Origin of the sequence: Dyadobacter sp. CY323, assembly GCF_021390245.1 — a bacterium.
GTDB lineage: Bacteria > Bacteroidota > Bacteroidia > Cytophagales > Spirosomataceae > Dyadobacter.
In genome coordinates this window covers 57,672-115,342 of record NZ_JAJUXH010000015.1, presented here as the reverse complement: position 1 = coordinate 115,342, position 57,671 = coordinate 57,672, and the positions used below count along the sequence as shown (strand labels likewise).

Genomic DNA, 57,671 nt, shown 5'->3' with positions numbered 1-57,671 from the left:
ATGCCGGCAACTTTGCATTGACTGAGTGCAGCAGGGCAATTGATGCGGGAGGTACTCAATTTTTTCCGCCCTGGCATGCTGTTCCGGTGACAGATATAGTGAGTAACAGCAGGATTATTAATAGTCGGATAGATATAGGCGCGTTCGAATTCCAAAGCGTGCGATCACCGGAAGCGACGGCGCTGGCTGGAAATGCAAAAGCAAGTTCTTACACCTTTGAAGACAATGCTGCGCACACATTCACGGCGGAAGCTGATGTGTGTGACTCAGACCTACTGACGCTGGTACCGACCAATTTGAGCGGCATGGTTACTGCCAAAGTGTGGGTTGATGCGCAGGTGAATTCATATGCCGGCGCGGTATATCTGCAAAGGCATTATGACATTGCCCCGGACGAGAATGCTCCATCTGCGACTGGCCGTGTAGTGCTCTATTTTACCCAGGCAGAATTTGATGCACTGAATTCGAAACTACTGACTGACTCCGAATATTTACCAACTGGACAACCCGACGGGGAAAGCGGAAGGAAGGCCAATCTCAGGATTTATCAGTTTCACGGACCGAGTTCTGGTGGAACCGGAAGCCCTGCATCCTACGGAAGTTCGAGAACTGTCATTGACCCCGACGACCAGGATATTCAATGGAATGCAGCGCTAAGCCGGTGGGAAGTTTCATTTTCCGTCGAAGGTTTCAGCGGCTTTTTCGCAGGAACAGTTACTCAGAACCCATTACCCGTTCGCCTGGTTAGTTTCGAAGGAAAGCAGACGGATGATCAAAAAATAAAGCTCGACTGGAAAGTAGCGGAACAGGAAGGCATTGATGTGTACGAAGTGGAATACAGTGCGAATGGTAAAACGTTTACCAAAATCGGTCAGACATACGCTAACTCCCTTGCAAGCACGGACTACCATTTCACCGACACACTTACGCATAGCGGCGACCTGGCTTATTATCGCCTCAAAATCAATGAACTGGACGGAAAAACTGCGTATAGCAGAATCATCACAGTAAGGCTATCCGATATAAATCAAATGGTCGCTTACCCGGTTCCTGCCAAAAATGAACTTTGGGTCGATTGGAAAAAGAGCGATGCCGCATCTGCCGAGATTATTGATTCCAATGGCAGGATCTTGAAGACGGTCAGGAAATCGTCCGCGTCCCAAAAAGTAGATATATCAGCGTTACCAACAGGTATATTCTTCTTGAAAACAAGCGGAAATACGGTCTTGAAAGTATTAAAAGAATAAGGACAAATCGCGGACAATTCTGCATCCATATAAGTACAGTTAAGCTATAAATACGAACCCTTTACATTAAAATGAAAGCATTAAAAATTACCGGCAAAATACTCGCTGGCTTGTTGGTCCTGGTTGCCGCAGCTATAATTTATGTCAAAACCGCACTTCCTAATACCGGCCCTGCGCCAGATCTTAAAATAGAGAGAACTGCTGCCCGCATTGAGCGTGGGGAATATCTGGCGAATCATGTGACTGTATGTATGGACTGCCACAGCACGCGGGACTGGTCGCAATATGCAGGTCCACTTACCGGGGCACTGGGTGGCGGCGGCGAGGAGTTCACGAAGGAAATGGGCTTTCCCGGGAAATTTTATGCACCAAATATTACACCCTATGCGCTGGCCAGTTGGACGGACGGAGAAATTTTTCGCGCTGTCACAACTGGTGTCAATAAAAGCGGGAAAGCATTGTTTCCTGTGATGGGTTATCACCGTTTCGGCCAGCTCGACAAGGAGGACATTTATTCGGTGATCGCCTACATTCGCGGGTTGCCACCGATGAAAACCAGTATTCCGCAATCGGAACCCGATTTTCCGGTCAACATCCTTATTAACACAATGCCTCAGGAGGCGTCCTTTACGAGCAGGCCTTCCGAGACGGATCAGCTGGCTTATGGCAAATATCTGATCACGGCAACCGGTTGTGTAGATTGTCACAGCAAAACGGACAAAGGCGCCGTCATTCCCGGAACCGAGTTTGGAGGAGGAATGGAATTCAGCAGTCCGAACGGTGTTGTGCGCTCGGCTAATATCACCATGCACAAAGAAACGGGTATTGGTAACTGGACGAAAGAAGCGTTCGTGGCACATTTCAAAGCCTATACCGACAGCAGCTATGTTTCATCCAAAGTCGCACCCGGCGAGCTGAACACGCCTATGCCGTGGGTCATGTATTCAGGCATGAAAGAACAAGATCTCGCTGCGATCTTTGACTATTTGAGTACGATCAAACCGATTGAGAACAAGGTGGTAAGGTTTGATCATCTTCCAGCAGCATTTTGACAAATGCAGGTAAACAGGGGCACAGATAAAGTGCTCCAAAACCCCGCGAAGGCAGGAACTTCAAAATTGCCCGATTCCATGTTCAGTACTACATTTAGTCGCATATTTGTAGTATGAACACCATTCCAATTCATCAGCAAGAAGTTATCTGTGCGCTGGCGACTCCCTCGGGAGTAGGCGCGATCGCCATCATAAGAGTATCCGGACTAGGCAGCATTGCCATGGTCAATGCGATTTTTAAAGGTAAAAATCTTGAAACCGCGGAAAGCCACACCGTACATTTCGGTACGATATATGGTAAGGAAGAGATTATCGACGAAGTTTTGGTAACCGTTTTCAAAACCCCAAAATCTTTTACTAAAGAAGACTCGGTTGAAATTTCATGTCACGGCTCAGATTACATTATCCGGCAAATACTGAAACTTCTGATCACAAAAGGTGCAAGAATCGCCAAGCCGGGAGAATTCACGCAAAGAGCTTTTCTGAATGGGCAGTTCGACCTGGTACAGGCAGAGGCAGTAGCCGACCTGATCGCCGCAGATTCGCAAGCCAGTCATAAAACAGCATTGAACCAACTAAGAGGCGGTTTTTCAAAAAAACTGGCATCATTAAGAACGGAACTGATTCACTTTGCATCATTAATTGAGCTGGAATTGGATTTCGGCGAAGAAGATGTAGAATTCGCCGAACGCGAAGATTTGCGCCGGTTAATCAATGCATTACTGGAAACCATTGCACCGCTGATTGAATCATTCGATTTTGGAAATGCGATCAAAGAAGGAGTTCCGGTAGCGATTATTGGCTCGCCGAATGTTGGTAAATCGACACTTTTGAATGCATTATTAAATGAAGAAAAAGCTATTGTAACCAGCATTGCAGGTACTACTCGCGATGTGATTGAAGACACCATTGTGCTTAATGGTCTCAAATTCAGATTTATTGATACGGCTGGCATTCGCGAAACAGTTGATCTGGTCGAGTCCATTGGAATAGAGCGCTCCAAAGCTGCTATGGAAAAGGCAGATATTGTGATTTTTCTTTTTGACAGCGAAGAAACGTTATTGGAAAATAAAGCATTGGCGAAACTCCTTACTGGTGATAAGGAGGTTCTATTTGTTCTGAATAAAATAGATATCAATCAGATTGAAACTGAAAAGTTGCTGACGCTGGACCAAGACATTGTCCCAATTTCAGCCCAAACACAATCAGGCTTGCCTCATTTAACCGAAAAATTAGTCGCGCTTGTTCATGGCCAATCTGCGAGTGATACTGTTGTCACCAGTGCCCGGCATTATGAACATTTAGTAAAAACCCACGACGCTCTGACGGAAGTTATTAATGGATTATCCCTTGGAGTCACGGGGGATTTTTTGGCGCAGGATATCAGGTTATCGCTGCATCATTTGGGGGAGATAACTGGGACTATTGTGACGGATGATCTATTGGATAATATTTTTAGTAAGTTTTGTATCGGCAAGTAATAAGTAGTAAGTAACCATAAATATATATAAACAAACGTAATTAAAACCCCATCAGGATCATCCTGATGGGGTTTTTGCTTTATTGATATTTTTCGATAATATCTTGGTGGTTTATACCTTTTTGTACCTTTTATGGTATTGTTAAGCCGAGGTACAAACAGGTACAAAAATTAACGATTTAGGGGGGGAAATGATGAAACAAACTGAAACGTTGAGAAACATGCTGAAACACTTTAAAAAAATTTCAAAATGAGCTCAATAATCGAAACTGTACGGATCTGTCAGGAATGCAGTAAACGGTTCACCGCGAGGACTACGCAGACCAGATTTTGCTATTTCGGGCTTGATGCATCTCAACAGATAGTTGTGGTTGTGATAATGATTAATAAGAGTTAGCCTATCCTGAGGGTATTATCGACCCAATCACGGGTAAAACGAGTAGCGACAGCTGTATGCTGTTAGCTGAATTTGTGAAAATGTTATTACTTTGCCCCATTTGTAACAAAAAGTAGCGAGATGGTAATTGAGCAGGTCCTAATATCCGACATTAAGGCAATAATCCAAACATCTAAGGAGACTGCCATCCGCGCGGTGGATCATGAGCGGACCTTGATGTACTGGAAGGTGGGGCAGCGAATATTCGAAGAGGAGCAAGTGGGAAGGGACAGGGCCGAATATGGTCTTTACCTTACCCAACTTATCGCTGAACAACTAGAACCGGAATTTGGCAGTGGCTTTTCTAAACGACAAATTGAGCTTTTTAGACAGTTTTATCGTCAGTTCCCAATTGCGAATACACTGTATTCGCAATTGAGTTGGAGTCAATATAAGTTGCTGATAAGATTGGACTCACAGGATAAAAGAGATTTTTACATTGCGGAAACAGTCAAAAACAATTGGACGGTTCGTCAGCTTGAAAGGCAAATCAACAGTAGTTTATGGGAGCGCCTGCTATTAAGTAATGACCGCGAAAGTGTTCTGGCTGTTGCTCGCAGCGAACAAAACCCATCTGACGCGAAAGAGATTATCAAAGATCCAATGTACCTAGAGTTTTTGGGCCTGAAAAGGGAGTCGTCTTATTACGAGAAGGACTTAGAACAAGCCATCATCACTCATCTTCATGACTTTCTATTGGAATTGGGCAACGGTTTTGCTTTCGTCGCTAGGCAAAAAAGACTTCATATTGAAGGAGATGAGTTTTTCGTCGACCTGGTTTTCTATAACAGGCTTTTACAGTGTTTTGTGATCATCGAGATCAAAACGACAAAGCTTAGCCATCAGGACATAGGTCAGCTTCAAATGTATGTAAACTACTATGACCGTTATGAAAGGAGAGATTTTGAGAACCCAACTATCGGAATACTTCTCTGTGCAGACAAGAACAATGCAGTGGTTAAGATCTCACTACCTGAAAATAATAAAACAATCATTGCCAGTGAGTACAAACTGTATCTTCCGAGTGAGAAACAATTGATTGATGAGATGAACAAGGAGATTGAAAAATTACAGAAAGAAGAATAACGGCATAATAGACTCATTTTTCTTATTTCCGTTTCAAATTGTTCATAATCAGTTAATTATTTCAGCTATCAGCTTCTTGGTGCTGACTCCAAACCAAATAATATTTTGTTGTATAACAGGTGTTATGTCAACTTAAACACATTCGGCTCGGACATAACCATTGAACTAGATGGGAGAAACGTATCAGAGGGGTGAGTTCCCAACATTAGTTTAGCAGCATATTCGGATCTTTGATGTAGTATTTCCGACAACGTATTTTAGCAGCATGCGAGGGCATTTATGGCAAAAGGGTTAACTATTTCCAATTTTGCAACGGCCGTTGCAAAATTGGAAATAAACATAAGACAGTAAGCCAAATATTTACAGTTTAATATCATGCTGTGTCGAGTCGATGCCATCTGTTGTTCAACACGCATTATGATCTATAAAAGCAGACTCACGTCCAAGGTTCATACCAACCAGTTGTCTACTTCCTAAGCTTTTTTAAAACGAATATTGTTTATAGCCAAAACCAAAAAGTGAACTGATAAAAGCTCGCTGGACAGAAATCGACTTTGAAAACTCGATGTGGACAATTCCACCCGAGCTAATGAAAACGAAAACACCGTGCATATGACTGTGCAAAGTTTTTTACCTTAAGGTAAAGTCATGATGCAACATTATGCTGACTATTTAGATAGCCTGTCGTAGAGAATTGAAAAGGAATAGCATGGGCTTCTCAAACGTGAGTACATTAACAAAGGCATGAAATGGATACACCATCCTTTTCATGCCAGCCTTTTATTTATCAAATCTATATTTGCTTGACTAATACCGTATTCTTTTGCCAAGGTTTTCCACTGCTCCAAAGCAGCCTTTGTTTGTGCTATACTTTCATTTACAAGAGCTTTGGACAGACCCGCTTCAAGCCCAAGCTTTATAAGCTGCTTGTCGCTGGGATTTCTTCCCTCTCCCATTACCATTGTGCTTTGTTCTCCCCCAGGGCCATTAGAAAACGTCAGATCATAAGCTGGCGATAACTTCCATTCCCCTTTATTATCCATCAGAAAACTGAAGTTCTTGGCATGGTCATCACGGTTATGGGCCAGGACATTGAATACAGCGAGTCTATACATTTTCTCAACCTCACGGATGTCTTTCGTAAGCTGACCAGTAAGCGTCAGTAAATCTTCATAATCTAATGATGGTGTCCGAAAATCACTATGCAATAACCCGCTTACCGTATGCATGTGGTATCGTTTAGTACCATCCCGGTCAAAGCGTTTTGCTGCAAAATATCCGCATCCTTTGCTAGCAGCAAATAAATGAGCTTCTGACATTACAACTCCTGCCTCTTTTGCCATCAGGGCATAAACGTATTCAATAGCGCCGGAATCAAGTCCGTCTTGCGAATTCGGGAACTTGATCAGCCAGGGCTCAAATCCATCGGCGAGTTGCTTTGCACCATGGGTTATATTCTGACGGGTCTTATCAACCCCTATGAGTGCTTTGGGTCTTGCCCCGGCAGATGATCCATTTAAAGAAAGTAGCTCCTGAATGATCTCATCTAAACTTCCTCTAAGAACTTCACCGGCTTGCTGAGCAAGTTGATCCAGATCAATAAAGCTATCTTCTATATCAGACGGACTATAATCCGGTTCATAGACTAAGGCTCCCATGCCGTGAAATCCCACATGTGCCAAACGATCCAGTGAAGTAATATCTGACGGCAATATGTTTTGAGAACGCAAAAGGCGGTCAAATAGCAACCGCCCCCAACCATCGGGTAGGCTATCGCTAAAAACACCCGCCAATCCTTCGAAAGGTCTTGTTTCAAAAGTGGTAACGCCTGTTTTGAGAGGCAAGCGTAAAGGAGAAATCTCCAGTCCTCTTTGAATGAATGAGGCCTCATATTCAAAATAAATGGTGTGGTCGCGAATAGCCAAACGCCCAACCGGAAGAATTTCGCTGCCGCAATCCAATCTTACTTTGAGTTCTGTGATAAGTTGTTTCATTTGCGACGACCTCGTTTACGGATTGAAGTCTCTTCCTTCAACACTTCATCAATAGAAGAAAATGCTGGTTTTACAGGCTTGATAGCCTCAATCACTTCCTCGATGCCGCCTACAACCAAAAGGAGCCTAAGGAATGACTCTAAAGAGATGACGCCTTTCTGCTCAAATTTTCTTAGAGTTGGTAGTGCAACGCCTGAACGCTCTGCCAGACCTTCCTGAGTGAGGCCTTCACTCAGGCGCCTAGATCTCACATTTTCTGCAAGCTTACGAAGCGCCTTTGATGGCGATATAAGTGATATCATTGTAGTACCTATTGACCTTATAACCTTATAATTAATACTATTGTATCACAAATATAGTTAATTTTAAACGGAGAATGCCTGCTTATATGGTTTTAAAGTTGAAATCGACAAATCACCTGTGCGCACCATCTTTCACCCTACATTCCAACTTTAACTGCCGAGAATTCCTCGGTAGTTGCACCGCCAGATTTATGTAAAGTTGACCAATGAAGCATAACACACAAAATCGTTACTTTTGAAGGTGAGTACAGATGTTGTATGAAGGCATCATCCATATTCAAGAGTACTTGTTCAATATGTGCAAGTCCAAAATGACAGGCAACAATTTGGAAACTTTTTACTCTTAAAATGCCAGTTTGTACCCTTTTTGTACCTATATGTGTTTAAACCATTGATTATGAATGTATAATACATATTGTATTGGCAAGTAATTCTTTAAACAGCACTTCAAATTTGAAACTATGAACGAACAGGACATCCGTTGGGAGCAGCGCTTCAATAATTATCTTAAAGCATTGCACAAGTTGGATCAGGCGGTATCCAAAATTAAAAAGGATTACCCTTCGGACGAGGCAGGAAACATTGATGAAGATGACTTTCTGGATGATATCATTAAGGAAGGCTTGATTCAACGATTTGAATACACGCACGAATTGGCATGGAATGTGATGAAAGACTTTCTCCTTCACGAGGGTGATATAAAAGTATTAGGTTCCAAAGACGCAACAAGAGCGGCCTTTGCTGCGGATTTGATTGAAGACGGCGAACTGTGGATGGAAATGGTCAAAAGCCGAAACCAAACCTCGCACACATATAATGAAGGAACAGCTGATGCGATTTTCGAGAGAATTTTAGAGGAGTACCTACCTGCTTTTTTGGCTTTTAAAAGTACTATGGAAGAGAAACGTTATGGGGAGCATGGCAACATATTTGAGAAAGAATGAAGTACGGACTTAAAGAAAGCACCATTGCCGCCATTCAGGCGGTCTTTAAGAAATACCCGCAAGTGGAAAAGGCAATCCTTTACGGATCGCGTGCAAAAGGAAATTTCCGCAACGGCTCCGACATTGATTTGGTGCTTGTCGGCGAAAGCCTCAATTTGTCAGATCAATTTAAAATCGAAACTGAACTGGATGATTTAATGCTTCCCTACAAGATAGATCTGGCTATTTATCATCATATTGAAAATAAGGAGCTTATCGATCACATTGATCGGGTGGGAGTGTTTTTTTAAGTAACAAACCAACAGGATACTTATCACTCATTATCCAGTTCCAGCGCTAGAAGTTGGTGTGGTTTTCGCCTGCCACCAATGCAGATAGGCCGCGGTGAAAAAAGAGCAAGCAAAAATGTGCATCCATGTGATCGGCCCGAACGTTCTCCGGGTTGGAAGGGCTTTACTTGGTTCCAACAATTTCCAGGGCCTTCTCCAAAAGCTCATCACGTCCAGCTAATATACCTTGGATTGTGGGTTTAACCTCAATATCAGGAACGATCCCTACTTGCTGGGTTTCCCTTCCGTCGGGATAATAGACACCGATCCCGCTTATGCCTGTCCGGATATTACCTGGTAAGACGATAGGAGACACATTGCCGTCCGCGGCAGCCGTTGTGCTCCCGATGATGGTAATGTTTGGAGCCTGGGAAAATGCCATGGAGGTGTATTCTGCCTGGCTGAGCGTGCTTTCATTTACAATCAGCACTACTTTTCCCTTATAATAGTCTGCATTCGTTTTTCCGGTTTTAAGCTCGGGGGTGAATGTGAACGCTCCCGGGGTTTGTATGCTTCCCCTCGAAAATTTTACGAATGCGCGCGCTTCGGGTAATAAGTAGGGAGCGAATGTGAATACCATAAATTCAGAAGGATAGCATCTCATGTCTATGATCAGGCCTTTGGTTTTGGATATCTCCGGCGCAATAATCGGCAGGTAGTCATTTCTAAACTTACCCGGAAACAGATACGCAACATCTGGTTGGACCAATTTAAAGCAGGTATCCTTCTTGTTGTAGTTTGCATACAGATTGATTTGCTCTTTTTCATGCGCAGGAATTTTCAAGTCCAGGATTTTTGAATTGCGTTTAATGCGGACCGAGATCAGGGAATCGTTGCTGCGCAGCAGATTTGGAGCCATGTTCCTAAGCCTCGTTGGCATATTGGATGCAGCTGTGTAAGGAAGTTTTTCCTTGATCATGTCACTGACGCTTCTTCCATTGATCTTTTCAATTACGTCCCCGATTTTCAATCCGGATTGCTCTGCAAGTTTCCCATTATAAAAATCAGTGACCACTGGTTTGCCTTCCACAAAAGAAAGCTGCGCGGCAGCATACCGGTTGCCAAAATGGGCATCCAGGGAAGGACTTTGGTTGTACACATTAGCGTGCGTGTCCTTTACCCTTGTGATCAGTTCGAGTGCTGCCAGCTTATAGGCGGTTTCGTTAGCAGCATTTACAAATTTTGGAATAAATTCAAGAAGCACGGCGTGCCAATCTTCTTTGATTAAATGCTTATATGGAAAAAAGTATTCGATCATATTCCAGTACCGGAATAAGCTCACCAACCGGAACCCGGCATCGGGGTAGGGCATGTTTGCATAAGCATTCTCATTTCTGAAATCAGGATTTCCGACACCCGGCTGCAAGCCAATGTAGTAGCCGTCTTCGGTGCGGGAAGCGTTTTTGACCGTATCCAGTAATGCTTCCACGTCTTTACTAAAACCAGCATTTTTGATCCATCCGAGCTCCGGCTTCAAAACTGCGTCACTGGCGACAACATAGTTGCCGGCAGCTTTGATAGGCCCCAGTTTTGAGATCCACGAATGCAGTGCTTTTTGTTTGTCGGTTGGTGATACATGGGCGGCAACCTGCGGCAGAAGGCGGATTAATTCATAATCCCAATTGAGGTCTCCACTGGCAATTGCCGGATGATGGTATTTCAAAAATCCCCAAAGTTTTCCGACGTTGCCCAGTTCAGTAATCTGGGCAGGCGAAAGCTTACCAATTGTAAAGCCCGAGCCGTTATCAAATTCTTTATCAAGCAGCGCAGCGGCCGGCTTTCTTAGTAGGGCCTGTTCTATCGGCTTTCCGTCAACGAAAATCTCAAACTGATCTATCCATAAAGAACCTTTCCCGACGAGCAATGCCCCGACATGAATCTTTGCAGCATTGGAAGGGTAGGGTAGTTTGATGCTGTATTGTTTCCAATCCTGCGTTCCCCGGATGCCCTGGCTTTGCATATTGTCAAATTGCAGCATGCCGGAATTTCCGTCAATGCGCAACATTAATCCCGCTGACCCTTCCACATCCTGGAACTTCATATAACCTCTCAGCTCGATTTGCTTTCCTTCCCAAATGGCCGGCAGTGTATTTGCCACACTACCAAAAGTGCCATTTTTAATCTCCTGGGGCGATCGAAGAAGCACAGAACGATTACCCTGGTTTTTTTCAATTGTATCACCAGTAACCAAATATCCTACGCCCCACTGCATCCACTTATCAGGCAATTTCTGACCAGGTGTAACCTTTTCGAAACCCAGGTTGAAGTTTGCATTTTCCTGCGCTTCGAGGGCAGTACAGACAAGAAGAAGAATGAACAAATAAAGGTGCTTTTGCATTGTTACTGGTGTTTAATGCTTTTGTGGTCAATTGTTTTGACTTTTTCGTACTCAGCTTTAAGTACAAAGTTGCTACCAAGTGTAGCAATCAAGAATACAACTAATAGAGTGAGTAATAATTTATCACTGTTTTTCATCGGTTTTCTATTAAAGGCTGACTGTGTTGTTTTTAACCATAAATTCATTGTAGCGGGCTTTGATTTCTTCGATGCTGATTTCCAGCAGTACCAGGCTGGAAAAGAACACCGGCAGTTCCTTTTCCATAAAGCGTTGTTTACGATAAGCGAGGATCAAGGCTCGGGCTGAATTAGAGGCGGAGTACCCCAGTCCTCTTTTGTTGAAAATAATGTCTTTATTGAGAAGGAATTCATAGCTCCGTAAAATCGTATGAGGATTTACCTCCATTAAGACCGCAAGCTCACGCACGGATGGTATACGTTCTCCCTCTTGCCACTTGCCTTGCAGGATGCCTTCACAAATGTGATCGGCAATCTGCAGATAAATGGATTGTTTGTCTCTAAATTCCACGGTGATTTTGTTTAAAGCTGCTTTTCCTGCAAGCGCTTGTAAGCCACAAGCCACAAGCCGAGCACCATCAGCGCAGGTAATACATAAAGCCATGAATACGCCATGTCGGGAAAATGGACCCGATAAACTTTGAGGCTGCTATCGCGGACTACATTCCAGCCACCAAATGGAAAAGCGCCCAGCATCATGGGGTACGAGGCTAAGTATTTGGCAAAAGAGGTGTTAACCGAACTAAGCGCCAGCGCTCCCAGCAGGGCGGATGCCAGTGTTTTGACATAAGAGTTTTTGGTAAAATAGATTGATCCGGCATATATCACACTGTTGAATAAGAAGTAGCAGTAAGTGACATATATTGCCACTTCGCGTGTGACTGGGCTGTATTTCGTATGTGTTGCCGGAAACCTTGCATTTGCAAAGTGAATGGTACCGAAGTGCAGTAGCCAGAACAAGACCAGAAAAGGGATCAGGAACATCAGGTTGACTAGTAGCGCAGCAAGCATCTTTTCTGCCGTGGATGCAGGTGTCATCAGTGCAAATATCCCCTTGTTGCCTGCAGCATAGTCCGTTAATGCAGTGCTTGTATAAAAGCTGCTGCCAAAGATAAGTACCAGCGGAATTGCAGCATATTGGAGTAACTCACATGAATGGTTGTAGGTATCGAAATACAGCGTCGGTAATGTCATAACCAAAAGACCCACAGTCAATAAGCAACTGACCCACAGGTAATTTCTTCCTTTCTGGTCGAATTCAAGACGGATCAGTACGCTTATCCGGTAATGGCTCGATGACTTTCTCATAGTACAGTTGTTGATTCCTGGGAGGGGGGATTCTGATCGAAAATGTGCTGTATTTTTGTTGGACTCAGCACGACAGCATTGAAAAACTGTTCAAGATCTATTCTGGAGTCGGTGCCAAATATATTCCTGGTCACTACTTTGCACCCGCCAGGGCCAGGTTTGGCATACAGGATACTGTCACTTCCATCGCCGATGTCCGCGTATGTTTCGAAAGACAAATGCTGCGCTACCGTTTCCAGGTCAGTTTGTATGGCTATTTTATTTTCATTCAGGATGATTACGCTATCAATGAGATTGTCAAGGTCACGAACCTGGTGTGTGGCGATCACAATAATTTTTTCGTCGTCAATGGCAGATAGTACTGACTTTCTGAACTGGGTCTTAACTGGAATATCCAAGCCATTGGTGGGTTCATCCATCAGGATTACTTTGGTATTGCAGGCCAGGGCAAAAGCGATGAGCACCTTCTTTCGCTGTCCGTAGGACATTTTATCAAGCCTGTCGCTGACTGAAACATTGAAATGAGAAATGCCTTTATGAAATTCAGTGCGGTCATATTTTGGGTAGAGCAAACCAAACCGCTCTGAAAACTTCTCAACTGTAAATGAAGGCAAGTAGGGTTCTTCCGGTATAAAAAATACATCCTGCAAGAATTCGGCCTCTCTGCCCGACGGGTTGAAACCTGCTATGCTGATTTCTCCTTTATCCGGAAAAAGTAGCCCTGCCATGTTACGAAGCAGACTGGATTTCCCTTCTCCGTTTTTACCTAGCAGCCCGTAAATCCGTCCAGGAGATAAATGCAGATTCAAATTTTCAAAAAGTGCCTTCTGCTTTTCATAGCCAAAGCAAACTTGTTTAAAGGATATCATGCTTTGCGGTTTAGTGTTGTAGATATCTACAACACTATAAGTCGTATCCATTGAAAACTACTGCACTGAGAGAATTAATTTTTTACCGACTCGCCTTGGGACATGCCCCGGGTTCCAAGGTTCCAGTATCGGCATTGAAGGCTTAGTCGTCTCGGTCGTCCGTAAATTGTGCAATCCGCTCATTGCAAATGCGTTCTGTCAGATCTTTCAGCAGTTTTACGCGCTCGGATAAATACTCTAATTCTTCTTTTTCGATTCTGTAATTTATTTCATATCGCGCATCAATGTACGCTTTTTTGAGAAGTTTGAATAGTCCTGCTTCTTCGGCTGTTTTTTTGGGAAAAACAGTTGCAAAGTCGGAATGAAGTTTTTCGACTTGTTTTCCTAATTCCTCAATATCATGCGTTCTGGGTTTGTAATCAGTAAAAACGAGCAGAATGGCAGCATAATATCTTTCGGTGGCTTGATGAAGCTCGAATGCTGCATTACGGTAATATGCAATGTTGTTCTCTCCTTTTTTAAAGAGAAAATCAAAGGTTTCCAAAAAAAGATTAGCAGATTCAAACCAATGCGTAAATGCATTACTTGCTTTTTTCTGTCTTTCCTGCGGATTCAGTTCTTTCGGTTCCGATAAAGTGAAATTTCCGGAATCAAAAAGCATAATTCCCTCCTTGAAAATGTCCACAAAAAAGTAAAAGTTCCGCTCAATCTTGTCATTCACAAACCAAACACTATGTTGGATAATGTTCGTTTTTGTGATGTCTTCATTAGCCGCTAATTCCTTGTCTAAATCCTGCCACTTTTTTTGTCCTCTCGCCGCCTTTCGATCTTTGGTGATGACAAGAATATCATAGTCGCTCACATATTCGTAGGTTTCCTGAAAATCCTCCACCCAATCACCACGCGCATGGCTACCGAAAAGAATGACCATTTCGGCGGGGATTTTAGATAGGATGATTTCGGTGATGGTTTTTAGTTCTTCCTGTTTGTCTTCGGGGAGGTGAGTGAGGGTGGTTTTCATTTGTGTGTGGATGTTCGACATCATTCGGCCTCAATAATTATTTGTGTAATTTGTTTTTCTTTTTTTCGATCGGCTTTTCGTCTGTCCGACTTGTCCTTCGCAGCATATTGATTCTTGTCAGAATTGAACTGCATATGTCCGTCTGAAATTGCTGAGCCCTGTCTAATCATAAGTCCGTTTAAAGGACAGGTTTCATAGCCACAGTTATGTTTTGAGTACTCGCCGAAATTTCGATGTTTAATTTTTTTGTCAGTCAATATTTTCTGTTGACTCGAAATAATGTCCTCCCAAATTTGCTGTTCGTCGGCTTTCGTTAACTCTTGGCCAATTGTTGTTACATCGAAATAGGTTTTTGGGTCTTTTAATTGTAAAAAGTCAAATGTCTTTCTAAATGTTTGATGAGCATATTCTCTGACTTCAATTTTGCCTGGTATGTCTAATTATTAGTAGAAGTTGAGGTTTTGACCTGTACTCGTCTTAACGTTCCATTATCGTCCTGGACCACAAAAATGTCATCGCCGATATTAACTTCAGGAATTGCGACATTCCATCCGAGCATCAAGAACTCAGACATAATCGCCAGGTGCCCAGCCTTCCCGAGGTATTGATTAAACTTTTTCGTCACGCGGGGTTACTTTGTGTAGTACGTTTCCTGTCTGAGTGTCAACGAATTGATTGTTTGCGGGATGCGCATTAGGAAAGAGTTTCCGAATGAAGTCGCGAATGGATGGCGAGATACTGAATGAGTATCCGTCCATTTGCTTATTTACCCTTATTTTGATTGCGTCCATTGCCAGCAAGTTTTACATCCAAAGATAGAAAATTATGGCACGAATGAAATTCCCGATATCTTATGGGATCAAATGTTCCAACCGCAGCTTTTCAAACAAATCAAAGAATGAGTCGCGCGTGTCTTGGTACACTGTAAAACCAAGCTTGCGGCTTTTAGACATATCGGTCATTACTTCCATTGGGCGGCCCAGGTCGAGATCTGTGTGCCAGGCAGAAGCCACACGGTTGATATCCTGTTCTTTTAACTGGTACCTGGCAGCTATTTCTTTCCACAACGGAGCGTCAGCCGCCATTTCAGCTTCCAGTGGATGGATTTCACCATTAAAATCAGCGGACTCAACTTCAAACCATTGGGCTATTTGTTTCCATAGCCATTTCCAGCGGAACACATCACCATTTGCCACATTGAACGCCTCATTGTGCGCAGCATCAGTAGTAGCAGCCCATATCATATGTTCAGCTAGAATCCGGGCATCCGTCACGTCCGATAAGCCATTCCACTGCGCAGCTGATCCCGGGAAGTGAAACGGTCGTCCGGTTTCTTTGCAAATAGAGGCGTAAACGGCCAGCGTCGTACCCATGTTCATCATATTACCAACGGCTTTACCGATCACCGAATGTGGTCTGTGAATGCTCCATGTAAAACCATCATGGTCTGCAGCGGCGTAAACTTCGTCTTCCTGAGCATAATAAAAATTTTCCAGATCCAATCTCGGATGTTCTTCGCGGACGGGGGTCTCAGGCAAAGTCCCCGCCTTTGCATATGCTTCAAACGGTCCGAGATAGTGTTTCAGTCCGGTTACGAGGGCAACATGCTGAACCGATTTTTTGTCAGAAACGGCGTTCAGCAAGTTGCGAACCATAGCGCTGTTAACACGTATATTTTCTGCTTCCGTATCATTGCGCATCCAGGTTGTGAAGAAAACATGGGTAGGTGAAATATCCGCAAATTTTGCGGCCAGATCGTCTGAATTGAGCAAGTCGGCCGAAATAGGGATTAAACCTTCGATATCAGCATTCGGATTACGGGCAAGACCGTATGTGATCCATTCTTTTTCAATCAATTTTTCGGCCAGGTTACTTCCGGTTATACCGGTAGCTCCAACGACCAATGCTATATTTTTCATGATTATTTTTTTTTAAAACCTACCTGCCATTAACCCGGATAATGGATGATTGTTAAATGCTAACCTAATAATGTTTCCAGGCTGACATATAGCTGGTAATATCGTGAAGCTCCTGCCGCGTGATCTCTTCTTTTTTGAATGCCGGCATCACACCCAGACCGTGCCGTATCTGAAATCTTTTCAGGAATTTCGGTGCCGGTACCGGATTAAGCCCTATACCGAGTCCGGCCTCACCACCCGGGTGGCATTTCTGGCATTTAGCCATAAAAATCTTTTCGCCATTGGCGATCTGGCTGGTGGCGGGTTCAAACATTTTTTGCTTAGCCGGCTCTGAACGGCGCATGGCGCATGCGGTGAGAAAACCTGCAAGAACAAAGGTGATTAGCAATGTCTTTCTGTTCATGGCTGTGTTTTAGTTATTTTCCAGATGACCCCGGTTTTCTCTTGCGGATGCGGGCCCTTTTTACTCATTTGTACAATCCCGAAATCAACGACATACAGTTCATCACCTGCTTCATTGAATTTGACAGAAACCGGCCGCTCCAAACCGCCATTCCCCAACGCGCTGGCCGGCCCATTGCGTTTGCCTTTATTAATAGCAAAATCCCGGATCACCCCACTCGCAGGATCTACGCGCACGAGTTTGAAACCCACCGGCGCGAGTGTCTTGCCAACGTCAGGGGCCATATCGCCAAACTGCGCAATGAATGCTTCGCCTGCAAAACCAAATGCCGCATTGGCGAAATCAAAACCACTGGACGATGAATGCACTTCTAAAATGGCCGCAGGTTTCGGAGGTTTATTAGGATGTTCTTTTAACACTGATTGGACCATTGGAGAGCCCGGCGCTTTGAATTCAATGTCACCGGCCAGCAGCATATCACCCGAGAAATCGGGGAAACCATACCATGTACCCGGCTTTACCTGCCACAAAATGTCGCCCGCTCCCCATATGGGCCTGCTGCCGCGCTCGTCGTAGGCATTTTCGGTTACAAATAGATTACCATCCGGCGAAAAGCGCAGCCCGAATGGATTGCGATAACCCCAGGCCACTACCTCCGGCTTGGTACCGCCGACTGATATTCTCATAACGGCCCCCGTGCAGGGAATGCTGCCCGAAATGCGCTGATTTGGCGCCGAAGGTTTTCCGTAAGGTGAGTAGGCGCCGGTGGTGACGCTGCCGGCAGATTTGTCGAGCGCGTGTTCGGAATCAAAATTGACGCCGGCCAGGATGATGTCCTGGCAGGGAATATCGTGGAATGTAGGCTTGCGTTTCAGCCAGCCATAATGTGCGTTGTCCGGCCCGACCACCCCGGAATTGGTTGCAGCCCCCAGACTAAAATAAATGAAGCCATTCCGCACGACGGGCCCATTGGTATGGTGATCGCCCCCGCTGGGCAGGTTTGCAATCAATGTATCAATTTTTCCCGACGGAGCTATTTTGAGAATCTTCCCACCCGCTTTACTGCCGCCTTCCGCTATATAAAAATGGCCCTCATAGAAATCGACGCCAGTCCACGGGCCATTGTCCGAGCCGGAAGCGATGACTTTTTGATCACCGTTTTGGCTGATACGGATCAGTGCCGGACGGGTCCAGGACTCGCCATAACTATACCCGCCTTCGATCACATACAGCTCACCCTTGTCGTCGAACGTACAGGCAGTAGGGTAGGTCAGGCCTTTGGTAACCAGATCGATCTTGTAGCCTGGTGCAAGCAAAACGTCAGCTGCTTGCGGATTGCGGGTCATATGCCGCCCTAGTTGCCCACCGCCTTTCGAGCTTTTGATACCATAGCAGGAAATGAAGAAAGGTATGCTCGCAGCGATCAGCAGTTTAACGGCCAACCCTGGCCTCGGGCTTCGGAACGTAATTTTAAACATGCGCGGTAATGTTAGTGTGAATTGCGCACGCCACTTACAAAAACTGTTCCGCTTACCACATTCTACCGCCCAGTCCAGACAGGCGCCAGCCAGGCGACCGGCTTTGCATGATTCTCCGCAGAGCCCGGATCGCCGGCGGAAAAGACTCTGATAAAGAAATACTTGCTGGTGGAATCCTTAATTACCGGCTCCCATTTCACGCTGTGAGCAGAAGCTTCCAGACTCTCGACCACTACGCCATTATCTTTCAGAATTTCAATTTTCCTAATCTTGTTTGCAGGATTTGCCACATCAGGGTCGCTGATATTAATGTCAAATTTGAATTCGTCGGGTTTATTAAGTGTCGAGCCCATAATCTGCCCGTTCACCCAATATTGACATTGGATGTTTTGGTCAAGCGAGGCGTAAGTCCGGCGGTTTTTCATCGCATTCAGAATGTCGCGCTTCGATTTACTTTCTGCCAGTACGAAAGTCCGGGATTTTTGCTTGCTAATGGCTGCGGTGCCGTGGTTATCATTTCCTGCCACCGGAGAAACCTTCCAGCCTGCGTTCAATGCGGCCAAAAAGCCTTCATAATGGATATTTTTATTGGAATTGATCACTTCCAGTAAGGTAATCACGTCGGTCACTTTTTCATCCCGGTATTGGAAGCTGTCGTACGATTTGACATCAGGGTGATTAAAACTTGCGATCACGGGGCCGTCATTGTCGTACGATTTTGCATTCCCCAGCCATTTATAGGCCACCTTAATATCCACGTCCTTTTCAAGTGCATTCAGGTAAGCGGCCGAATTGATCACGTTGATATGGCCTCTGCCCCCCGGACCGTTATTTTCGGAATGCTCATAACCCGCCAGGGCTACAAAGTTTTTGTCGGTTGCCTTACTGGCCTGGTCGTGAAGTGAGATCCATTGCGCATTTTTGTCACTCGTCGGGTGGAATCCCGCTTCCTGAGAATGGTCAGTAGAGATATAGAAATCGTACCCATTGGCTTTTGCCAGCCCGAAATGCTCGGAAGGCGGACCCTGGTGTTTTTGCCAGTCGGGTTTTAAAGGTGAATTTACCGCGTGGCTTACGCCAATTGAGTCCACTTCCATGAATTTAGTCGCGCCTTTTGCTTTGTCAAGGTGAGACCCATGCGATTCGGTGTACGAAGTATGCGCGTGCGTGCTGCCAGCGTAAATGTGGTAAACCGGCTTTTCACTGGCATAATGCGAGCTTCTTTTGGTGAGCGGAAATTCCGGATTTTCAGTGCGGGTCGCAATGAGTGTTTCTTTCAATCTTTTTACTACTGCGGGATTTTGCCCGGCTACATTGGTCGTTTCGCCTGGGTCTGTCGCCAGATGATATAGTTCGAAAGCCTTGTTGTACTGAGCAAGACCTTTCCATTCCCCCGCCTGGATCGCCTGCGCCGGTCCCTGCGCCTCATTAATCTCCCAATACAGAAAATCGTGTTTAGGCTGTTGTGCATTACCAAGCAATGTCGGCAGATAGGAAACGCCGTCGATTTTAGCGGAAGGTTTAATGCCCGCTATTTCACAGGCAGTCGGCAGGAAATCCCAGAATGCCGACGGGTGTGAAGTTTTACTTCCTGCCTTAATCCGGGCAGGCCAGCGCGCGGCGAACGGTACGCGGATTCCTCCCTCATATAATGTAAACTTCTTGCCTTTAAATGGTCCGTTGCTGTCAAAAAAGCCATTATCAAAACCCGGCCCGTTGTCGCTGGTGAAAATCACAACTGTATTCTCATCGATTCCCTGATCTTTTAATGTTTGCAAAATCTGGCCGACGTACCCGTCGAGCCGGGATACCATGCCTGCATAGGTCGTATTGCCCTCGGCGTCGTGGTAATAATGCCCGGCAGTCATCGGGCGGGCGGTCCAGCCCTGGTTCAGGTAAGGCTTTTTGGAATCTTCCGGAACCGTAATTTCATTGTGAGGAACCGTGTAGGGCAGGTAAAGAAAAAACGGCCCTGATTTATTGTCTTTAATAAAACGAATGGCTTTCGAGGTAAAATCATCGTTCGAGTAATTCCCCTTTTTTTCAGCGGTTACATTGTTTTCCAGCGTGATCTTTTTACCATTTTCCCAAATGTATTCGGGATAGTAGTGATGCGCTTCCGTGTGGGTTTTGTAACCATAAAAATAATCGTAACCCTGCGCGTTCGGAGCGCCTGTGCCGGCACCTTCTTCAAGTCCCCATTTACCGATAATCGCCGTTTTGTACCCGGCCCGTTTCAGTTCTTCGGCAACGGTCACTTCCTCATCGAGCAGGTCCACCGGTTTGCCACTCACTGTCCAGGCCGAAAGTTCACGCACGTGCGCATGGGCCGTATTTACGCCCGTCAGCAAAGCCGCCCGGGAAGGTCCGCACACCGCAGTACCGGCATAATGCTGATTAAATATGATCCCTTCCCCGGCAAGCCTGTCTATGTTCGGCGTTTTGATTTTTTGCTGACCATTAAAACCTACGTCCCCATACCCAAGGTCGTCGGCCATGATGTAAATGATGTTAGGCTTTGCCGCAGTACTTTTTCCGGCAGATTTCTTTTGCGCCAGAGATGGATTTAAGCCAGAAATTAAAAGACTCAGACTTAAAATTTTACAGAAAAACATCGCTTCCGATCTCATAGTTGAATTTATTAAATGCATTGATCAGTCGTGTTTTTGGATCAATACCCGGGATTCTGTAAAATCTTCGGATTAAGTACCACGTCATCTTTTGGGATAGGGAAATAGTAGTAAATATCCTTGAAATAGCGTGTCCTCACGTCGCGGAGCCGGTAGGTGTATCCCTCGCCAACCTTGGTGATCTGCATGCCGTGAAGGAACTTTCCGTCCAGCGCGGGCCCGAGCTTCCATCTTCTCACATCCCAGATCCGGTGCTGCTCGAATGCAAGCTCGATGTCGCGCTCATTCTGGATCAATGCACGCGCCTGATCCTTGGTCGGGGCAGCTGGTAAGCCGTAAAGCTGATCGGTCCCCGGCGCAATGCCGGCCCTGATCCTGATTGTTTTCAGCGTATTGATCGCTTCTTTTGTGTCGCCCGTTTCATTGGCGGCCTCGGCGTAATTTAGTAAAATCTCGGCGTAACGGATCAATGGAATGCCTCTGTCTACATTATTTCCACCGGTGATCGCTCCGTTGTCGTCGGCCATTTTTCGCACGTAATAGCCGGTTATAGTTGCCGTATTGGAGGATATCGCCACAATCCCGTCATTGGGCGCGCCTACATAGGTATACACGGGCTGCAAATTCTTGGTCGTGTTGAGGAAGTACAATCCTCCATTATAAATCACAGTTGCCGAAAGTCTCGGGTCGCGATTGACATAGGGATTGGCGGCATCAAAACCGGTCGGGTTTGCGGCCGATTTTACATCCGCAGTGATGGGTTTGCCATTGATGGTAGGAAACTTGTCGACCAGCTCCTGGGTAGGGTAAGTATAAAAATTTGCCCCTCCGCGCGACCTTGGCAGTATCCCTCGCTCAATCTGCTTGCCCGGCGGCATGAGGTAGGTCAGGATGAATTCCGGGTTTTTGCGGGTCAGGAATACATTGTAAAAACCGTAACCCAATCCGGCCTCCGACCCACTCCATTTGGTGGTGTTATTAACAGGCAGCGAATATAAGGCAAGGTCCATCACCGCTTTTGCGGCAACTCTGGCCCGTTCCCAGCGGGCAGGGTCTGCGGTGGGGTAGGAGAGTACCGGCAGGAGCTCCGCATTGGTCGTAGTTCCGCCGCCATTGTAGAGCGGACTTGCCGCGTATAACAAGAGGCGTGACTTTAACCCCAATGCAGCGCCTCTGGTGATCCGGCCGAAATCCACACCATTGTAGCTGAGCGGCATATCGGCGGCGGCGGCATCCAGCTCGGCAGTCATGTAATTCACACATTCCTCAAACGTATTCCGCTGAAATGTGCCATCATCGCTCGCAGAAAATACATCGTCGCCCACAAGCGGGATACCGCCGAAGAATTTTAACAAATTGAAATAATGGAATGCCCTTACAAAACGGGCCTCCGCTTTCACCCGCTGTTTCTTGGCAGGTGATAATGGCGACTTGTCGACATTGGCCAGAAAAATATTAGATGAGCGGATGATCCTGTAAAACAGCACCCAGTTGTTCTGCATTTGATTGTAATAACCATTGGCAAAAGTGCCGCTGGTGAATATTTTATCAAAATTCCCCAATGCCGGATACCGCCCCTCGCCTTCATCCGATAACTCCGAAAAATCGGCGACGTTGTGCGCATTTTCGACCTGGAAATTATAGGCCAGATCAACATAGAGCCCTGCCAGAAAATCCATGGTGTTTGCACTGTCGGCGAACGTGGTTTCGGTGTTGAGGCTCGCCGTGGTTTTGGTATCGAGAAAATCCTTGTTTTCACAGGAAGCGGCCGCGATCAGCAATGCGGCCCAGACTGCCAGATATATCTTTTTCATGATGCTGCTAGTTGATTGAAACATTCAGTCCCAGTTTGATAATGGCCTGCGCAGGATAGGAGATCGACGAAGAAGCATCGCCCGATTGACGCAACACTTCCGGGTCCACGCCGTAGCGCTGGAATGATTTGGACCAGCTGAACAGGTTGTAGCCGCTCGCAAAAACCCGCACACCCTGCAATTTGACTACTCTCGTCCATTCATCCGGGAGCGCATACCCCAGCTCGATCGAGCGTACCCGGAGATAATTCCCGCTGATGGCCCAGAAGCTGGAATTGCTCGCGGTAGTCATATAAGTACCGTGAAAGTTGCTAACTAGGGAAGGGAAGGTAGCCGTATTGGCCGTTTCCGGCGTCCAGCGGTCGAGGTGAATGTCCTGCAAATTTCCCTTGAATGGTACGGAAAAACTGTATCCGATCTGCACATCCGAATTCAATGCGGATTGAAGCAATACATTGAACGAGAAGTTTTTATAGTTAAAACCTGCGGAGAGTCCAATGGTTGTATTCGGCAGGTTTGTAGTGCCAAAGTAGCCACGGTCATTGTCTGTGATTACCCCGTCGGCGTCCAGGTCGCGGTATTTGAGAAAGCCGGGCAACGTTGTACCCTCGCCCCAGGCTGCGGTGGTGGAGCCGATGTACTTAGGCACACTCGGGTCGCGCGCCTCGGCTTCGGAGTAAAATCCGTCCCAGATAAATCCCTGCTGCTCGCCAATGGACCGGCCGGTCTGCGTTTTCCATGGGAATACCTGCCGGACTTCATCAATTTCGATGATCTTGTTTTTGGCATAGGAATAATTTGCCTTGATATTAAAGCCAAAATCCCGGCCGACCTTACCCCGGTACCCCAGTTCAAGTTCATAACCGGCATTGCTTACGATCCCCAGATTCAGCGGCGGAAGCTGCGCGTCGGGAATCCCGAAATAGCTCGGCACTGTTCTTCTTCTCGACAAAATATCGTAACGCCGGTTGTTAAAAAAGTTGGCAGAACCGGAAACTCGATCTCCCCAAAGCCCGAATTCCACGGCATAGTCCAGTTTTCGCTCCTTTTCCCAGGTTACCTGGTCGTTTGCCAGCGAGCCCGGAACGATCGAGGGCGTGCTGACATTACTTTCACCGAAAGAACCCGCACCGCCGCGGCCATATACCTCTTCATACGAATTTTTGAAATCCCCCAGATCGTCGCTTCCCGTAATTCCGTATGAACCTCTGATTTTGAACAAACTGACCAGCGGTAGCTGATCTTTGAAAAAACCTTCCTCCGAAATCACCCAGCCTGCGCTCACGGCAGGGAAAAACCCAAACCGTCTGCCTTCCGCAAAACGGTCGGAGCCGTTGTAAGCTCCCGAAAACTGGACAATGTACCTGTTCTTGAAATTGTAATCGACACGCCCGATGATCCCGCGCGAGTTGGTGGGAATGTAATTGGAAACCCGGGTTGGGTCTACGGCTACCCGCGTCGAATCCAGTTTGGAATACTGATTTAAAACCACCAGACCTCCGAAGTTGTGGCTGCCAAAAGACCGGTTGTAGTTTAATGTAGCCTGCAAACCAGACTGACGCCGGGGGTGCCCCCCTGAATAGGTAGCCGCGTAGGGATCGATCCGGTAAATATTCGCATTTCGCGGCGTGTACTCTTCGGTTTTTGAATTATAAAAAAACGACGGAAAATTGGCGACGCTTAGCGATCTTCTCGAACTGTTCGAGTTGGCAACAGAAACCGTCACCTGCGCCTGCAACCCCGGCGTAATGAATTCCAGATTTTGAACAGCTGACAGATTCAGGTTCAGCAGGTTCTGGCGGTCGCGGTCGTAGCCGCCTCTTTCAATGCGGCCCACAATGTTGTTGCTCGGGGCCGGCCGCAGCGGATCGGTAAAACCATAGCTTCCATTGGGATTGTAAACCGGGTACACAAATGGCGTAAGCGCCTCGTAATTATAGATCTCCCCAAATGGCGAGTTGCCCACCTGCGGCTGATTGGTAAGCGTGTAATTTCCGGAAACATCCAACTTGAAACTAAGTGTCCTGGTCGCCTTGATATCCAGGTTCGAGCGAAAATTGTAGCGGTTGAAACGGTAATTGTTATCAACATCGTCGGATTTAAAATCGCGCAAAAGACCCGACTGGCTCTGATAACCAAGTGAGACGAAATATTTGACGACCTCGGTCCCTCCCGAAAGATCGATGTTATTGGTCGTCATGGGAGCGCTTTTCTTGAAAAGCGTTTTGTACCAGTCGATGTTCGGGTGTCCGTATGGGTCGGTTCCGTTGCGAAACAGCTCGATATCTTCCTCGGTGAAGTCGGGCACATACGTTCCGCCGGAGATAAATGCATCGTTTTTTAGCGCCTCGTTTCTTAAAATGGCCATATCCGCAGACCCCAGTACTTTTGGAATATGCGTAGGGCGCTGAATGCCAAAATCGGTCCGGAAGTTGATTTTCGGCGCGCCGGTTTTTCCGCGCCGGGTAGTGACCAGGATTACCCCGTTTGCGCCTTTGATACCGTAGACGGCTGTCGAGCCGGCATCTTTCAGGACGCTGATGGACTGGATCTCATTCGGGTCGATATTTGAAAAATCGTCGTAATTGAATTCAATATCATCCACCAAAACCAAAGGCCGAACATTTCCATTGAAGGTACTCACCCCGCGGATCACAAAATCCGCCCCGTCGGCGCCAGGCTGCCCGCTTCGCTGCTGGGTGTAAAAGCCCGGCAGCTTCCCGGCCAGCGCATTCTGAATGCTGGCAGAAGGGGTTTGCTGAATGTCGGCCCTGCTGATCGAGCTCACCGAGCCGACCACGTCGACTTTCCGCTGCGTACCAAAACCCACGACCACGACTTCGTTCAAACTCGTTTCACTGGATTCGATCAGTACTTCGACCCGGGTTCTGGTGCCCACTGCCACTTCCTGGGTGGTGTAACCGACGCCCGATATGAGCAGGATATTACTGCGGCCTTGAAGCGTGATTTCGAATTTTCCGGTGCCGTCGGTGACAGCCCCGTTTGAAAGCAGGTCTTTTTCCTGAACGGTAATGCCCGGCGTCGGGCCGGCTGCGTCGGCGACTGTGCCCGTAACCTGCCGGTTCTGCGCGACGCTTTTCTGCGCGACACCATTCTGCGCGACACCTTTCAGGGAGCCAAATAGCAGAAGAACTGCGGTTAAAATTTTATAAATATTCATCATCCTGTAATTTTGAATTTGATCTTTTACCAGCCGGGATTTTGTTGCAATGCCCCGTTTGCCTGTAACTCAGCGAATGGAAACGGGTATACATTCATTTTGGGAGCGATGAAAACCAGCGGCTCGACATTCACTTTTTGATATGTGAATTCCGTCGGCGCAACCTTTGTGATCCTGATTCCCTGAATGGTTTTGTTAAAATCCACATTGCCCGTGTTCCAGCGGCGCACGTCCCAGAAACGGTGCTCCTCAAATGCCAGCTCGATCCGCCGTTCCAGCCTGATCGCCGAGCGTAGTTCTGCCTGGGTCATGTTTGCTTTCACTCCAAATAATCCATCCGTACCTGCCGTAATACCTGCCCGTTTTCGGAGCTTAACTAACTGTTCATAAGCCAGTTTCTGGTTTGCAGCATCGTTTCCGGATTCATTAATGGCCTCTGCGTAGTTGAGCAGCGTTTCGGCGTAGCGGAAAATGATGAAGTTGTGATCGGCAGTAGCGTAGTCGCTGGCCGCGGAAAGATCGGGGAGGAATTTTCGGAGGTAATAACCGGTTTTTGTCTGTGGCAACGAAGTATTAGGCTTGTCGGCCCCGCCTTCGAATGTCTCCACCGCGCGGCCCAGCCACTGCGCCCCATTGTAAAAAATCGTGGCCCCAAACCGGGGATCGCGATTGGCATAAGGGTTATTGGCACGATAGCCCGAGGAAGTGTCGGCGATGGCTTTGCCGGTGATGGTCGGAAATGCATCCACAAGTTCCTGCGACGGGCTGATCGAACCATTGCTGGTGTAAACATTTGAAACATAACCCACCGGCGACTGTGCTGTTTCCAGGGTCAGGTTTCGCGCTTCCTGAAATGCCAGGATCACTTCCTTGTCATTGCGGGTAATGAATGCATTCGTGAAACTCGAATTTAATGCATAATAATTGAGGTCGATCACCGCTTTGGCTGCATCGGCAGCGGCCCGCCATTTGGCCGGGTCACCGGACGGATTATTCAACGGACTCGCCGCATAAAGCAAAGTCCTGGCCTTCAACGCCAGGGTAGCTCCCTGCGTGATCCGCCCGACCTGTACCGCCGAAACGGGTTCTTTGAGCAGCAACCCGCTGATTGCATCGCATTCGCTGACGATATACTGAATGCATTCCTCGTAACTGTTTTTTGGGGTGCGGATTTTGTCTTCGAGGCGCAGGACCGCGTCACCCAGCAACGGAACGCCGCCGTACCGTTTAACCAGCTCGAAATAACTGATAGCGCGGATGAACCTGGCCTCGGCCTTCCAGTTTTGTTTGGTCTGCGCGGCAACGGGTACCACATCTATTTTAGACAAAAACTGATTTACCCTGTAAATGGCGGTATAACTCTCGGCAAATCGCTCGTCTACCGGATGCGTGGCGCTTTGTAATCCTTTGGATAACAGGTAAATGTCGCTGGTAAGTTGCGAAGAGACTCCGTCGTCGGTAGCGGCATCAAGGTAGGCGCCGTCGACGCGGTTAAATCCTTTTGGCAAAAAGGTGTACAGGTTTGTGACTGCCTGCTCGGCAAAGAAGCCGTTAATGTCGTTTTCGTCGTAAATGAGTTCTTCTGTGCGGGCGTCAACAGGCTCTGTTTCAAATTTTTGGCAGCTGAGGTGAGCGGCACTTATGGCGCAGATCAGGAGCCAGGATATGTAGTTTTTTCTTAAAAGCATAATCGATTGCCTTTTAAAATTTTACGGATAAACCACCATTAAGCACGCGCTGCAAAGGATACAGGCCTGTGTAATTTTCGGGATCGGAATCTTTGTATTTCGAGAACGTGGCCAGGTTCTGGGCATTTACAAACAGGCGCAGACCTTTTATCCGGGCAGCGGCAAGTATTTTTGCAGGAAGCGAATAACCCAGCTCCAAATTTTTCAACCGGATAAATCCGCCGTTCCGTACATACAAGGAGGATGTCAGGTAATTGTTCACCTCATTTTGAATGGTTACCCTGGGAAGTGTGGCAGTTGCGGCGGTTCCGGGCGTGTAACGGTTCAGGTGATAGTCGTAAGCCTGGCCTCTTCCGTTGTCGCTAAAAGGAAACTGGTAGTTGCCGGAAGTAAGGATATCCCGGTTCTGAATTCCCTGGAAGAGAACCGTCAGATCAAATCCTGCGTATTGAAGATGGAGATCGGCCCCGAAGTAAAGCAGCGGTTTGTCATTGCCGATAATGGTTTGATCCAGCGCATTAACGACCCCGTCGCCATTCAGGTCTCTGTACCTGACGTCGCCTTCCGAGGGTGTAAAGCCTTCGATGCTGGCTGCATTCAGATTTCCAGTTCCGTAAAAACCTTCGGATACGTAGCCTCTGATCTGGGATACAGGTAGTCCGGTTCTTTGTAGGTTCGAGAATTCCTGCTGTGGCTCGTCGTTGAAAATCACTTTGCTGGCTACGGTCGACAGATTACCTGAAATGGAGTAACGCAGCTTGCCCGCCGTCGCTGCCCAGCCTGCATTCAGTTCAATGCCTGAGTAGCGGTTTTTGCCGATGTTTTCGAGCGGGTAGGTGTTTCCGAATAATGCGGAGGAATCGCCTCTCAGCTGCAAAAGATCGTACTCGCTGCTGTTAAAATAGTCGATGCTCAGCCAGCCGCGTTGTTTGCTGAATGCCAGATCGACGCCGATGTTGGCCTTTTTTGCTTTTTCGGTAACCCGGTCCGGATTTGCGATCGCGCCTTGTGCAATGGAGCCCGTGCTGGTTGCGCCGGTACCGAACATGTAGGCGCTGCCACCCGCATAAGTTTGCTGCCAGGCATAATAGCCCGGATCTGCATGCCCGACTTTGGCGTAGGAAACGCGGAGTTTTAGTTCGTCGAAAAAGGCATTATCCTTCAAAAAATCTTCCTGGTCCACATTCCAGCTGGCACCTGCGCCGGGGTAAAAGCCGGCCTTTTTGCCGGGTGCGAAACGGTTGTTGGAACTGTATGCACCGGCCAGTTCTACATTGAATCTTTTATCAAAACCATAAGAAAAACGCGCCGCTACATTCTGATAGATTTCCGACAGATCGTTATTAAACTGATTGCTATTGTGACTGGCAAGGATCAATGCATTCAAATCGTTCTTATTCCAGTGGCGTTCCACTCCGGTGGAAACTTCCACGTAGGTTTGCTGCGACCGGGCCTCGATGGTAGACGAATTTGGCTGCTCAGAAATCGCATTAACCCGCAGCACATTACTGGTGTCGCCCGTGACCGGGTAGTAATATGCATTATAGTTTTTGGAACGATTGATTTGTTGTTCGTACGATGGGGAATAAGACAAAACTGCTTTTACAAACGATCCTTTGATGATCTTGTCCGTTTTTTGGGTTAAACCTACATTTACCCCCAAACCCTGCAAATTGTTTTTCAAATAACCAGTCCCAACGGCCTCTGCAAACGGGTTTTTGGAATATTGCCTTGTCCCGGCAAATGAACCCATGAAAGTGCGGACCGGCGTCGCGTTGCTGGGTGTGGAGCCAAGACTTGTGAATATGGATTGATAACCAACTCCGGGCTGAATGTAATCCTGAATATTTCCGATCAGGTACAGATTGGCCGTGAGACTTTTGTTTACATTGATTTCGATATTGGAGCGGAAAATGTATCGTGTATAATCCAGATTGGTCCCGTATGAATTGGCTGCATCTTCCCTGAACAAACCTTTCTGGTTTTGATAATCCAGCGACAGAAAATACCTCACATTGGTATAGTTCCCGGAAGCATTTAAGGTGTATCGGCTTTGGGGGGCATTGTCGCGTAAAACTGTTTTATTCCAATCCACATTCGGGTATAGAAACGGATCGGTTCCATTTCGGTAGGCGGTTAATTGTTCCTGGCTGTAAACCGGGGCAAGGCCCGAATTGACCCGCGCTTCATTATATAGGGATGCATAGTCAAAAGATGAAAGTGCTTTTCGCATGCCGATCGGCGTTTGCACGCCTCGCTGCACGGTCAGCGATACATTGGAACCGGTGGTAACACTCTTTTTCCGGGTGGTAATCATAAGCACTCCGTTCATGGCACGGTTGCCGAGCATTACCGTGGAAAGTCCGTCTTTCAGCAGTGTGACCGATTCAATTTGTTCGGGATTGAGGGAAAGCTCATTGTATACTTCGTTGTAGCGCGGGATTCCGTCAATAATAATCAAAGGCGACTTTCCTCTTAATTGTAAACCGGGAATGTCATAACGCGGCGCACCGTTCGACTGGATGGAATTCAAGCCCGCCAAATGTCCGGCAAAAGCATTGCTTAAAGAGGTAACCGGCGAACTTTCAAGCCTTTTCCCATCCAGATAACCCACCGACTGTACGAGCCTGATTCTGCTTTGTTCCCCAAAAAGAACAGGTACATTCACTGGCAGGTACCGGCGCGGAATTTCTACCGGATTTTGAGATAATGTATCTCCATTGCCAGTTGCCTGAAATGCCTTGGAAATGCCGGGTAAGATTCCGGATAAGAAGGCGAAAAGGATAAAGGCTTTTCGCCAGGGAAGTAGAAACTTTCTCATTGAAATTATTCTTTGTGAGTAATGGCTTGTATGCTTTTTAGTAAATGATCATTTACTTTTTCTGGGCCCGCCGGAGGGTGGGATAGGTAATGGGAGATAGTCTTCGTTCACGATCATCCATTCCTGCAGCCGTGCTTTCAGATCTTTTTCTACAGCTGCGAATTCGGGTTTTCCGGCAAGGTTATTAAATTCGTTGGGATCGTTTTTCAAGTCGAAAATTTCAAACATGGGCCGGTGTTCTTCGAAAAACAATTTCGAATACTGCGGATCCAGTTTTCGCGATTTATGCTGCTCCGAAAGCTCCTTCCAAAAAGGCTGACCTGCAAAATCAACCGGGAAATAAGGTAATTGCCAAAGTGCATTATAAACGAGTTTGTAATTCTTATTAAAGACCGTCCGACCCAGGTCAAAAGCTCCGGTATTGGTCGGCAAGCCCGAACCGTGCGCGCCCCTTACTGCGTAGACATATTCTCTTGGTGCGGCGGTGTTATCATTGAATGTCGCCCTGAAACTTTTACCGGTTATTTCCTTTGGTATTTCCACTCCGGCAATTTCCAGGAAAGTAGGGGCAAGGTCTTCTCCCGAAATCAAAGATTCTGATTTGGAGCCGGACTTGATTTTTCCAGGCCAGCGAGCGATCAACGGCACATGAATTCCAAGATCATATAATGTACCCTTTCCCCGTAGCAATGCACCGCCATTATCGCCCATGAAAACGATCAGCGTATTTTTTGATAACCCGCTTTTCTCAATTTCATCGAGCAGCAATCCTATGTTTTTGTCGAGCCGCTGTATTTCTCCTAAATAGCCAGTCAGATCTTCCCGCAATGCCTTAGTATCGGGCATTCCCGGCGGAATGGTAAGCTTGTCAGGATCGGGCTCAAAGTCTTTTGCATCGAATACACGATGCGGGTCGCTATATCCCACCTGAATGAAAAACGGCTTTCCCTGTGGCACCTGCGACACAAACTCTTTGAACTGCACCAGTGCATTATCATCGGAGCCGGATTTCAGAAAGTCCACCCGGTTTTTGAAAGTACGCAGGTTGTGTTTTTTGAAAACTTCCTCTGTTTCAGGCGGGGTAGCGCCGCCGTCGAGGTGAAAGGTGCGGCCGGCAATGCCGGTGTAATAGCCCGACTTACGGAGCAGCTCGGGATAGGTAACGATACCAGCCGACAGAGGAGCAGAAAAGCGGCTCATTCGGATATCAATGACCGAGCGGCCGGTCATCATCGAGGCGCGGGACAGCACGCATTGCGGCGCGGTGGTGTATGCACGGTTAAACTGGATACCCTCTTTGGCGAGTTTGTCGATGTTCGGGGTTTTAAGGTCCCTGTTCCCATATGTGCCCAAAAATGGGGCGCTGTGGTCATCTGACAAGATAAAGATGATGTTGGGACGCTCCGCTGTTGTTTGGGCAGAGACGGGTACGATCAGGAATATGCTCATCATGACAAATGCCAGCAAGCCATGAATGCATAGAATCCTGTTGATGCCTTTAAAAAAGATGCTTGTAAATAATTTGTTAGCCATAATCTATGGGTTATGTAGTTTTAATTTGCATACGTGTTCAGTGATGAGCATACCAGTGTAACCCGCTTTTATGAGCGGACAGGAATCGATTGTAAATCGAAAAGTCAGAAATTCTTGACGCGGAAGTATGCTTTACAACTTCAACACCCTGCGGGTGCGTCTATGGTAGGGCTTATTGGGACAGTAAGGGAAGGAAATTTACAGATCATCGTGTTCAGGATTTGGTATTAAGCTATGTCAACAATAGTATACTTAACTGATGGACAAAGTAAGTTAAAAATTGTCAGGTACAGAATCATTCATGTGAAATTTTAACATTATTATTTCATGAAGGCGGGATAAAAGTGGGGGCTAAATCGAACGGTGAAAGGTATACGCGGTCCGCTTTTGTTGCCGGATGATAGAAGTAGCCTCTACTATCTTTGGAGCGTTCCATTCATAATGGCCTCATAGTAGGCGGGAACCACCACGAAGAACCGGGATGTATGCAATTGTTTCCAATCATAATGCATGAGCGCATTTCTCAGTACAGATTCGTGCTCATGAATGAGTGTTTTGTTACCCGACAAGAGTACTACCCAACAAGCGAAGAGTGGTTCGCGCATGTATTTATCTTCATAACCGCGGGCAGGAGATAATTTGTCCCATTCGCGGACTTGCTGCAAGGCCAGTTTCAAAGTTGCAGAGATGTTGGGCTGCGGTTTCCATAAAGGGTTCAGTAACCGCCAGTTTTCGGTGAATGCCTTATCGTGCTGATTGTCGAAGTTTTTGTATTGTGATAAATGAAGGGCGGCTTTTTTGGCGGTGATATTGAGTCCCTGCCTAAATTTTTCACGCAGTTCAACTGATTGTTCCATCTCCACCAGTGCTTTCAGATTGGCCTGGGAAATGCCTGTAATCCAGAAATGGTTTTCCGTTATATTGCCTTTTTCCGGGTGGGTGGTTTCATAAGGGATGCCCCGCGCGCACAGTTCGAGGCGGTTTAGTGAATCGCCTTCCGGGACTTCCAGCAATCGCCGGTGATACCCGTCGAGCCACTTTTGATCGTTGGTCACATCATACAGGGCCCTGTAAATGAATAGTAACCGTACTGCTATGCGACAGCCTTTGTCGGTGAGGTTACCCCGGAAACCGTAACCTTCGCGGTCGCAGGGAAGCTGCCAGTTGCGTGCTTCCAGCGCACTGCCGACTGTTACCATGAGTCTAACCAGCTTTTCTTTTTCCTCCTGGTCTGGAATACCGCTTTTGACATACCGCCACATCCCGTAAAACCAGGGGCCGGTTTGATCGTCGGAACCGGATACATGGTGGCTTTTGCCGTCGGAAGCGACATCGCGGGAGATAAATCCAGGTACGCTGCCAATTGTGGCCAGCTTGACTAGTCCGCGGGCAACTTTTCGGGCTTCGAGCTCGTCCGCTTTTTTAGTAGTTACCTTCCAGCGGTTGCACAAGCCGTCGAGGTAAATGCCATTGAAAAATGCACCGTTTTCCATGGGTGCCCACCAGTTCAAGCCATTGGGTTTATCATCCCTGCATTCTTCCGGAGTAGGCAGGGAGTTTTCCCCATTTTTGCCGGCATAGTCGAGGAGAATGCCGAATTTAGGATCAATAAAGCGTTTGTTGATTTCCAGCCGCGCCAGCTCGATCTGCTGTTCCAATGCATTTTCAGGACGCTTTACGCTCGATTGTCCACTGGCCGGAAATACGAATAGGCTGATGATCAAAACCAGCGGATAGCAATATATCTTCATTTTGAGTTTGTTGCTTTCTTTTGCAGACGGAACCAAACCGTTTCTGCGGGAAAAAATTGGGAATAATAAAGTTTATCGTAGCGGAAATGCCCAATTGCGCCCAGCATTTCCGCCCGGTGCTTTTCTACCAAACTAGTATCCGGGGCCAGTGTTACAATCCAGGACATCCACAAAGGTTCACGAACAAATCCGAGTTCCTGGTTACGTCGCGGCGACAGTCTGACCAGTTCTGTCAACTGCACCTGCGATACATCGAGTGCGTCCTGCTCGCTATGCTGTGGTTTCCACCATTGGTTCAGACTTCGCCAATCGTGAAGGAACGGTTTCAGGTCGTTGTTGTCCAACCGGTGCCAGCGAACAATATCCACCGCGGCACTGCGTGCGCTGGCATTCAATCCCTGTTCGTAGGCCAGGCGCAGTGTAGTATCCGTTTCCATTTCCCACAAAGCCCGCAGGTCCACCGTGCTTGATATCCCCGTCCATCGAAACTGTTTTGGGATATCAAATTGCATTCCCTCCGAGCAGATCCGGATACGGCTACGCCGGGGCTCTCCACCGGTTTCAAATGCAGCTTCTTTGTAAAGCCTATCCCATTTAGCCTCACCGGTTAGCTGGTGCATGGCTTTCAGGATGAACAACATGCGCGGGGCTCCCTCCCAATTGAAGGTCGCAAACGTATTTCGAAATCGCGCCGGTGCATAAGAAGTTGTAGGGATCCGCCAGCCTGTCGAGAGCAGTATGTTTGCGACTTCCTCCATTTTGGAAATAATCTGCCTGCGTTCAGCCGGGCTGGGCATATCGGAGTGCAGGTAACGCCAAAGTCCGTAAAACCAGGGAGAGGTTTGGTCGTTGGATCCCATGGATGGGGGAGTTTTACCGTCGGTAGCCAGCCCGCGTCCAATGAAACCCGGCGTGTCACCAATGGAAGCCAGCAGCAAAAGCCCCTGCGCTAGTTTGCTGGCTTTGAGGCGGTCCGTTTCCTGATGCCTGTGCAGCCACCGCTGACAGATGCCGTCAAGATAAAGCCCGTTAAACATAGCCCCATTTTCGGTGGGCGTCCACCAACCCAATGCATTGGGTTTATTCTGCCGGAATTCATCCGCGGTAGGTCTTGCGAAATTGCCGTTTGAGTCTGTGAAATCAAGCAGAATTGAATGTTCATCTACAAACCTACGCCATATTTCCTGGTGGGCTTTTTCCATATTAAGGCTATCGCGGACGCCCGATTGAGCAGACCAATCAGGCGCCGGTTGCCCAATCGAGCAGATGCTCCAAAGCAACACCACGATTGTACCCATTCCTAAGTTCGTTCCGGGCTGCCTCATTGCCAGTCCGGATTTTGTTCGAGTTTGGGGTTTGCCCGGATTTCGTCCAGCGGGATCGGGTAATATCTGTGTTTGGCCAGGGGCGTTCGCACGGGATATACTTCGTTCACAGCCTTTGGGATAATGGTTAAAAACTGATTGGTGCGCGTCAGGTCATACCAGCGGTCGCCTTCTGCAAAAAATTCCCAGCTGCGCTCCTGCAAAACCGCATTGATAAAATCATCCTTACTTAGTCCGGCTTTCAGGTTGGCCAGTCCTGCCCGGCTGCGAATGGCATTGATGTACTGATACGCAAGTGGTGTAGGCCCGTTCAGCCGGGCTTCGGCTTCGGCGGCGATCAGGTAGAGGTCGGCCAGTCGCAACATAGGCACATTATTGCGTCCCTTTGCGCCGACAGAGTTCCTGTCCATGTATTTTTTGATCAAAACACCTTTCGGAGTGTAAGGTGTAATATCCTTTTGATGTACTAATTTTCCGGCAACGCTGATATAGGTAGTGTCCATCAATTGCCGACGCTTGTCGGCTGGATCAAACGAGTCGAAAAAGGCCTGAAAGGCGAAAATAGAGCCGAAAGTGGAATTTCCGTAATCCCGGCCCGAGCTGTTGGGCGGACCGCAGAAGCCCATTAGTGTGGTGCCCCGCGCCCGGGTACTATTGTCGCCTTCAAAAGCAAACATATTTTCCTGGCGCGCCAGATCCTCTTTTTCTACATTAAAAATGTCGAGAACATCGGCCACCAGCTTATATTTTCCGGAGTTGATCACTTCCACTGCTTTTGTTTTGGCAGCCGTCCAATCCTCGGCATAAAGGGCAGCTTTGGCATAAAACCCGATTGCTACCTCTTTGGAAGTCCTTCCTTTGACGGTTGTGGCTGAATACGAAGGTAATTTGGCCGCGGCTTCATTCAGGTCTTTGAAAATCTGCTGATATACTTCTGCTTTTGGGCTTTTACCGACCAGCGCGTCGGTTTCGCTTTTGCTTGGCGAGAGCCGGATCACCACGTCGCCAAAGCTTTTGGTCAGCATAAAATGATATAATGCGCGCAGGAATAACGCTTCTCCGACAATCGCGTCCCGGCGGGTAGCTTCCATGCTGATCGACGGTACTTTTTCAATTACCCAATTGGCATTCTCGATGCCTTTGTAACAAAACTGCCATAATCCATAGGGACTTTCGGCGGTCCTGCCAAAGCTTTTCGGGCCGGAATAGTCGGTGTCGTAGCTATACAATGCAAATACGTTCCGGCCCACAACGGGTTTTACCCAAAGCTGGTCCCCGGCAAAATCGGATGCGAAAACAAGCGGGGCCTGATCGAAAAGATCGTTAATGGAGCCGTAGGCGGCGGTTAATGCCGCTTCAGCATCTTGCGAACTTTTGTAAAAGTTGGTGGTGATAACCGATGAGTATACCTCTTCATCCAATGTCTGGCAGCCTGTGGCGCAGCATATGACAACAGACGCTGTCAGGATGGATTTTGCAAAATATCGTTTCATAATGTCTGGGGTTTAAGGGTCAGAATGTGCATTGAAGGCCGATCACATACGATTTGGCGGCCGGGTAAGTGCCATTGTCGTAGAAGAGCGCATTGGCGCTGGCGTAATTGTTGGACTCCGGGTCCCAACCCTGGTACTTGGTAAAAGTGAACAGGTTGTTTCCGCTGGCATACACCCGGATGCCTTTGCTGAATTTGAAGCGGGGCAAGTTGTAGGCCAGCGTCAGGTTTTTGACCCGCAGGTACGAATTATCCTCCACCCAGCGGTCTCCAACAGGCAGGTTGGTGCCCTGCGCGGGTTTTACGTATTCGTTATTGGGATTGGCAGCCGTCCAGCGGTTAGCAGTCCCTTCCAGCAAATTGACCTGCCCGGATGGCGTCTCAAACGTAAAGCGGAACCCGTTGAACAGGCGACTTCCCTGCACCCCCTGCAAAAAACCGCTCAACTCGAAATTCTTGTATTTGACCGAGCTCGAAAAGCCGAAGAAGTATTTGGGCTGTGCATTCCCGACAATCACCTGGTCATCGGTACTGATTTTCCCATCTTCATTGACATCCTTGATCTTAAACCCACCGGTACGCGCATCATATCCAGGCAAAAATGCCTCTCCGGTTTGGTTGATACCATCCAACATATACGTCCGGTAAATGCCCAATGGATAGCCGACTTTCAAAAGAGAGTAACTGGACAAAGCCAGCTCGTTTTGGATACCATCCAGCGCGAGTACTTTATTGTTGTTAAAAGTAATGTTTCCCGACGCTTCCCATTTGAATGCACCGGTCAGGATTTTTCCGCTGATGCCTAACTCAATGCCTTTATTCTGGATCGAACCATAATTTCCCGTGATCGTCGTGTAGCCCGATGACATGGGTACTGCTTTGGTAAAAAGCAGGTTGTCCGTGCGTTTGTGATAATAGTCAGCTACCACATCCAGGCGATTGTTGAAAATAGCCAGGTCTATGCCGATATCAAGTTGCGTGGCTTGTTCCCATTTCAGGTCAGGATTAGCAATGCCGCTTGGGTTAATGCCAGTCTGCACATTGTTATTAAAATTGTAGTTGTATCCCTGGCCGCTCACGGTTGCCAGCGACTGGTACGATCCAATGGCCCCCGCGTTTCCCGTTACCCCGTAGCTGGCCCGTAGTTTCAGGTCGCTGACAAACTCGACGGATTTCATAAAGTCTTCGTCAATGATTCGCCAGGCCGCTGATACCGCCGGGAAAAAGCCATATTTATTATTAGCGCCGAATTTGCTGGAACCGTCAATCCGGGCAGTCAGGTCCAGGAAGTAGCGGTCTTTGAAACCGTAACCGACCCGTCCGAGGTAGGAATTAAGGCTGCTCTTGCTGCGAAATGAAGACAGGGCGTAGACGGTCGCATTGGACGTCGACCAATTTTCGGTAAAGTCATTGCCGAAGCCGGAGGCAGTCTGATTGTTGGTCTGCAGTACATCGGCCTGAGTAGCATAAACCACCGTCGCATTCACCGCATGGAGTTTTCCGAACACATTTTTGTAGGTAAGAATGCTTTCATGAAGCAGCGTTCTCATGTAGGAACTGTTGTTTGCTGCGCTCCCGTTTACGGCATTGGGGTTGTTGAGTGAAATGGAGTCGATGATGGATCGGGGTGAGTAAAGCTCCTGCAGACCTGAGGTGATGTCGGCATTGAAGCTGGCGCGGTAGGATAAACCTTTGAATAGATTAACGTCAATATATAGGTTGCCCAAAAGCCGGTTGTTGCTGTTGTAGTTCTTTTTAGCCAGCTCGCCCATGGGGTTTACGGTTTCGCGGTAGCGTCCGCTGAACTGGTCGGCAAACGAAAAAACAGTGCCATTCGCGCGGTAGGGTAAAAGGGTAGGGGGTGCGGCTACCGCGCGGCCTAAAATTCCCTCGCGGGCACTGGTTACATTTACAGCCGTGCCGCCCGCACTGGAACGGTTCTCGCCGGTAATGGTATAATAAAGGCTGGTACCAACTTTAACCCGGTCGCTGATCTGGTGGTCGATGTTGGCACGGAGCGCATACCGGTTGTAATCCGTATTTTTAATAATACCATCCTGACTGAAATAGTTGGCGCCAATCGCAACCTGCGTTTTGTTGTTGCCGCCGGTCACTGACAGCTGGTGATTCTGAATGATCGCTTTTCGAAAGATCAGGTCCAGATAATTCGTTCCTGCGCCCAAGCTGGCGGGATCGGGGTAAATGGGTGAGGAAGTGTACGTATCATTTTCGAGCCGGGCAAATTGGGAGGCATTCAGGATACCCATCTTTTGCGTGGTTTGCTGCTGGCCTACATACCCGTCGTAAGAAACATGGGTGATTCCGTCTTTGCCGCGTTTGGTGGTGATCAGTACGACGCCATTCGCTCCCCGGGCCCCGTAAATGGCCGTCGCCGAAGCATCTTTGAGCACTTCCACAGACTCAATGTCGGAGGGGTTGATCTGCGAAAGCGGGTTGGCCGCATTGACCGCCGATGTGGCCGAAATCTGTATGCCGTCGATCACATAAAGTGGTTCGGAAGTACCATTAATGGAGTTGGTACCGCGAATCCGGACGCTGATATTGCCACCGGGGGTTCCCGAATTTTGCCGCATGTCCAGCCCGGCTACCCGGCCCTGGATGCCTTGCGCGAGGTTTGCTACGGGCGTTACTTTCAGTTCTTCTGCTTTAACAGATGCAATGGAGCCGGTTAATGAGCTTTTTGTACGCGTTCCGTAGCCTACCACTATCACCTCATCGAGTGCTTTTTCATCCACTTTCAATACTACCTCGAACCGCGTTTGACCATTCACAGCCATTTCCTGCGTTACGTAACCTATATACGAGAAGGTCAGAATGTCTTTTTCATTCGCAACATCCAGCGAAAAAAAGCCATCGGAGTTGGTGATCGTGCCTTGGCCGGTACCTTTCAGCATGATGTTGACGCCCGGAATACCTTCCCCCTTTATGTCTTTCACCTGGCCGGTAACCTGGGTTGCCGCTGTCTTCACCGGGATTGCACCAGGTGCTGAGGCCTGGTCAGGAATGGTCTGATGCGGCTCGGCTGCACTTTGCGAGGGATCTTTACCGGGATCATTTTTAGGCTGTAAAATCAGGTAAGTGCCGTTTTTTACTTTTTTAAATTGAAGGGTAGTAGTGCTCAGGACCTTTTTTAGATTTTCTTCAAATACCTCATTGTAATCCAGCGCAGTAGCTGGTACGGTAATCAGGTCCACATAACTCCCTTCAAAAAGGATATCGACCTTGTATTTCTTTTTTAATTCCTGCAAGGCATCCCTGAGCTTTTTGTTGGGCTGAGTTGTAGTCAGGTCCACGCTTGTCCGGGTTTTCTGTGCTGAAAGAGCGTAGTTCGCCTGCGGCTGGTGAACGAGTAAGAGTATAAGAATCCCTACCCATAGTTTTTGTAACGGGTGTTTCATAGATCAAAAGGGTGATTGGTTAATTGCTTTGGAGTAAAATGGTATTGCCCTTCCGGGTTACTTTCAGATTTAAAATCTCTGTCACTGAGGCCAGAAGTTCCTCGGAATTCTCGGCCTTGAAGGAACCTACCAGGGTGCGCGACGCCAGTTCGTCGTTCTCTATTTCCACATGAAGACCATAATTTTCGGTGAGGAGCTGGCCAAACTCGCTTAAAGTCATGTCTTCAAAAATGTACCGGTGTTCTTTCCAGGCCAGGTAGCGGTCGGTCTCGACATTGGACTTGATCTCCGGCACTGCCTTCTTGTTGTAGCCGATCAAATCACCTGGTTTGAGCATGACCTCCCTGACCGAATTTTGAAATGGGTAATTGATTTTTACTTTTCCTTTGTGCAGCATGACACGGGTATCCTGTTCACGGGCATACACATTGAACTCGGTTCCGAGCACGATCACGTCCATGTTTTTGGGTGTCCCCACACGGAACTGCATGTTGTCTTTTTTATGACTGACAACGAAATAAGCTTCACCTTTCAGGAAGACTTCGCGGGATCGTTTTCCAAAAGCGAACCTGGGAACGCGAAGGCGGGAATTTGCATTTAAGGTCACCGTGCTGCCATCGGGCAATGCGACCGTTTTGGTAGCGCCGTAGCCGGTCTCAAAAGTTTGATATTGAATATAATCTTTGCCAAACCAAGCGCTTGTGGAGATTGCCAAAATCATTACGGCAGCAGCAAGCCAGCGGGAAGGTAGAAAACGTTTTTCCTTTAAATGCGCCCGTTGCAGGTCACGGAACCCACTTTCCATGTATTGACTAAATCTGTTAAGTGGCTCCTCGATCTGGGGGTCGTAAACAGGAAAGTTGTTTTCCCACTCAATAAGCCATTGAAAATACAGCTCTTGGTTGGCCTCGGTTTGCAGCCAGATTTCAATCTGTCGTTTCAGCAGGGAAGTTGAGCGCCCCGCGAAATGTTCAAATATTTGAGATTTATTTATCACTAACATCATTTCTTATTTACACGCCCTAATTATGAGACATTCGCAGCGACCTGGATACGTATCCGCTACGTCAAAATCCAGGAATGGCCGGACAAAAAAGTGGATTGAACCAGAATTAAGAGTTCGAGCCAATAGTCTTTCAGTCCCAGCTTGATGACCGCTAGCGCCTTGGCGATCTGCACTTCGATGGTTCGGGTGGAAAGGTTGAGGTCGAGCGCAATTTCTTTTGCCATTTTACCCTCGAAACGGTTCATGATGAATATTTTCTGGCATTGCGGGGGAAGGCTGCTGACCAGTGTTTCGATTCTTCGGCTCAGATCGGCGTATTGCATGATCCGCTCGGGCAGGTTAGAGGCGGAAGCCTCCTGATCTTGTGCCGATTCAATGGGCAGATCTTTGTAACGCGACCGTTTGAGGTAGTTGAAACACCGGTTTCGGGTGGCTGTCACCAGATAAGCGCGGTAGGACCGGTTGATTTGTTCATAGGCTTTGTGATCCCAAAAGCTGCAAAACACATCTGCCACAATATCTTCACTTACTTCGCGGGAATAAACAATACGCACCGCATGATTACAAAGCGCTTTATAGTAGATCTGAAATAACAATTTACAGCCCAATGCCACATCCGTTTCAAAAGCTTTACGAATGAAAATCTCTGAGTCCACAATCGAGTTTTCCGACTTTCTGTCCACTGCTTCAAAATTCTCGCTTTCAGATTTCAACACCCCGAGAAATGAGATATTGTGGTCATCTGATGGTGGTAACCCAAACAAGTCCGGCATATCAACCTTAATTTAAACCGTTTTTTCGTTAAAAATCCTCATTCTAATAAGTAAGACACATAATATTGCTTCGGTACTTAGTCAATTCAAATAATATTTATAATTTTTTCTTGCTCCTAAAGCAGATACATAGGTAGTGTCGCCTAAGAGTTATCACCGGCGGAACGAGTGGGATCGGTTAGCAACCCAACCTGGCTATGATGAAGGATGCAGATAAACGGTGGACTTGCGGTCAGAGGGATTTGGGCCGCATGGCAGATGCCCGCAGACACCCGGGTGGAGTCACTGCCCCCTGAAATATTTGACAGGGCTTTGCATGGCTGCTTTTAGGGCATGTCCGAGAACGGTTAATGCGGTAATTAGTGCTGTGATCCCTAGCGTTGCGGCAAGCGGCCACACACCTGATGTAATCCTGTGAGCGTATTGCTGCAGCCAACTTCCGGTCAGCCACCAGCCCAGTGGAGCGGCAATGAGAAAGCCAATGATTATAAGCCGTCCAAATTCTCTGCCAAATATCCATAGCAGTTGTACGGTGCGGGCACCCAGCACACGTCGCACCCCGATTTCCCTGGCACGGCCGTCGGCCATGAAGGTTACCAATCCGTAAAGTCCAAGGCAGCTCATGGCCATTGCGATAAGGGCAAAAGCTTGTACGAAGCCAGCCAGCAATCGTTCCATGTCAAGAAATGATCCCAATAATTCATCCAAATGATCTGCCTTGTATACCTGATGCGGCATGATTTCATCCCATACTTTCTCAATCGCTTTGGATGTTGTCTGCGGATGAGCGGGCGATAAGGTGAGCACGGCCATTGTGGTGTGTCCCAGGTCGTGGACAATAGTCACAGGCATAATGGGTTGGTGCAGATCCCCGCTCCGGAAATCTTTTACAACACCTACAATAATCCCGTCAGCATCTTTCAGTCGCATCCGTTTGTCAATAACAGTACCCGGTGAAACCCCGAGTTGCCTGACAAGCGTTTCGTTCACGAGCACCTCCTGTGCGGTCGTGTCGGCGGACTGGAAATTGCGGCCGGCAACGAGGGTTAATCCGAATGCAGACAGATAATGTTCGTCGGCTGCCCGCAGCCGCGTCTCGAACGGCTCAGGTTTTGAGGAAATGTGAAAGCTGAATGGGGTAGGGCGGTTATAGGGAGAAGCCGGAGGATCACTGGCATAAGTCACACTGGTCACACCCGGTAACTGCAACCAGCTTTGACTTAACTGACTGTAAGGGATCGGGTTAGGTGGCGAAAGCCAGACGGTAAGCTTGTTTTCATGACGAAAACCCCAATCGACTCTTTGCATGTGTTTCAATTGCGCGGTAATTACCAGTACTACAATCAAAAACAACTGCGAGAGGACAAATTGACCGGTTATCAATGTTCTCCTGATTGTAAAGCCTCCCACGTTGCGTATTGTCAATTGACCGGCCAGTGCCTGGGTTGGATTAAATCGGGACAATACCCAGGCCGGGTATAAACCTGCCAGCAGGACCACGCCAGCAATCAGGATCAGGAACCATTGCAAGCTTATTGGCCGCAACAAATCCAATATGGAGATTGCCGGATGAAGCATATCAACCTGTTTGGCTAATGTCTGGTTTACCAGCGGCATTGCCATTTGGGTCAGCATTAATGATATAACCACCGCAAAAACAGTTAGCATGAGGGTTTCAAGCATAAATTGCCTGATGAGCTGGAACTGACTGCTGCCGACGACTTTGCGAACGCCTACTTCCTGCGCTCGTTGCAACGCCTGGGCAGTAGCCAGGTTGATGTAATTGATGCAGGAGGCAAATACTAAAAGCAACCCGACTGCAATCAGGGCATATAAGACCGGGCGCGGCGCCATTCCGCTGCGCTCATGGTTCAGGTCCGCCAGGGGCAGCATGTGATAGGCGAACTGTGCCGCCTTCTCTGCAGGCAAGCTTGTCTTGCGGACCTCATCCAATGCAGTTACCAGCTGGCCGGGATTGGTTCCCTGGCGCAGCAGCACAAAGCACATGCTTTGAAGGCCTTCCCAATCCTGCATGCTGCCACTGTTTTCCAGACCTGGGATTGTAGCATACGAAATCAATGCATCGTAACGAAGCTGGGTGTTGGCCGGCGGATTTCTTAATGATTCCCGTCACGGTCAGGTCTACACGGTTGTCCAGTCGCAATGTGCGGCCCAACGGTTGGGCATCATCGAAGTACTTACGGGCATACCGCTCGCTGATCACAATGGTGTTTGGTACTTTCAGAGCGGTTTGCGGATTCCCTGAGATCCATTCGACTGCAAAGTGATTGAAGTATTGGGGTTCGGCAAAGCACACATTACGTGCTTCATTAAACTTCTTTATCCATCCGTTTTTCGTGTCCGGAACGCTGATAGTACGACCGAAAACCGTTTCTAGCCGGGTCGCGCTTTCCACAAATGGATATGTACGGCGCAGCACTTCTGCCAGTGGGCGCGGCGCGGCGTCGGTCTGCATTGTATTTTCCCTTTTTATGTCTGTCACCACCCAGTAGGACCGGCCCATATTGGGATGATGGCGATCAAAGCTGAACATGTAATTCACGACCAAAAATCACCAGGCCGCTTGCAAGTCCAAGCGCTAAGCTCGAAACGCGTATCATATTAACCTGACGCTGCCGCCACAAGCGGCGCAAGGAAAGTGTTAGGTAATGTAAGAGCATAGACTGTGATAATTAGCCGAAATAATAATATAAAGGTTTATTATATATAAAATAAAAAACCGATATATCTACTTGTGATTGGCTAATAAATAAAGGAGCCGGGTATGGCTCCTTTATAAAACGGGAATTGGATTTCAGCCGTGTAGGGCAGGTGTACCGCTCTTAAAATATGGAAGGCGAGCATTTGGCTTTGACCAGCTTAAATTGGCATATCTAGGGGGAATAAAGGACCGGAAGTGTAATAAGCGTTGAGTTTTAACACCGCCGGTCCGTACTTTCTTTCAGGGCGATCTCGCAGGCAAAAAAGTTGCTTCAAACCAGGCATTACCTGGCGATAACTACCTTTTCGCTACGGGTTGCACCATTTTTATAATTGATAATGACCATATAGCTTCCCGACTTCAGGCTCGAAACATCCACCTGTGCATGGGAGGTGATGCGGCTTTGAAGGACCGTTTTTCCTTGCTGATCGCAAATTTTAAATGCTGAAATTTGTTCAAGCTGCTCTTTTGCCAGATTTATCTTAAAGTTCTGGACAGCTGGGTTTGGATACAAGAATGCCGAGAGATTTCCTGTGAAATCCACTGCTCGTATACTACTGTATGTATAAGATTCGTCGGCATCGATCATCATAAGTCGGTACAGATTGGTGGTGCGTTCCGGCTGATGGTCTGTGAATGAATAAGGTATCGAAACGCTGCTTTCGCCGGATGCGGCGACTTTGCCGATTATCAGCCATTGCTTCCCATTCACGCTTCGCTGAATTTCAAATTCCCTACTATTGGTTTCGGCAGAAGTTGTCCATTGTAACAATGCGTGGTTTTCCTGTTTTGCAGCCTCAAAACTTGCCAGCGTGACTGGTAATGCAGCCTCGGATTGACCTGTTGCGAAAAATCCGCTAAATCCGCTGACCGCAAACTTTACCGCATAGATCGTTCCCTCGGTATTGAGCTGAACCTGTATGTCTTTAATGATTTCCATCTTGCCCGTATAGCTTTCAGGTTCTCCCGTTGAGCTGGTACCGTGATATTGCACAATTTTTAAGTTCTCAGGTATCCTTGAGTTGTTTGCATTTCCGTAGGCAGTATTATAATCATCAAATTCCTGTTTGGTAAAAAACAGCGTCACGTTGGCGGAACCCTCCTTGGAAGGTGTTATATCAAAATGTCTTTTTACAAAAACCTTTTTGCCCTTTATGATTGTTTGCCCGCTTGCAAGGTAATTTTTCACGGTTACCATTCGGTACGTCAACTCTTCGTCCAAGGGCTCAATCAAGGCTATCGTTTCGCAGTTGATGCCAAATGGCGTCACGCCTGCCGATAGTATCTCTGTGGTATTTTGGTCGGATGAAGAAAGACTGCCGGCTTCCGGCACGGACTGCAATTCAAAAGCGCCAAGATCAATAGCGGCATTATATATCCTGGGATTACCAGCCCTGTCCAGGTCTGAATAAGAAGATTCCGTATTACCACGGTTAATCAGAGGTGAGCAGGCTCTAAGGGTCAGGTCACCATGAAGGGCATCTGAAAACTGCGGATCCAGCGAGCCGTTCAAATTCCCGTAATCGGGATTTGCTCCAAATCCCTGGACCAGTGAGAAGTAACGCTCTATTCCTTCAACATTGCCGACTATCCCGCTGCTGTTTCCATATATGATCGAATTGAAAATCCACAGTCCTCCCGAGCCGCCAGAGGCGATCCCGCCGGCAGATTCGGCCGTGTTGCCGCTGAGAGTCACATTAATAAGAGAGATCCCGGCTCCATCCTGCCAGATGCCTCCTCCGGCAGACACTGCGTTATTTCTGTCAAATACGCTGTTCAGGATCGTCCCGCCGAATTCGGGTTGCACATAAAGTCCTCCGCCGTTGCCTTCCGACGCATTTGTTATAAAAGAACACGAATACAGATTCAGCTGGCCACCACTGTGAAACATTCCTCCGCCATTCGCCAAAGCCTTGTTATTTATAAAGGAACAATTGTAAAAAGTGGGAGAGCTCCATTGGTTATAAACCCCGCCACCTTCTTCCGCCTCGCCGCCTGTAATTGTAAACCCATCCAGCAGATCTTCGGAGTCGAGATTATTGTAATCATTTCGAATCACCGAATTTCCATTTCCTTTCAGTACGCTTGCAATTGCCGCATTACCGGCTACCGGCCGCGGACGCTGGTCGAGTGTTGTCTCATTTGCTAAAAAACCACCATAGATTTTGACGCCAGTTTTCATTTCAAAATACTCCCCGCTGGCAGGCTGGTATTCGCCCCTGGCCACCCAGATCTGATCGTCGGGCAGGGCTTCTGAGAGCGCTTGCTGAAATGTAGGAAATGCAGTTTCCCAGGTAACTCCATCGGCATTTTCGCTGCTGGCGGCCGCATTGACATGCCAGTAGGTAAGGCGGAACACCTCATGAATCCCCATATCGATCCGGCCATTTTTAACGCGGTCTTCGAGGTTATAGTCCACTGGATTGGAGCTTCCGTTTTCAGTTGGAAACAGCGAAAGATCAGTAGCTGGGTCCCCGGCATTGACAACCGGACTGCTTCGTTGCTGTTTAAAGTTGCTTTCGTCCGGATTTTCGAATAGCGGGTCTGCATCAACGATATGATCGCCGCCCGTGTAGCCTCCTTGTACCAGCGAGTAAGCGACAATAGGAGCGCCCGTCATTTCACCGACATTATTAATGCTGCTTGTGCCGCCGGTTTGCCCGCTATCGGGATTGTTCCAGATAATGCAATTGCGGATCTGGGGAGACGACGAGCCGGTGGAGGCGATAGCCGCTCCGTTTCCGCTTGTGCTGCTGCCGGACACTTCATTGCGAGTGAAGGTACAGTTGGTGATGACGGGAGAGGAATCTTCATTGAATATTGCACCGCCCTCACCCTGCAACGTACCACGGGCCTTGTTGGACAGGAATAGAGTCTGTATAAATGCGGGATTCGAATTTTTGTTATATACCGCCCCGCCCCGGCCTGACTGCCGGGTTTCGTTTGTCTGATTTTCTAAAAAAGTACAGTTTGCAATAACGGGCGATGAGTTGTTGTTATACATTCCCCCGCCCAGGCCGGTCTCTGCTGCGTTTTGGCCCGATCCACCTGTAATGTAGAAACCATCCAGCAGCGCGGTGTTATTAATGTTTTCGTTGGAAATGACACTTGCGCCCGTTCCTTTGAGATAGGTGGCATTGTCATGAATAAGCCTACCTGATATCTCAGTTTCATACCCTTCAAACCCGCCGTAAATCTTGATCCCGTTGACCATACCGAAGGATTGTCCGCTGCCTGCAGGCTGGTATTCTCCTTCCGCAACCCAAATTTGTTTTACCGCCGGCAATGTTTGTGCAGCGCGGATCGCATCGTGAAGCTCTTTGATGCTCGCGTTCCAGCTACTCCCGTTTCCGGGTAAATTAGTATCCTTGTCGACATACAAAACACCATTTTCGTCCGGTTCAGCCTCGCTGGCCGGATCATATTCTGAGACTGTACCTCTAATCACCAGATTATCGAGGGTGGTGTAGTTCTGATAATACAGGTTGCCATTTTGAACCTCAATCCGTATCGTGATAGTACCACGCAGATTGTTTCGGCTTACACTCCGGGTTACTGCCTGTAAACTGCCGGTATTTGAATAAAAACTGTTTCCATAATCTTCTTCGTTCACCTTGATCTGAAACGTAGCCGGCTGATTGGAGGCAGCAGAATAGCTTAATGCAATACTGCTCAGGGACGTCTGGTAATTTCCAGTCATTGCAAGCGTCAGAATATATACATGGTTTTGCCCCACAATAGCAATCCCATTGTCACGGGCATAAATTCCGCTCCCTCCCGTACCTCCCTCGGATGACCAGCTCGCCGTAAAGTGTTCATTTTTGATCTGAGGTGTATTCAGGTTAAACCCATTAAAATTGTGGCTGTAAATCTGCCCGTGTGCGTATTGTAAACCCGAGAAGAGAATTGCGGCCAGAAGCTGCAGGATTTTGAAGACTGGAATTTTGGTTTGTTGTAAAGGTTTTGAGTCCATACGCTGTGGATTTGTTGAATCTGTGATAGAACTACTTGGTTCATTTGCCACAAATATGGCTACCTACCAGTCTTCTGTATTGTCACAATTTCACCAAAGACTGTTCAATTTTCGTCACGAATGAATCATCCAATGCCATTTTCATTCTATCTTAGCAGAGAACCTGTCTTTTGTATTTCTTCCGGATTTGAGGTCGGCCGCACAACTTTTCAATTTTCTGGCTTTTTGGTCCGGGATTAGACCAGGAGGCTTTCTTTGGAAAATTGGTAACACGTTGGTAATTCTTCCAACGCTTTTCATTTTAGCATCAACACCTGCTTTTGCCCAGCTGGCAGCATTTCCGCCGCCGGAAATGATCGGTACCAAACAGGGGCTTCCACAAGGTTTTGTGCCCGGTATTGTCCAGGATTCAAAGGGATTCATCTGGGTAGCCACCCGAGATGGACTTTGCCGCTTTGATGGTCATAAATTCCGGCTTTACCAGCAGGGAAAGCCCGGGGAGCCGGGGCTATCCTCACTCGGCTTGGAAACCTTGCAGCCGGGACCTGGTCAAAAGCTCTGGATCACGAGCGACCAGGGGGACATTGATGTTTTTGACCCGGTCAGGGAGACTTTTTTCAATTATTCCAAACAGGCATTTTATCAAAAGGCGTTCTCCGGGTCTCACCTGAAACAAATTTTTCCTGACAGGCAAAACCGGCTCTGGCTGATATTTGACGAGCCAGGAGTGGCGCGCATTGATTTAAATACTAAAAACATTAAATGGTACCACCCCGGGTCGGTATCTCGGGGAGCAATCTGCCGGGACCTGATTGAAGATAAAAGCGGAACGATCTGGGCAGCAACCACGGGCGGACTTTTCAGGATTGCAAAAGGCAGATCAGATTTTGAACTTTATCAATCTGCGAATAAAGATTTTGAGAAAATAGCCAGCCTTATTTATGCATTAAAACAGCGGCACAATGGCGATATGCTGTTGCTTTCGGAGCATTTTGTGACCATTCTCAACCCGGAGCATGGACAGGTGATCAATTATCCCACCGAAAGAGACACCAAAAGTAAATACGATCACTACATCGTGGCCGATAGCAAAGGCACCGATTATTTTCACCGGATGCAGCACCTCTGGCGGTTCAGTGATGCGGAGGGTTTACAGAAGCTCACGACCGAAAATCGGGATTCCGAATATAAAAGTCTGTTCATAGACCAGTCTGACGTGCTTTGGGCGGGAACAAATGGACAGGGGCTGCGAAAATTTAACCTTCGGGCGGGCTATTTTAAATCAATGCCTTACCGGATTGATTTTGTTAAAGACTTGTTTGTGAGTTTCCTGGATATGCCGGAGAAGGAGCTGGCAATTGCCACGACGCATTTCTTTCCCTATAATTTCCGGTATACCCTCGCGCCGGATTCGACGATCTGGTTTAGTGTGGGTGAAACCCCTTTTTACAAATTTAATCCCAAAAGCAAAAAGCTTGGCACGATCCAGTTTCCATTGCAAATCAAGGACAAACGCCGCTCCGATTTGCCGGTGCCGCTCGCAACCGACCCGACGGGAAGGATTTGGGCGGTGCATGATTCGCTGGCAATGATTTATCAGAATGGAAGCTGGCTAGCATTCGGGCATAAGCTGCGCCCCCGGATACAGTCAGGGATATTACAGATTGTGGTGGATTCGAAAACACTCTGGGTTGCCACTGCTTCGCAGGGGATTTATGGGGTAGATATTCATAGCGGGAAAATCCGGCAATACCTGCATGATCCGGCTGATCGGCAATCGTTGAGCAACAACAACAGCTATTGTTTATTTGAAGATCCATCAGACCAAAACCTGCTTTGGATCGGGACTTTCGGGGGTGGATTGTGCCGGTTTGAGAAAAACAGCGGGAAATTCCGGCGCATTACAAAAGCCGAAGGTTTGCCTAATGACGTTGTTTACGCCGCGATCCCCGATCGCCAGGGACATATCTGGGCTGCTACCAACCAGGGGCTTTCGCAAATCGACAAAAAAACATTTAAAGTGAGAACGTTCACGCGCGAGGATGGTTTGATGGCAGACGAGTTCAACCGCTTTCATTTCATGAAGCTTCCCGACGGACGCATTTTTTTGGGCGGCGTTGAAGGGATCACGGCTTTTGACACCAGGCAATCCAATGAAGACAGATTCCAGCCGCTCACCCACATCACCGCTGTTACCATCAACAACCAAACACTCGAAAAAGGCAGCTTGACAGGCGGAAAGCCAGTTCCGTTGCTTGATAAGCTGGAACTAAGCTACGCGCAGAACTACCTGACCATTGAATTTGCCGGGATGCAATTTAATCGTGCCGACAAAATGAGATTCCGTTACCAGTTGCAGGGCCTGGAAAAAGACTGGATTGAAACTGAAAATCCGGAGACAAAATACACCGACCTGCGGCCGGGTAAGTACGTTCTTCGCCTCAATACCTCCAATACCTCCGGGGCTTGGAGCCCGCACATCCGTACCGTGGCGATACACATTCTGCCACCCTGGTGGGCAACCTGGTGGGCGTATGTGCTGTATATAAGTGCCTGTCTACTGATCGGTTATATTTTTATTCGGGCCTATATCAAGAGGTTGGAAATGGAGCAGTCGATTGCATTTTCGCAAAAGGAAGCACTGCTGAAAGAGCGGGAGGCGAGCCAGTTGCGGCGGCTCGATGAAATGAAAACACGGTTTTTCTCCAATATTACCCACGAATTCCGCACCCCCCTCACTCTGATACTCTCCCCGGCCGACCAGATGCTGGATGAAACAAACAGTGACCGTAACAAGTCCCGGCTTTCCATTATTGCGCGCAATGCCAGGCAGTTACTGGGATTGGTAAACCAGCTGCTGGACTTGTCCAAACTGGAATCGGCAAGTATGAAAGTGGTGGAGGAGCCCGGTAATTTGGTCGATTTCGTAGTAAATACTGTGCAGTTATTTGAGATTGCCGCTGCCGAAAAACACATTGTGTTGGAAATGGTCACTTCGCCTGAGATGCCGCGCTACTACTTCGATCACGATAAGCTGGAAAGGATCCTGACGAATCTGCTTTCCAATGCGATCAAATTTACGCAGCCGGACGGAAATGTAAAGGTGGGACTGCAAAGCATCGCAAATGGCGTACAGGTTACAGTAGCTGATACCGGCATCGGCATCGCCCAAGCACAGCTGCCACACATTTTCGACCGGTTTTATCAGGTGGATACAGATAGTCCCCGGGAGGGCACCGGCATCGGGCTTGCGCTGGTGAAAGAGCTGGCGGAGCTGCAGGGGGGTACCATTGAAGTGAAGCAGGACATGGGTGGGTATAAAACCGTCTTCCGGCTGACATTCCCATACCGTCGGGCTGAAACCTTCGTGAACCATGGACTGGCTGGCGTGGAAACAACAACTGCCGACGCTACCATTCTACTGGTAGAGGATAATAGTGAACTCGCCGATTTTATAGCGGACAGTCTGGGAGATACCTATCAATTTTACAGCGCGGCCAATGGCGCAGAAGGAGAAATGAGCGCTCTGGAACATATGCCGGATTTGATCATCAGCGATGTGATGATGCCTATCATGGACGGCTATGCTTTTTGTGAAAAAATTAAAAATAACCTGCTGACCAGCCATATACCGGTTATCTTGCTGACTGCCAAGTCGGCCACAGAAAGCAGACTGGAAGGCCTGGGCCGTGGTGCCGATGATTACATTACCAAACCTTTTCACGTTACCGAGCTGAATCTGCGTGTGCATAACCTGCTCATGCACCAGCGCAGGTTGCAGGAAATATTTCGCGCCAGATTTGCCTCTCCAGCCCAGCTTTTCCTTGAACTCCCAAAGCCCGAAACACTCGATCCGTTTTTATTGAAACTGTATGCGATACTTGATAGCAACCTTGAAAATATAAATTTTGGGGTGCAGGAATTAGTGCGCGAAATCGGGATGAGCAACAGTACTCTGAACCGAAAACTGAAAGCACTCGGCAGCGTGCCGGCGGTTGAACTGATCCGGAATTATCGGCTCAGCAAAGCCGCAGAAATGCTCATCGACGGAATTCCCGTTTCGGAGGCGGCTTATCGGGTAGGATTTGATAACCTGTCGTATTTTGCAAAATGCTTTCGCGATCTCTTCGAAATAGCTCCCCGCGACTATGCGGAAAATCTCAGGAGGAAGTAAAACTCCATGACGTTGTTTTTCACTGAATTAACAGCCAATCGCCCTACCAAGTTACCAGTCAACGAATCGCTGCTTCGGTGATGTAGCTCAGTAATTTCTCCTATTATTTTAAGAATTTCTATGACGATAGTCAGGGGCGTAGGTGTTTTTCTCGTCACCATACGGATACAAACCACTTAAAAACAAACTCAATCTATGAAACAATCCTCTACGCGCATTCCATGGGGGAGTCTCGCAGTCCTGTCAGGAATCTGGCTGTGCCCGGGCTTTCACATGGAAGCAAGAAGCGGCAACCTGATGAGTGTCAGGCAGGAAACCAAGGCGGCCGTAACTGTTTCCGGTAAGGTAACCGATGAAAAAGGGGCAGGGTTGCCCGGTGTGAACGTGATCGAAAAAGGGACCTCCAACGGAACCACCACCAACCCGGACGGAGATTACACCATCACGGTAGCGGGCGGTTCTTCTGTGCTTACATTCAGCTTCATTGGTTACGTTCCCCAGGAAGCGGCAGTGGACAACCGTGCGGCGATCAGCATTCAGCTCGTGCCGGAAAACAAATCTCTGGACGAAGTGGTTGTGGTCGGCTATGGAACCCAGAAAAAAGTGAATGTGACTGGTGCCGTGTCGGCCATTAAGATCGACGATAAGATCACCAACCGCTCGCTCAGTAACGTTTCCTCGGGTCTTCAGGGACTGGTACCCGGCCTTGCCGTGAACCAGAATTCGGGTATGGCAGGCCGCAACAATGCATCGCTGGTGATCCGCGGCCTGGGTACTGTCAACAACGCCAGCCCGCTGGTGGTGGTCGACGGAATGCCGGATGTGGATATCAACCGGCTGAATATGAATGATATCGAATCGGTATCAGTTCTGAAAGACGCCACGTCTTCGTCGGTTTATGGCTCTCGTGCAGCAAATGGCGTAATCCTGATTACGACCAAGTCGGGAAAAGGACAGGAAAAGGCAACGATCAATTTCTCCGGAAACTACGGGGTGCAGGTTCCAACCAGATCCTATGAATTCCTGGCAGATTATCCGCGAACGCTCACCCTTCACCAGCGCTCAGCAGCTGTGAATACGCTGCGTCCTAACTTCAATTTCAAAGACGGAACCATTGATCAATGGATGGCGATGGGCATGATCGATCCGGTTGCGTATCCCAACACCGACTGGTGGGACGTGATCATGCGCACGGGTTCCGTGCAGAACTACAACCTTTCTTCCTCCGGCGGCGGCGACAAGTCCAATTTTTTCATTTCCGTTGGGTTAATGAATGAAAAAGGCTTGCAGATCAACAATGATTTCAAGCGCTACAATGCCCGGTTCAATTACGATTACAAGATCAGAAAGAACATTAATACGGGAGTAAAATTCAACGGCAACTGGTCCAATATGACGTATGCTTTGGAAGACGGCTTTACAGACGATGATGCAGCTAATACAGCCGGTTTTGATATGCAGTTCGCAATACCCGGAATCCTGCCTTTTGATCCGGTAACCGGTTATTATGGCGGGGTAATGGCCTATAATGAAGATCCCCAGGCATATAACCCATACACGCTTTATCAAAACCAGCTTAACCGGCAGAACCGGCAGGAAGCAAATGCGAACATGTACATTGACTGGACGCCGATCAAGGGACTCACAGCCCGGATTGATTATGCGCTTAATTACTTCAACCAGTTTCGCTGGAATGCAAACACGCCGAACCAATCTTACAACTTCCAGACCAATTCATTCGGAAGCCGTGTATATGTGGGACCGAATGCGGGTGTGGGTAATTTTACAAATACAGGTTATAAAACGCTGCTAAACGGTCGGTTGAATTATTCTACGACCATTGCCAAAAACCACGAGATTGGCGCAATGTTTGTATACAGTGAAGAATATTGGTACGACCGCTACCAGGCTACTTCCCGAAACGACCGGTTGCACCCGTCCCTTCACGAGGTGGATGCTGCATTGACAGACATTCAATCGACTGGTGGTAACTCTTCCACAGAAGGATTACGCTCCTACATCGGGCGCGTTAATTATGCCGCTTTCGATAAATATTTGCTGGAAGTCAATTTCCGGTCTGATGGTTCTTCTAGGTTCCTTCCTGGCAGCCAGTTCGGGTTTTTTCCTTCGGCAGCCGTTGGATGGCGGTTTACTGAGGAAGCATTTATCAGCCGCTTTACCAGTAATATTCTTACCAATGGAAAGATCCGCGCTTCTTACGGAAGCCTTGGAAACAACAGCGGGGTAGGTAGGTATGAGCAACAGTCGACGCTCGGGGCGAGCAACTACATGGTTGGCGGGCAGATTGTGAAGGGTTTTGTAAACAGAAAACTGGTGAACAAAGACTTATCCTGGGAGACTACGAAAGTGTTCAACCTGGGTCTGGATCTTGGCTTCCTCAACAACCGCCTTACCGCCGAAATCGATTACTATGACCGCCTGACTACCGGCATGAACCGGCCATCGGAAATGTCCATCCTGCTCACAGGTGCGTACGATGCGCCGCGTAAGAATATCGGGAACCTGCGCAACCGTGGTATTGAAGGAAACCTGACCTGGCGCGACCGCAAAGGGGCGGTCAATTATACGCTTGCAGTCAATGCGTCGTATAACCGAACCAACCTGGAATCCTGGAATGAGTTTCTGGGAAGAGGTTACACATTCCTGAATATGCCTTACCATTATTTGTACACCTACCAGGATGCAGGCATTGCACAAACCTGGGAGGATGTGTACAATGCAACTCCGCAAGGCGCTTCACCAGGCGATATTCTTCGCAAGGATGTGAATGGGGACGGAAGGATTTCCGACGAGGATAAAGTGGCCTACCCCAAAGTACAGCGCGACCGCCCGACTACCAATTTCGCATTGAATGGCAACGTATCGTGGCGCGGAATTGACCTTACATTTCTTCTGCAGGGAGCTTCCGGGCGTAAGGATTACTGGATCAATATCTACAACAATGTCAATTTCGGGGCACAGCGTTACGCTTCAACACAAGCACATTGGGACAATCCATGGTCTGTCGAGAACCGTGACGGAGAATGGCCGAGGCTGAATGGCAATGCAAACCGCGAGGAAACCACATTCTGGCTTGATAACCTTTCGTACCTGCGTGTAAAAAACATTCAGCTGGGTTACAACCTGCCTGTGACGCTGACAAAAAAGCTGGGTATGACCAACTTCCGCATTTTTGCTTCGTCTGAAAACCTGACTACCATTACCAAATTCCGTGGACTTGATCCTGAGAAAGCTGGCAACAAAAGCGACGCATATCCTTTGAACAAGTCCTATTCGGTCGGTATCAACATAGGAATTTAAAAGCTACTCTAATGAAAAGTATCAAACATATAGTATCAGCGATCACCCTGATGGGGCTCATTTTAAGTATGGGCTCTTGTGTAAAGGACCTGCTTGAACAGGATCCGACTACCGAACTGGCTGCCAATGCATTCTGGAAAACCGAAGATGACGCGACGTTTGCGCTCAATGGAGCTTACGCATCGGTGCGCCCGCTGTTCGACCGCGATTATTATCTCGATGGTCATGGCGAATATGTGCGTACCCGCGGTACCAGCGCCACAAGCGGCAACCTTCGCCTGGGCGATGCATACCACGATGGCGACTACAACCCAAGCGGTTACGGCGACAATTTCGACAAAATGTACAGGTATTTGTATGGAGGCGTCAACCGCACCAATTATGTGATCACCAATGTCGAGAAGATGCTGCTTACCGCAAAGCCCGAGTCAGTACCTAAGCTGGAAGCGATTGTGGGAGAAGCTAAGCTACTTCGTGGAATGGCTTATTTCCGCCTGATTTCGATGTGGGGGGATGTGCCGTATTTTACAAAAATTGCTGAGGCTAACACGGACGTATCCACGCTGACCCGTATGCCGATTACGCAGGTGAAGGATTCCATTATGGCTGATTTTACCTACGCTTACCAAAAGCTTCCTGCAAAAGGGGCAGGGGCAGGGCGCGCCGGAAAGCCCGCAGCACTCGCATTCCGCGGAAAACTGCAGCTGTACTGGGCTTGCTGGAACCGCTTTGGCTGGCCTGAGCTGGAAAATTTCAAGCCCGATGCAAATGCCGCAATAGCGGCTTACACGGCAGCAGCGGCAGATTTCAACTCTGTCGTTAACGATTATGGTTTGGTTTTGTTCCGCAACGGAGAGCCGGGAGACATCGATTCGCTCGGCAAAGCCGACAAGCTGCCTAATTACTATTATCTATTCACTCCGGTTGCGAATAACGACCCTGAGATCATCATGGGCTTCACGCACGGAGGCACCGGAACAGGGCAGGGGGAAGAGTTGATGCGCGACTTCGCCGGACGTTCTCATGAAGGTTCGCAACTCTGGGTAGCACCGCGCTATGAGATTGCAGACCGCTATCAGTCGACGCTAACAGGGGATTTCGCACCAAAAATGATACCGAAGAACCCAGCTGACGCAGGCGCCCGTACTGCACCAAACTCTGCCGTAAATCCGCAGAGCTACAAGAACCGCGATTACCGGATGAAAGCCTCCATTATGTGGGATTACGAAGTTAGTGTGGGCTTGGCCTCATTAAAATCGACTGGCTGGTCGCCGTTCATATACAAAACCTGGAACCAGCCTGTTACCATTGACGGAGTAAAATACACGACCTACAATACCGACGGCACCAACTCCGGTTACGTGTTCCGCAAGTTCCTGCGCAACTATGCAGGACAGGGACGCGGTGATGGAGATTACAACTTCCCGGTAATGCGCCTGGCCGATGTGTACCTGATGTACGCCGAAGCCACCAATGCCGTGAAAGGCCCGACCGCCGAGGCGATTGCATTGGTCAACAAAGTGCGTCGTCGCGGAAACCTGCCGGCACTGACAGCGGCTAAAACGGCGAGTGCGGATGCATTCTTTGCCAGCATTGAGCAGGAAAGGATCATCGAACTTTTAGCCGAAGGTCACCGGGGCTTTGATATCCGCAGATGGCGTGCGCAGGAACGGGTGTGGGGAGCGCCTTATACCGAAGGTCTGTGGCGGATCGATACGCACGGAGCCAACCAGCAAAGGTATTTTCAGAATGTACCGGAGCGTACTTACCAGCAGAACTACATTTTTCGCATTCCGCCCGGAGAGCGCGACCGCAATCCGAACCT

Annotated in this window: 35 protein-coding genes (2 of these 35 cut by a window edge); 9 read left to right on the top strand and 26 right to left on the bottom strand. The window is 48.0% G+C overall.

Going from position 1 to position 57,671, the window contains the following annotated elements:
- The 4 genes from LZG72_RS20130 to LZG72_RS20115 form a co-directional block, all read left to right on the top strand.
- On the top strand, nucleotides 1–1,247 hold the end of the coding sequence (locus LZG72_RS20130) for a choice-of-anchor Q domain-containing protein (RefSeq protein WP_233876464.1). 2,374 nt of this gene lie to the left of the window's left edge; only the last 1,247 of its 3,621 coding nucleotides appear in the window; its start codon lies off the left edge, out of view; the stop codon is at nucleotides 1,245–1,247.
- Nucleotides 1,248–1,318: 71 nt separating this feature from the next.
- A complete protein-coding gene (locus tag LZG72_RS20125) occupies nucleotides 1,319–2,299 on the top strand; it encodes a c-type cytochrome (RefSeq protein ID WP_233876462.1) in 981 nt (326 codons plus the stop codon).
- 113 nt (nucleotides 2,300–2,412) lie between these two features.
- Entirely contained in the window at nucleotides 2,413–3,780 is a 1,368-nt protein-coding gene (mnmE, locus tag LZG72_RS20120; RefSeq protein WP_233876460.1) for a tRNA uridine-5-carboxymethylaminomethyl(34) synthesis GTPase MnmE, read from the top strand.
- Nucleotides 3,781–4,296: 516 nt separating this feature from the next.
- Complete coding sequence (locus LZG72_RS20115; RefSeq protein WP_233876458.1) at nucleotides 4,297–5,301, top strand: YhcG family protein; 1,005 nt, start codon at nucleotides 4,297–4,299, stop codon at nucleotides 5,299–5,301.
- Between the two features lie 767 nt (nucleotides 5,302–6,068).
- On the opposite strand, the gene LZG72_RS20110 is transcribed toward LZG72_RS20115, so the two are convergent.
- Together LZG72_RS20110 and LZG72_RS20105 are read right to left on the bottom strand one after the other, a co-directional pair.
- Nucleotides 6,069–7,295 carry a type II toxin-antitoxin system HipA family toxin gene (locus tag LZG72_RS20110; RefSeq protein ID WP_233876456.1) on the bottom strand — a complete coding sequence of 409 codons (1,227 nt, stop codon included), beginning with the start codon at nucleotides 7,293–7,295 and terminating at the stop codon, nucleotides 6,069–6,071.
- Entirely contained in the window at nucleotides 7,292–7,597 is a 306-nt protein-coding gene (locus LZG72_RS20105) for a helix-turn-helix domain-containing protein (protein ID WP_233876454.1), read from the bottom strand. The genes LZG72_RS20110 and LZG72_RS20105 overlap by 4 nt, the downstream gene beginning before the upstream one ends.
- Before the next feature lie 461 nt (nucleotides 7,598–8,058).
- Between LZG72_RS20105 and LZG72_RS20100 the strand changes: the two genes are divergently transcribed.
- Together LZG72_RS20100 and LZG72_RS20095 are read left to right on the top strand one after the other, a co-directional pair.
- A complete protein-coding gene (locus tag LZG72_RS20100) occupies nucleotides 8,059–8,541 on the top strand; it encodes a nucleotidyltransferase substrate binding protein (RefSeq protein WP_233876452.1) in 483 nt (160 codons plus the stop codon).
- A complete protein-coding gene (locus tag LZG72_RS20095; protein WP_233876450.1) occupies nucleotides 8,538–8,831 on the top strand; it encodes a nucleotidyltransferase domain-containing protein in 294 nt (97 codons plus the stop codon). Before LZG72_RS20100 ends, LZG72_RS20095 begins: the two co-directional genes overlap by 4 nt.
- A 163-nt stretch (nucleotides 8,832–8,994) precedes the next feature.
- Here LZG72_RS20095 and LZG72_RS20090 read toward each other — a convergent pair whose 3' ends face one another.
- The 24 genes from LZG72_RS20090 to LZG72_RS19975 all read right to left on the bottom strand — a co-directional run bounded on the left by LZG72_RS20090 (nucleotide 8,995) and on the right by LZG72_RS19975 (nucleotide 48,351).
- Entirely contained in the window at nucleotides 8,995–11,208 is a 2,214-nt protein-coding gene (locus LZG72_RS20090) for a S41 family peptidase (protein WP_233876448.1), read from the bottom strand.
- A 147-nt stretch (nucleotides 11,209–11,355) separates the two neighbouring features.
- Nucleotides 11,356–11,736 (bottom strand): GntR family transcriptional regulator, encoded by a 381-nt coding sequence (locus LZG72_RS20085; RefSeq protein ID WP_233876446.1) that lies wholly within the window; start codon nucleotides 11,734–11,736, stop codon nucleotides 11,356–11,358.
- An 11-nt stretch (nucleotides 11,737–11,747) separates the two neighbouring features.
- Nucleotides 11,748–12,533 carry a hypothetical protein gene (locus LZG72_RS20080; RefSeq protein WP_233876444.1) on the bottom strand — a complete coding sequence of 262 codons (786 nt, stop codon included), beginning with the start codon at nucleotides 12,531–12,533 and terminating at the stop codon, nucleotides 11,748–11,750.
- Nucleotides 12,530–13,402 carry an ATP-binding cassette domain-containing protein gene (locus tag LZG72_RS20075; RefSeq protein ID WP_233876442.1) on the bottom strand — a complete coding sequence of 291 codons (873 nt, stop codon included), beginning with the start codon at nucleotides 13,400–13,402 and terminating at the stop codon, nucleotides 12,530–12,532. The genes LZG72_RS20080 and LZG72_RS20075 overlap by 4 nt, the downstream gene beginning before the upstream one ends.
- Before the next feature lie 142 nt (nucleotides 13,403–13,544).
- Entirely contained in the window at nucleotides 13,545–14,423 is an 879-nt protein-coding gene (locus tag LZG72_RS20070; RefSeq protein WP_233876440.1) for a HEPN domain-containing protein, read from the bottom strand.
- Nucleotides 14,424–15,031: 608 nt separating this feature from the next.
- On the bottom strand, nucleotides 15,032–15,214 hold the full coding sequence (locus tag LZG72_RS20065) for a hypothetical protein (protein WP_233876438.1): 183 nt from the start codon (nucleotides 15,212–15,214) through the stop codon (nucleotides 15,032–15,034).
- 60 nt (nucleotides 15,215–15,274) lie between these two features.
- The gene (locus LZG72_RS20060) at nucleotides 15,275–16,342 is read right to left on the bottom strand and encodes an SDR family oxidoreductase (protein ID WP_233876436.1); all 1,068 of its coding nucleotides are present in this window, start codon (nucleotides 16,340–16,342) and stop codon (nucleotides 15,275–15,277) included.
- 64 nt (nucleotides 16,343–16,406) lie between these two features.
- A complete protein-coding gene (locus LZG72_RS20055) occupies nucleotides 16,407–16,745 on the bottom strand; it encodes a cytochrome c (RefSeq protein ID WP_233876433.1) in 339 nt (112 codons plus the stop codon).
- Entirely contained in the window at nucleotides 16,742–18,223 is a 1,482-nt protein-coding gene (locus tag LZG72_RS20050) for a sorbosone dehydrogenase family protein (protein ID WP_233876431.1), read from the bottom strand. Before LZG72_RS20050 ends, LZG72_RS20055 begins: the two co-directional genes overlap by 4 nt.
- 62 nt (nucleotides 18,224–18,285) lie before the next feature.
- Complete coding sequence (locus tag LZG72_RS20045) at nucleotides 18,286–20,853, bottom strand: sulfatase-like hydrolase/transferase (protein WP_233876429.1); 2,568 nt, start codon at nucleotides 20,851–20,853, stop codon at nucleotides 18,286–18,288.
- Nucleotides 20,854–20,894: 41 nt separating this feature from the next.
- Nucleotides 20,895–22,667 (bottom strand): RagB/SusD family nutrient uptake outer membrane protein, encoded by a 1,773-nt coding sequence (locus LZG72_RS20040; protein ID WP_233876427.1) that lies wholly within the window; start codon nucleotides 22,665–22,667, stop codon nucleotides 20,895–20,897.
- Nucleotides 22,668–22,674: 7 nt separating this feature from the next.
- Nucleotides 22,675–25,848, bottom strand: coding sequence for a TonB-dependent receptor (locus tag LZG72_RS20035; RefSeq protein ID WP_233876425.1), 3,174 nt, complete (start codon nucleotides 25,846–25,848; stop codon nucleotides 22,675–22,677).
- Between the two features lie 26 nt (nucleotides 25,849–25,874).
- The gene (locus LZG72_RS20030; RefSeq protein ID WP_233876423.1) at nucleotides 25,875–27,536 is read right to left on the bottom strand and encodes a RagB/SusD family nutrient uptake outer membrane protein; all 1,662 of its coding nucleotides are present in this window, start codon (nucleotides 27,534–27,536) and stop codon (nucleotides 25,875–25,877) included.
- Nucleotides 27,537–27,549: 13 nt separating this feature from the next.
- Nucleotides 27,550–30,357 (bottom strand): SusC/RagA family TonB-linked outer membrane protein, encoded by a 2,808-nt coding sequence (locus tag LZG72_RS20025; RefSeq protein ID WP_233876421.1) that lies wholly within the window; start codon nucleotides 30,355–30,357, stop codon nucleotides 27,550–27,552.
- A gap of 48 nt (nucleotides 30,358–30,405) precedes the next feature.
- Nucleotides 30,406–31,890: a sulfatase gene (locus tag LZG72_RS20020; RefSeq protein WP_233876419.1), complete on the bottom strand. Its 1,485-nt coding sequence runs from the start codon at nucleotides 31,888–31,890 to the stop codon at nucleotides 30,406–30,408.
- 416 nt (nucleotides 31,891–32,306) lie between these two features.
- Nucleotides 32,307–33,641, bottom strand: a complete 1,335-nt coding sequence (locus LZG72_RS20015) for a hypothetical protein (RefSeq protein WP_233876417.1) — start codon at nucleotides 33,639–33,641, stop codon at nucleotides 32,307–32,309.
- Nucleotides 33,638–34,966 carry a hypothetical protein gene (locus LZG72_RS20010; protein ID WP_233876415.1) on the bottom strand — a complete coding sequence of 443 codons (1,329 nt, stop codon included), beginning with the start codon at nucleotides 34,964–34,966 and terminating at the stop codon, nucleotides 33,638–33,640. The genes LZG72_RS20015 and LZG72_RS20010 overlap by 4 nt, the downstream gene beginning before the upstream one ends.
- Nucleotides 34,963–36,459: a RagB/SusD family nutrient uptake outer membrane protein gene (locus LZG72_RS20005; RefSeq protein WP_233876413.1), complete on the bottom strand. Its 1,497-nt coding sequence runs from the start codon at nucleotides 36,457–36,459 to the stop codon at nucleotides 34,963–34,965. The genes LZG72_RS20010 and LZG72_RS20005 overlap by 4 nt, the downstream gene beginning before the upstream one ends.
- Nucleotides 36,460–36,478: 19 nt before the next feature.
- On the bottom strand, nucleotides 36,479–39,877 hold the full coding sequence (locus LZG72_RS20000; RefSeq protein WP_233876411.1) for a TonB-dependent receptor: 3,399 nt from the start codon (nucleotides 39,875–39,877) through the stop codon (nucleotides 36,479–36,481).
- Between the two features lie 19 nt (nucleotides 39,878–39,896).
- Nucleotides 39,897–40,883, bottom strand: a complete 987-nt coding sequence (locus LZG72_RS19995) for a FecR family protein (protein WP_233876410.1) — start codon at nucleotides 40,881–40,883, stop codon at nucleotides 39,897–39,899.
- A 56-nt stretch (nucleotides 40,884–40,939) separates the two neighbouring features.
- Nucleotides 40,940–41,656: an RNA polymerase sigma-70 factor gene (locus tag LZG72_RS19990; protein ID WP_233876408.1), complete on the bottom strand. Its 717-nt coding sequence runs from the start codon at nucleotides 41,654–41,656 to the stop codon at nucleotides 40,940–40,942.
- A 282-nt stretch (nucleotides 41,657–41,938) separates the two neighbouring features.
- Nucleotides 41,939–43,690, bottom strand: coding sequence for an FtsX-like permease family protein (locus tag LZG72_RS19985; RefSeq protein WP_233876406.1), 1,752 nt, complete (start codon nucleotides 43,688–43,690; stop codon nucleotides 41,939–41,941).
- Nucleotides 43,602–44,180: an ABC transporter permease gene (locus LZG72_RS19980; RefSeq protein ID WP_233876404.1), complete on the bottom strand. Its 579-nt coding sequence runs from the start codon at nucleotides 44,178–44,180 to the stop codon at nucleotides 43,602–43,604. Before LZG72_RS19980 ends, LZG72_RS19985 begins: the two co-directional genes overlap by 89 nt.
- Before the next feature lie 481 nt (nucleotides 44,181–44,661).
- The gene (locus tag LZG72_RS19975) at nucleotides 44,662–48,351 is read right to left on the bottom strand and encodes a T9SS type A sorting domain-containing protein (RefSeq protein WP_233876402.1); all 3,690 of its coding nucleotides are present in this window, start codon (nucleotides 48,349–48,351) and stop codon (nucleotides 44,662–44,664) included.
- Nucleotides 48,352–48,625: 274 nt separating this feature from the next.
- Between LZG72_RS19975 and LZG72_RS19970 the strand changes: the two genes are divergently transcribed.
- From LZG72_RS19970 to LZG72_RS19960, 3 genes are all read left to right on the top strand, one after another.
- The gene (locus LZG72_RS19970; RefSeq protein ID WP_233876400.1) at nucleotides 48,626–52,525 is read left to right on the top strand and encodes a hybrid sensor histidine kinase/response regulator transcription factor; all 3,900 of its coding nucleotides are present in this window, start codon (nucleotides 48,626–48,628) and stop codon (nucleotides 52,523–52,525) included.
- Nucleotides 52,526–52,720: 195 nt separating this feature from the next.
- On the top strand, nucleotides 52,721–55,846 hold the full coding sequence (locus LZG72_RS19965) for a TonB-dependent receptor (RefSeq protein WP_233876398.1): 3,126 nt from the start codon (nucleotides 52,721–52,723) through the stop codon (nucleotides 55,844–55,846).
- An 11-nt stretch (nucleotides 55,847–55,857) separates the two neighbouring features.
- Nucleotides 55,858–57,671 carry the 5' portion of a RagB/SusD family nutrient uptake outer membrane protein gene (locus LZG72_RS19960; RefSeq protein WP_233876396.1) on the top strand. It continues 25 nt past the right edge of the window, so 1,814 of the gene's 1,839 nt are visible here — the first part of the coding sequence; its start codon is at nucleotides 55,858–55,860; its stop codon lies beyond the right edge, outside the window.

What these genes read in the sequence shown, in the direction of transcription:
- LZG72_RS20125 (WP_233876462.1), top strand. Translation starts at nt 1,319, where the DNA reads ATGAAAGCATTAAAAATTACCGGCAAAATACTCGCTGGCTTGTTGGTC.
- mnmE (WP_233876460.1), top strand. Translation starts at nt 2,413, where the DNA reads ATGAACACCATTCCAATTCATCAGCAAGAAGTTATCTGTGCGCTGGCG.
- LZG72_RS20115 (WP_233876458.1), top strand. Translation starts at nt 4,297, where the DNA reads ATGGTAATTGAGCAGGTCCTAATATCCGACATTAAGGCAATAATCCAA.
- LZG72_RS20110 (WP_233876456.1), bottom strand. Translation starts at nt 7,295, where the DNA reads ATGAAACAACTTATCACAGAACTCAAAGTAAGATTGGATTGCGGCAGC.
- LZG72_RS20105 (WP_233876454.1), bottom strand. Translation starts at nt 7,597, where the DNA reads ATGATATCACTTATATCGCCATCAAAGGCGCTTCGTAAGCTTGCAGAA.
- LZG72_RS20100 (WP_233876452.1), top strand. Translation starts at nt 8,059, where the DNA reads ATGAACGAACAGGACATCCGTTGGGAGCAGCGCTTCAATAATTATCTT.
- LZG72_RS20095 (WP_233876450.1), top strand. Translation starts at nt 8,538, where the DNA reads ATGAAGTACGGACTTAAAGAAAGCACCATTGCCGCCATTCAGGCGGTC.
- LZG72_RS20090 (WP_233876448.1), bottom strand. Translation starts at nt 11,208, where the DNA reads ATGCAAAAGCACCTTTATTTGTTCATTCTTCTTCTTGTCTGTACTGCC.
- LZG72_RS20080 (WP_233876444.1), bottom strand. Translation starts at nt 12,533, where the DNA reads ATGAGAAAGTCATCGAGCCATTACCGGATAAGCGTACTGATCCGTCTT.
- LZG72_RS20075 (WP_233876442.1), bottom strand. Translation starts at nt 13,402, where the DNA reads ATGATATCCTTTAAACAAGTTTGCTTTGGCTATGAAAAGCAGAAGGCA.
- LZG72_RS20070 (WP_233876440.1), bottom strand. Translation starts at nt 14,423, where the DNA reads ATGAAAACCACCCTCACTCACCTCCCCGAAGACAAACAGGAAGAACTA.
- LZG72_RS20065 (WP_233876438.1), bottom strand. Translation starts at nt 15,214, where the DNA reads ATGGACGCAATCAAAATAAGGGTAAATAAGCAAATGGACGGATACTCA.
- LZG72_RS20060 (WP_233876436.1), bottom strand. Translation starts at nt 16,342, where the DNA reads ATGAAAAATATAGCATTGGTCGTTGGAGCTACCGGTATAACCGGAAGT.
- LZG72_RS20055 (WP_233876433.1), bottom strand. Translation starts at nt 16,745, where the DNA reads ATGAACAGAAAGACATTGCTAATCACCTTTGTTCTTGCAGGTTTTCTC.
- LZG72_RS20050 (WP_233876431.1), bottom strand. Translation starts at nt 18,223, where the DNA reads ATGTTTAAAATTACGTTCCGAAGCCCGAGGCCAGGGTTGGCCGTTAAA.
- LZG72_RS20045 (WP_233876429.1), bottom strand. Translation starts at nt 20,853, where the DNA reads ATGAGATCGGAAGCGATGTTTTTCTGTAAAATTTTAAGTCTGAGTCTT.
- LZG72_RS20040 (WP_233876427.1), bottom strand. Translation starts at nt 22,667, where the DNA reads ATGAAAAAGATATATCTGGCAGTCTGGGCCGCATTGCTGATCGCGGCC.
- LZG72_RS20035 (WP_233876425.1), bottom strand. Translation starts at nt 25,848, where the DNA reads ATGAATATTTATAAAATTTTAACCGCAGTTCTTCTGCTATTTGGCTCC.
- LZG72_RS20030 (WP_233876423.1), bottom strand. Translation starts at nt 27,536, where the DNA reads ATGCTTTTAAGAAAAAACTACATATCCTGGCTCCTGATCTGCGCCATA.
- LZG72_RS20025 (WP_233876421.1), bottom strand. Translation starts at nt 30,357, where the DNA reads ATGAGAAAGTTTCTACTTCCCTGGCGAAAAGCCTTTATCCTTTTCGCC.
- LZG72_RS20020 (WP_233876419.1), bottom strand. Translation starts at nt 31,890, where the DNA reads ATGGCTAACAAATTATTTACAAGCATCTTTTTTAAAGGCATCAACAGG.
- LZG72_RS20015 (WP_233876417.1), bottom strand. Translation starts at nt 33,641, where the DNA reads ATGAAGATATATTGCTATCCGCTGGTTTTGATCATCAGCCTATTCGTA.
- LZG72_RS20010 (WP_233876415.1), bottom strand. Translation starts at nt 34,966, where the DNA reads ATGAGGCAGCCCGGAACGAACTTAGGAATGGGTACAATCGTGGTGTTG.
- LZG72_RS20005 (WP_233876413.1), bottom strand. Translation starts at nt 36,459, where the DNA reads ATGAAACGATATTTTGCAAAATCCATCCTGACAGCGTCTGTTGTCATA.
- LZG72_RS20000 (WP_233876411.1), bottom strand. Translation starts at nt 39,877, where the DNA reads ATGAAACACCCGTTACAAAAACTATGGGTAGGGATTCTTATACTCTTA.
- LZG72_RS19995 (WP_233876410.1), bottom strand. Translation starts at nt 40,883, where the DNA reads ATGATGTTAGTGATAAATAAATCTCAAATATTTGAACATTTCGCGGGG.
- LZG72_RS19990 (WP_233876408.1), bottom strand. Translation starts at nt 41,656, where the DNA reads ATGCCGGACTTGTTTGGGTTACCACCATCAGATGACCACAATATCTCA.
- LZG72_RS19985 (WP_233876406.1), bottom strand. Translation starts at nt 43,690, where the DNA reads ATGCAGGATTGGGAAGGCCTTCAAAGCATGTGCTTTGTGCTGCTGCGC.
- LZG72_RS19980 (WP_233876404.1), bottom strand. Translation starts at nt 44,180, where the DNA reads ATGGGCCGGTCCTACTGGGTGGTGACAGACATAAAAAGGGAAAATACA.
- LZG72_RS19975 (WP_233876402.1), bottom strand. Translation starts at nt 48,351, where the DNA reads ATGGACTCAAAACCTTTACAACAAACCAAAATTCCAGTCTTCAAAATC.
- LZG72_RS19965 (WP_233876398.1), top strand. Translation starts at nt 52,721, where the DNA reads ATGAAACAATCCTCTACGCGCATTCCATGGGGGAGTCTCGCAGTCCTG.